Raw genomic sequence first — 57,287 nt, 5'->3', positions numbered from 1 at the left:
CCGCCCGATCACACACACCCGCGCTCCGGCGAGCGGCACGTCGTGGCGGCGGAGCAGTTCGACGATGCCGCGCGGGGTGCACGGCAGCGGCGCCTCGACGCCGAGGACGAGCCGGCCGAGGTTGACGGGGTGCAGTCCGTCGGCGTCCTTGGCCGGGTCCATGCGCTCCAGTACGGCGTTTGCGTCGAGGTGGCGGGGCAGCGGGAGCTGGACGATGTAGCCGGTGCAGGCGGGGTCGGCGTTGAGCTCGTCGATCGTCTCCTCGACCTGCTGCTGCGAGGCGTCGGCCGACAGCTCCCGCCGGAGGGAGGCGATGCCCACCTGGGCGCAGTCCCGGTGCTTGCCACCGACGTAGGCGCGACTGCCGGGGTCGTCACCGACCAGGACGGTGCCGAGTCCGGGTGCCCGGCCGGTGATCGCGCTCAGCTTTGCGACGCGTTCGGCGAGTTCACGACGAATGACAGCGGCGGTGGCCTTACCGTCGAGCAGTTGTGCGGTCACCTGGAGAGTTCCTTCCAAGGAGGCTCTGGTGGAACGGACTTGAGGGGCGTGGGGCCCTATCGATCAGCGGCTCCGCCGCGGGGCGCGACCAGCCACAACTCAGCCGCAGACGAAAGCTCAGCCACGAAGTCGGGACATGGCCGGGTCGAACAGAGGCTCCTCGGCGACGACCGCCTCGACGGACTGATCGAAGTACCCGATATGCAGAACGGTCCCCGGAGCGGCCAGCTCCACCGGCAGCCACGCGTAGGCGATACCCTTGCCGATCGTGTAGCCGTACGCCGCGCTGGTCACGTACCCCACCGCACAGTCCCCGTCGTACACAGGCTCCTTGCCCATGACGACGGCCTTCGGGTCGTCGATCGTGAGGCAGGTCAGCTTCCGCCGGACCTCGGCCTTGCGCCGCTCCAGCGCGGCCTTCCCGACGAAGTCGTCCTTGTCGAGCTTCACGGCGAAGCCGACCCCGGCCTCGTAGGGATCGTGTTCGTACGTCATGTCCGTGCCGAAGGAGCGGTAGCCCTTCTCCAGCCGGAGACTGTTGAAGGCGCCCCGTCCGGCCGCGATGCCGCCCAGGGGCTCGGCCGCCCGCCACAGCGTGTCCCACAGCTTCTGCCCCAGGTCGGCTGTGGTGTACAGCTCCCAGCCGAGCTCGCCGACGTACGACAGGCGCATCGCGGTGACGGGCACGGAGCCGATGTGGGCACGCTTGGCGCGGAAGTACTTCAGGCCGGTCGCCGAGAAGTCCGCGTCCGTGAGCGGCTGGAGGACGTCGCGGGCACGCGGTCCCCACAGCCCGATGCAGCAGGTGCCGGGGGTGATGTCGCGGACCTGGACCGTGCCGTCGACGGGGAGGTGGCGGGTGAACCAGTCGAGGTCCAGGTTGCCGTTGGCTCCGACCTGGAAGAGGTCGGGGGCCAGCCGGGCGACGGTGACGTCGCTGCGGATACCGCCGTCGTGGTCGAGGAGCAGCGTGTACGTCACCGAGCCCACGGACTTGGCGACCTTGCCGGTGCACAGCCGCTCCAGGAACTCGCCGGCGCCGCGCCCGCTGACCTCGAGCCGCTTGAGGGCCGTCATGTCGTACATGGCGACGGTCTCGCGGGTGGCCTGGGCCTCGGCGGCGACGACGGGCGACCAGTACTGCGCGGCCCAGTCGTTGGGGGTGACGATGGAACGGCCCTCGACCAGGCTCGCGTTGGCCTCGTACCACTGGGGCCGCTCCCAGCCGTTCGCCTCCAGGAAGAAGGCGCCCAGTTCCTGCTGGCGGGTGTGGAACGGGCTGGTGCGGATCGGGCGCGGGTCTCCGGACGGTTGCAGCGGGTGCAGGATGTCGTAGACCTCGACGAAGTTCTGGCAGTCGCGGGCCAGGACGTACTCCGGCGAGAGCTGGTGCGGTTCGAAGCGGTTGACGTCGCACTCGTGCAGGTCGAAGGAGGAGCAGTAGCCGTCGACGAGCCACTCGGCCATGGCCTTCCCGACGCCCGCGGAGTGTGTGACCCAGACGGCCTCGGCGACCCAGAAGCCCTTGACGTCGGGGGATTCGCCGAGCAGGGGCAGGCCGTCGGTGGTGAAGGAGAACAGTCCGTTGATGCCTTCCTCGACCTTGGCGTCCTTCGTCGCCGGGAGCAGTGACTGTGTCTCGGTCCAGGCCTCCTCGAAGTCCTCCTCGGTGAACTTCAGGACGGAGGGCATCTCGTCGGACTCGTCCACGGAGAGGATGTCGTCGGCGGAGATCGGCATCGGGCGGTGGCCGTAGTAGCCGATGCCCAGGCCGTCGAAGCGGTCGCGGTAGTAGAGGTCGGCGTCCTGGTGGCGCAGGATCGGTCGGACCGCCTCCTGCGTCTGCCCGGCCAGGGCGGGGACCGGGCCCGTCCAGGCGAGCTGGTGGGCGAGCGGGGTGAGCGGGAGGTTCATGCCGGCCATGCGGGCGATCTTCGGGCCCCAGATACCGGCGCAGCACACGACGATGTCGGCGGGGATCTCGCCCTGGTCGGTCAGGACGCCGGTCACCTCGCCCTCGGACTGTCGGACGTCGAGGACTTCGTGGCGGGCGAGGAAGCGGACGCCGCGCTCGGTGGCCCGGCGGATCTGCGCTTCGACGGCGAGGACCGCCTTGGCGAGGCCGTCGGTCGGCACGTGGAGGCCGGCGAGGACCTTGTCCGCGTTGACTAGGGGGTGCTGTGCGACGCACTCCTCGGTGGTCAGCAGCCGGGACTCGATGCCCCAGGAGGCGAGCCAGCCGTGGCGTCGCTGGAGTTCGGTGACGCGCTCCGGGCTGGTGGCCACCTCCAGGCCGCCGACCTGGAGGAAGCAGGGCTGCCCGTCGACGTCGAGTGAGCAGAACTTCTCGACGGTGTAACGGGCCATCTCGGTCATGGTCTTGGAGGGGTTGGTCTGGAAGACCAGGCCCGGGGCGTGCGACGACGAGCCCCCGGTGGCGGGCAGTGGGCCCTGGTCGACCACGGTCACTTCGGTCCAGCCGCGCGCGGAGATCTCGTCGGCGAGCGCTGCCCCCACGACGCCCGCTCCGATGATGACCACCCGGGGTCCCGCCATCGCCGCACCTCCGACGTTGAAAGCGATCCAGTTGCTGTCTACGCAACAGGGTTCAGGTTGCGCAACTCAATGTGCCCGCCGTGCATCGGCGTGTCAAGGGGTCCGCGAGGCCGGAAAAACACCCGGCCGCGACGGGGAGGTTTCCGTGCAAAACGACGAGGCCCGGCAGGCTGACGAGACAGCCTGCCGGGCCTTCGCGGCCGGACTCACACGGGTGTTCCCCGCGCGCTACTTGATCCAGGCGTCGACCTTGTCGCGGTTGGCCTCGACCCACTTCTTCGCCGCGGCCTCGGGCGCCATCTTGTCCACCGCGATGTACTTGGCCACGGTGTTCTGGTCGTCGTTGGTCCAGGTGAACTTCTTCACCAGGTCATAGGCAGGGCTGCCCGACTTGGCGAACTTCGCGCTGACGATCTTGTCGAGTTCGTACACGGGGTAGTCACAGGCGACCTTCTCCGCGTCGGCGTCGCAGCCCTCCTTGTACTCGGGAAGGCTGACCTTCTTCAGCGGCACCTCGGACAGGAACCACTGCGGCTCGTAGAAGTAGCCGATCACCCATTCCTTGTTCTTCTCGGCGTTGCGGTACGCCTGGATGAGCGCGGTCTCGCTGCCCGCGTACACCACCTTGAAGTCCAGCTTGAGGTTCTTGACCAGCGCCTCGTCATTGGTGACGTACGAGGGGTCGCCGTCCAGGAGCTGGCCCTTGCCGCCCGATTCCGAGGTCTTGAACTTCGAGGCGTACTTGTTCAGGTTCTTCCAGTCGGTGATGTCGGGGTGCGCCTTCGCCAGCCACGGCGGCACGTACCAGCCGATGAGGCCCTTGTTGCCGGTCGGGCCGGCGTCGACGGCCGTCTTCTGTTCGGTGATGTACTTCTTCTTCAGGTCGTCGTGGCCCCAGTTCTCCACGACGGCGTCGACCTCGCCCGTGCCGAAGCCCTGCCAGGCGATCTCCTCCTTGAGGTCCTTCTGCTCGACCTTGCAGCCGAGGTCGTGCTCGGCGACGTAGGCGAGGACCGCCGCGTTCGCCTCGTAGCCCACCCACGGGTTGATCGCGAGGTTGAAGGTGCCGCACTTGCCCGGGTCGCCCGAGCCGGCCGCGTTGTCGTCGCCGACCTTCGCGCCCCCGCAGGCCGTGAGGGTGAGGCCGAGGACGGCCAGGCCGGCCGCGCCGGCTCTGAAGTGTCGTGCCATGGTGAGGTGCTCCTTATGCCCCGGCGCGGCGAGCCGCGGCCTGAGTGATCCGGTCGAACATGACTCCGAGCAGGACGATGGCGAGTCCGGCCGCCAGTCCCTTGCCGTACAGCTGGCCCTGCGAGAACCCGGCCACGACGTCGTAGCCGAGGGCGCCCGCTCCCACCAGGCCGCCCACCACGACCATCGACAGCACGTAGATCAGGCCCTGGTTGGTCGCGAGGGTCAGAGCTCCGCGTGACATCGGCAGTTGTACCTTGGTGATGATCTGCCAGGTGTTGCATCCGGTGGACGTCGCCGCTTCGACGGTGGTCGCGGGCACGGCCCGCACCCCGTCGGCGATGATCTTGATGGCGACGGGCGCCGCGTAGACGATCGCGGCGACGATGGCCGTGAACCGTGTCGCGCCGAACAGCGCGAGGAACGGCACGAGATAGACGAACGGCGGCATGACCTGAGCCGCGTCCAGTGAAGGCCTGAGCAGCCTGTCGACGAGCGCGCTGCGGCCCATCCACACTCCGAGAACGACGCCGAGCAGCATCACGAGGACTGTCGCCACCGCGGTGGAGGCCAGGGTCGTCATGGCGTCCGACCACACTCCGGTGCCGATGAGCAGGCCCACGCACACGGCGGTGGTGGCCCCGGCACGCCATCCGCCGAGCACCGTGCCGAGCGCGACGAGGGCGGCGCCCACGAGCCACCACGGGGAGTCGGTCAGCACGGTCTGGAAGGGGTTGAGCAGGCCGTTGGTGAGGACGTCCCGGAAGGCGTTGGTCAGGCCGGACAGGTTGTCCTGTGCCCAGGTGGTCACATCGCTCGCCGCCTTGGCGATGGCGCTTCCGGTGCTGCCCTCCCCGGGGAACTCGGCCGCCCACAGATACGTGTGCGACAGGTACACCAGGACCAGGGCCGCCACTCCCCCGGCCGCCAGCAGGTGCCGCCGCCACTTGAGCAGGGGACTGTCCGAGCTCCGGGCCGAGTCGGCCCGTCCGCTCGCGGCGGTGGTGACGCGGTCCAGCACGATGGCCATGACGACGATGGCGAGTCCGGCGTTGAAGGCCGTGCCGACGTCCAGTGACTGCAGGGCCTGGACGACGGTCGCTCCGAGGCCGGGCGCGTTGATCAGGGCCGCGATGGTCACCATCGCCAGGGCGGCCATTATGGTCTGGTTGACGCCCATCACCACAGTTCTCTTGGACATCGGGAGCAGGACCTTCAGCAGCGCCTGGCGCCGCGTCGCGCCCATCGAGTCCGCCGCCTCGACGGTGGTCGCGGGTACCGACCGGATGGCGTGGGCGGTGATGCGGATCGCGGGTGGTGCCGCGTAGATCGCCGTCGCGATGGTGGCGGAGGCCGGTCCGATCAGGAAGAACAGGGTCAGGGGCGCCAGATAGACGAAGGTGGGCATCGTCTGCATGAAGTCCAGGAACGGCGTCACGATCCGGTTGACCCGGTCGGACAGTCCGGCCCACACCCCCAGGGGAAGGGCGAACAGCAGCGCCACGCACACCGCGGAGAGGGTCAGCGCCAGCGTGTCCATGCTTTCCTGCCAGAGGCCCTGGAGGCCGAGGAAGGTGAAGCCGGCGACGGCCAGCAGCGCGACCCGCCAGTTGCCCACGGCCCAGGAGACGTAGCCGACGATGCCCACGACCCCGAGCCAGCCGATCTGCGGAACCGGGCGGCCCGCGGCCGGCTGCGAGATCAGCTCCTGGACGAAGGTCACCAGGGAGTCGATGACCAGGCGGATCTCGTTGAAGAAGTAGAGGAAGAGCGGGTTGGAGTTGCGGTTCGCCCCGATGGAGTCGTTGACGTCGTTGAACCACCGGTGCAGGTCGGTCAGATCGGCCGCGGCGAGGGACAGGGTGTGCTTGCCGCGCAGCAGGGCGAAGAGGACGAGCCAGCCGACCAGGATCGCGGCCACGATCATCGAGCGGCTGACCCCGCGCGCCCGGCGGGCAGGGGCGGGCGGCTCCTCGGTCCCGGTCCGCTGCGGACTCTCGGCCTTCCGGACGGCGACGGTCATCACGCGTCGCCTTCCTGCCCGGCGACCACCGCGAGGATCTCGTCGTCACCCACGATGCCGAGCAACTTGCCGTTCTCGACGACCTTGACCGGCTTGTCGGCCGCGAGCACCGCTCGCGTGGCCTCCTTCACCACGACGTCCGGGCCGAGCTCGGGACCGTCCAGGGGGTCGTCCGGCTCCGCAGGGCGCATGATCCACCGCAGGGTGAGCACGTCACCGCGGGGCACGTCCCTGACGAAGTCCCGTACGTAGTCGTCCGCGGGGGCGCCGACCAGTTCGTCGCCGGTGCCGCACTGGACCATCTTGCCGTCGCGCATGATGAGGATGCGGTCGCCCAGGCGCAGCGCCTCGGACAGGTCGTGGGTGATGAACACCATCGTCTTGCCGACCTCGTGGTGCAGACGGACGACCTCGTTCTGCATGTCCCGTCGGATCAGCGGGTCGAGCGCGGAGAACGGCTCGTCGAAGAGGAGGACGTCGGGGTCGCCGGCCAGGGCGCGGGCGAGGCCCACGCGCTGCTGCATGCCGCCGGAGAGCTGGTCGGGGTAGGAGCTCTCGTACCCCGACAGGCCGACGAGTTCGACGACCTCCAGCGCGCGTCTGGTGCGCTCGGCCCTGCTCATGCCGCGGATCTCCAGGCCGAAGGCCACGTTGTCGACGACCCGGCGGTGCGGCAGCAGCCCGAAGTGCTGGAAGACCATGGAGAACTTGTTGCGGCGCAGTTCGCGCAGCCGGCCGGCGTCCGCGTCGCGGATGTCCTCGCCCTCGAAGAGGATCTCGCCGGCGGTGGGTTCGATGAGCCGGGTCAGACAGCGCACCAGGGTGGACTTGCCGGAGCCGGACAGGCCCATCACGACGAACACCTCGCCGGGCGCGACGTCGAAGTGCACGTCGCGCACGGCGGCCGTGCATCCGGTGCGGTCCATCAGTTCGCGCCGGCTGAGTTGGCGCAGCTCCTCGGATCCGGGTACCTGGGCCGCTTTCGGCCCGAACACCTTCCACAGTTCGCGTACGGAGATGACCGGCGTGGGTGCCGAGTCCTGGGGTGTGTCGCGCCGCCGCGGCGCCTCGGTCGTTGCTGGGGTCATGTTCGACCTCTTTTCGGCGTTCAGCCGCGGAACCAGTGCTGCGGCCGGGGTTGGATGTTCTGCCAGATGTGTTTGGGCTCCCGGTACTCCTCCAGGCCCGTCGGTCCCAGCTCCCGGCCCACGCCGGAGTGCCCGAACCCGCCCCATTCCGCCTGCGGTACATAGGGGTGGTAGTCGTTGATCCACACCGTGCCGTGGCGCAGTCGGCGGGCGACCCGCTGGGCCTTGCCGGCGTCCTGCGTCCAGACGGCGCCGGCGAGTCCGTACTCGGTGTCGTTGGCGATGCGTACCGCGTCGTCCTCGTCGGTGAAGGTCTCCACGGTGAGGACGGGCCCGAAGGACTCCTCGTGCACCACGCGCATGTCCTGACCGCACGCGTCGAGCACGGTCGGCGGGTAGTAGTGTCCGCCGGCCAGGGCCGGGTCGTCCGGGCGTTCGCCGCCGCAGCGCAGGACGGCGCCCTCGGCGAGTCCGGCCGCGACGTACGCCTCGACCTTTGCCAGGTGCTGGGCGGAGATCAGCGGTCCGGTGTCGGCCTGCGGGTCGAAGGGCCCGCCGAGGCGAATCCGCCGGGCGCGGCGCACCACCTCGTCGACGAACCTCTCGTGCAGCGTGTCCTCGACGATCAGCCGGGCGCCCGCCGAGCAGACCTGGCCCGAGTGCAGGAAGACGGCCGTGAGTGCGAAGTCCACGGCCGTCTCGAAGTCGGCGTCGGCGAAGACGACGTTGGGGTTCTTGCCGCCGAGCTCCAGCGCGACCTTCTTCACGGTCGCGGCGGCGGTGGCCATGATGCGTCTTCCGGTGTCCAGGCCGCCGGTGAAGGAGACCATGTCGACGGCGGGGTGCTCGGCGAGCGGTGCTCCCACCTCGGGCCCGGTTCCCAGGAGGAGATTGGCGGCGCCGTCCGGAAGCCCTGCCTCCGCCAGTGCCCGCATCAGCAGGATCGAGGTGGAGGGGGTGAGCTCGCTGGGCTTGAGGACGATCGTGTTGCCGGCGAGGAGGGCGGGTGCGACCTTCCAGCTCGCCTGGAGCAGCGGGTAGTTCCAGGGGGTGATCAGCGCGCACACGCCGATCGGCTCGTACACGACGCGGCTGACGGCGTCGTCGCGGCCGGTGTCGATCACGCGGCCGGCGTCGGTGCCGCCCAGGCCCCCGAAGTGGCGGAAGCAGGAGATGACATCGGCGATGTCGTACTCGCTCTCCACCAGCCGTTTGCCGGTGTCCAGCGATTCGGCGCGGGCGAACGCGTCGGTGTCTCGTTCCAGGATGTCGGCGGTGCGCAGCAGGAGTGCGCCCCGCTCACGCTCGGAGGTGCGCGGCCAGGGGCCTTCGTCGAAGGCCCGGCGGGCCGCGGCGATGGCCGCCTCGGCGTCGGGTCGGGTGCCTTCGGACACAGTCACGGAGAGTGTGCCGTCTGCGGGGCAGTGGATGTCCCGGTGGCCTCCGGCCACGGGATCCCGCCACTTGCCGTCCACGTACAGGTCTGCCACATCGGGGCCCTTCGGGCGAATCGCGTTGCGCATCACGCACCGCATTGCTTGTGGTGGAACACTCTGGAGAAGCCGGGAACGCACGTCAAGGGGTTGACCGGTGACGGTTATGCCAAGGGGGCAATCCTGAGAACCCGAGGTCGACAGGCCCGGAGCGCGGTGTTTCCGGGCCGGTCGACCGCCTGAGAAGAGTGGGTTACGCGGGTGCTTCGCGGTGCCGGTAGTACGCGGCGCCGGACGGCGGCAGCGGGTCCTTGCCGAGGATGAGGTCGGCGGCCTTCTCGGCGATCATCATCACCGGCGCGTAGATGTTGCCGTTGGTGATGTACGGCATCACGGAGGCGTCGACGACCCGCAGCCCCTGCACGCCGTGCACACGCAGGTCGGCCGGGTTCACGACGGACATCTCGTCGGTGCCCATCTTGCAGGTGCAGGACGGATGCAGCGCGGTCTCGGCGTCCTTGGCGACCCAGGCGAGGATCTCCTCGTCGGTCTCCACGGCCGGGCCGGGCGAGACCTCCCCGGCGTTGTAGGGGGCCATGGCGGGCTGGTTGAGCAGCCTGCGCGCGACTCTGACGGCCTCCACCCACTCGCGCCGGTCCTGTTCGGTGGAGAGGTAGTTGAAGCGCAGCGCGGGGTGCTCGGAGGGATCCCTGCTCTTGATCTTCACCGAGCCGATGGCGTCGGAGTACATGGGTCCGACGTGCACCTGGTAGCCGTGTCCGCCGGCGGGCACGGAGCCGTCGTAGCGGACCGCGATGGGCAGGAAGTGGAACATCAGATTGGGATAGTCCACGTCGTCGTTGCCGCGGACGAAGCCGCCCGCCTCGAAGTGGTTGGTCGCGGCCGGGCCCGTGCGGAAGAGCCACTGCAGGCCGATGAAGGGGGCGCGCCACTTCGCGAGGTACGGCTGCATGGAGACGGGCTGCTTGCAGGCGTACTGGATGTACACCTCCAGGTGGTCCTGGAGGTTCTCGCCGACGCCCGGCAGATCGTGTACGACGTCCACGCCCAGCGCCGCGAGTTCCTCGGCGTTGCCTATGCCGGAGAGCTGGAGGAGCTGCGGGGAGTTGATCGCGCCTCCGCAGAGGATGACCTCACCGGCCCGCACCCGCTGGGTTCCGCCGCGACCGCGCCGGTACTCGACGCCGACGGCACGCTTGCCCTCGAAGAGGACGCGGGTGACCAGGGCGCGAGTGGTGACGGTGAGGTTGGGCCGCTTCCGCGCGGGCTTGAGGTATGCCTTCGCGGCCGACAGACGGCGCCCGCGGTGGACATTGCGGTCGAACCTGGCGAAACCTTCCTGCCGGTAGCCGTTCACGTCCGTGGTGGGAGCGTGCCCCGCTTCCTCGGTGGCCTTGAGGAAGGCCTCGAAGAGCGGGCTGGTCCCCGGTCCCCGTTCAAGGACGAGGGGGCCGTCGTGGCCGCGGAACTCGTCGTCCGGGTCGGCGGCCAGACAGTTCTCCATCCGCCGGAAGTACGGCAGGCAGTGTGCGTAGTCCCAGCTCTCCATGCCGGGATCGGCCGCCCAGCGCTCGTAGTCCATGGGGTTGCCGCGCTGGAAGATCATGCCGTTGATGCTGCTGGAACCGCCCAGGACCTTGCCGCGCGCGTGGTAGACGCGCCGTCCGCCCATGTGAGGCTCGGGTTCGGACTCGTACTTCCAGTCGTAGAAGCGGCTGCCGATCGGGTAGGTCAGTGCCGCGGGCATGTGGATGAAGACGTCCCATGGGTAGTCGGGTCTGCCCGCCTCCAGGACCAGTACCCGGTTGCCGGGATCCGCGGAGAGTCGGTTGGCCAGTGCACTGCCGGCCGATCCACCACCGACGATGACGAAGTCGTACTGCAAGTCAGCCATGAGGCCTCGTCTCGCTCGCGCCGTAGAGAATGCGCGGCATGCTAGTACCGGTATCTCTATGCGCACCAGGTTGCGGACCACGCAACTTCAGATTTTCTGCTCCAGGCCCGTGACCTGCACCGCTGTCGGCTAAGTTAATCACCCGTATAGTTGCGTTGTGAGCAACTACCATCCAGATACCGAAACGACAAGCGCGCCGACCGGTGGGGTGCAGTCGGTCGACCGGGCCATCACCGTGCTGGAGATCCTGGCCCGGCGCGGCGAGGCCGGCGTCAGCGAGGTAGCCGCCGAGATCGACGTCCACAAGTCCACCGCGTTCCGGCTGCTGGGCGCCCTGGAAGTGCGCGGCCTGGTGGAACAGGCGGGCGAACGCGGCAAGTACCGCCTCGGTTTCGGCATCGTCCGTCTCGCCGGCGCGGTCACCGGACGGATCGACATCACCCAGCAGAGCCGCCCGGTCTGCGAGCGTCTGGCCGAGGAGATCGGCGAGACCGTGAACCTCGCGGTGATGCAGGAGAAGTACGCGATCAATCTGTACCAGGTGCGCGGTCCGGGCGCCGTCACGGCGTTCAACTGGGTCGGCCAGCTGACGCCCCTGCATGCGACGTCCAGCGGCAAGATCCTGCTGGCCCACATGCCGGCGAAGGAGCGTGCCGCGCTGCTGTCGGACGCGGGTCTGAAGAAGATGACGCCCCGCACCCTGACCGCGAAGACGAAGCTGGAGAAGAACCTCACCGAGGCGCTGGAGCGCGGCTACTCCTGGACGCTGGAGGAGTTCGAGGCAGGGCTGCACGCCATGGCCGCACCGGTCCGCAACCGGGACGGAGAGGTCATCGCGGCGCTCAGCGCCTCAGGACCGGCGTACCGGCTCACCGAGGACCGCATCCACGATCTCGCGCCGGTGCTGGTCAAGGGCGCGGACGAGATCAGCCACCGGATGGGCTATCTGGGCTGATCCCACCGGGTCACCCGGCCGGTCGGCGCGCCGGGAACCGCCGCTACTGCCGCCGCCCCGCGTTCAGACGCTCCTGGACGAAGGTGTGGAACTCTCCGATGTGGTGCTCGCTGGGCACGAGGACGCCGCCCTTCGCGTACAGCCGGGAGCTCATCGCGGGCTGGCAGCGCTCGCAGGCGTCGAAGTCCTGCCGGTTGACCCGGTCGAAGAGCTCCACCGATCGGCTGACATCCTTGCCACTGTCGACGACGTGCTTGAGGTAGAGCCAGTCGCACTCGACGACGGTGCGGTCCGGGGCGACCGGATACATCCGGTGGAAGATCACATGGTCGGGGACGAGATTGATGAAGACCTGCGGTCTGACGGTGATCGCGTAGTAGCGGCGGTCCTGGTCCTCGGTGACGCCCGGTATCCGGTCGAGCCCCTCCGAGCCGTCGACGGTGAAGCCCTTGACGTCCGCGCCGAACTCCGCGCCGTGTCCCACGTAGTACTGGGCGGCGTAGCCGTCGGCGAACTCCGGGAGCACCTCGGTGAGTTCGGGGTGGATCGTCGCGCAGTGGTAGCACTCCATGAAGTTCTCGACGATGAGCTTCCAGTTGGCCTTGACGTCGTAGACGATCCGCCGGCCGACCTCCAGGCTCTCGACGTCGTACCGCTCGATGGAGTCGACGTCGCCCAGGCGCGCGACCACGTCCTGCACGACCTCGTCGAAGGGGGGCGGGTTCTCGGCGAGGCACACCCAGACATAGCCGAGCCATTCGCGCGTCGCCACGCTCGCCAGGCCGTACTCGGTGCGGCTGACGTCGGGCATTTTGGTGAGGTTGGGCGCCGCGACGAGCTTGCCCGTCAGGTCGTACGTCCAGGCGTGGTAGGGGCATTGGAAAGCCCGCTTCACCTCGCCGGACTCCTGCGTGCAGAGCTTGGCTCCGCGATGCCGGCAGACATTGAAGAAGGCGCGTACGGACTGGTCGCGGGCGCGGGTGAGGAGGATGCTCTCGCGACCGATCTGGACGGTCCGGAAGGCCCCGGGACCGGCGAGGTCGGCGGCCCGCACGGCGCAGAACCACATCGCCTCGAAGATGTGCTCCTGCTCCCGGGCGAAGATGCCGGGGTCCGTGTAGGCGGTTCCGGGCAGGGTGGCGATGAGACTTTCCGGCAGGCCGGTCGAGGTCACGTGGCACTCCTCGGGGAAACGTCGTGGATCGGGCATGCGCGCGCCGGGACGAGCTACACCGGACGTCGTCGGATCAAGGAGATGCGTCCTTCTCAGGACGGGTGGGCCGCGAGCTGCTTGCGCCAGCGCATGAAGAGCCGGGGCTGGTTCATCCCGAGGACGGCGACCGGGTGCCCGGCGCGCCGGTAGACGGCCAGGACGTTCCGGTCGTCCGCGGTGCCTTCCTCGATGGTCACGGTGTCGGCACGCGAGGCGTAGCCCGCGAACTGGATCTTCACGCCGTACTGATCGGACCAGAAGTACGGCGGCCTGGGTACCCCTGGTTCGGACTCGCCCCAGGACAGCAGGGCGGCCACGGCCGCGTCGGGGCGTTCCCGGGCGCCGGTCCAGTGCTCGACGCGGCGGTGGGTGCCCGCCCGCGGGTCGTACCAGGAGGCGCAGTCGCCGACCGCGACCACCCCGGCCAGGCTGGTACGGCCGTCCGCACCGCACTTGACGCCGTCGTCGAGCTCGACGCCGGAGCCTTCCAGCCAGTCGACGCAGGGACGCGCCCCGACCCCCACGACGACGATGTCGGCGGGGATGCTGCGGCCGTCCTCCATCAGGACGGCGTCGACGCGGGTCTCGCCGCTCAGCCCCTTGACGCCCACGCCGCACAACAGGCGTACGCCGTGGTCGGTGTGGAGGGCGGAGACGATGCTTCCCATGCTCGCGCCGAGCGGCCCGGCCAGGGGTGTGGGCGCGGCCTCCACGACGGTGACGTCGACACCGAGCGCATGGGCGGTGGAGGCGACCTCGGCGCCGATGAAGCCGCCGCCGATCACGACCAGGCGCCCGCCCCCGGCCAGTTCGTCGCGCAGGGCGCGGGCGTCGTCCAGGGTGCGCAGGGTGTGCACCCCGGCCAGGCCGTCCATGCCGGGCAGGGTCCGGGCGGCGGCACCGGTGGCGATGACGATGCCGTCGGCTCTCACCTCACGGCCGTCGGTGAGCCGCACGGCCCGGGGGTTGGTGCCGAGTCCGGCGGCGCGGGCTCCGAGCAGCCACTCCGCTCGCAGGTCCTCGTCGTCCGGCTCCAGTGCGAGATCGGCTTCGCCGATGCCGCCGGCCAGGAACTCCTTGGACAGCGGCGGCCTGTCGTACGGGCGGTGGAGCTCGTCGCCTATGACGACCAGCCGTCCGTCGTAGCCCTGCTTGCGCAAGGAGCGCGCCGCTGACAGACCGGCCAGCGACGCGCCCACCACGGCCACCGTCCTCACGCGACGCCCCCGGCGAGCCGGGCGGCGATGCAGGGAGGGAGGTTCGGGGCGGCCGTGGACTGCCGGACGTAGATCATGCCGTCCTCGACGAAGACCTCGTGCGTGCGCACCGGGAGCTTGGCCGGCGGGGCGTCGACGGCTCCGGTCTTGAGGTTGAACTTCGAGGCGTGCAGTGGGCATTCGACCTCGCAGCCCTCCAGCCAGCCGTCGGCGAGCGACGCGTCCTGGTGGGTGCATGTGTCGTCGATGGCGAAGAGTTCGCCGTCGTCGGTGTGGAACACCGAGATCGGCGGGTCGATGTCGAGCCTGTGGGCCTCGCCTCGGGGCAGATCCACGAGACGGCACGCGGGAATCATCATGACACCTCGGTGCGTATAGCGAAACGGATTGCGGTGAACGCAACGTCAGTTTGGGGTCGCCCACAAACCCTTGTCAAGGAGTTCACGGGCCGCTCGACCCCTCGAATTTTCGTTGCGCCATACGAGACGCCCTGCGTCATAGGAAACGCAGGTCAGAGCTGGGATCCCCTCAGAACCGGGGCATCGGCGGCGGCGTGGCGGGCGTTCTCGAGACCCCAGCGGGCCGCCACGCGCACGGCGTCGGCCGTCGAGGCGACGTCGTGGACGCGGACGCACCAGGCGCCCTGCGCGGCGGCCAGGACCGACACCGCGGAGGTGGCGGCGTCCCGCAGGTGCGCCGGGCGGGGCCGGCCCGTCACCGGGTCTCTCAGCAGGTGGCCCAGAAACGTCTTGCGCGCCGCGCCCACCAGAACCGGGCGGCCGAGGGCGGCGGTGACCTCGCGGAGACGGCCGAGGAGTTGCCAGTTGTGCTCGGCGTGCTTGGCGAACCCCAGTCCGGGGTCGACGATGAGACGATCCGGGGCGATTCCGGCGCGCAGAGCGGCCTCGACCCTCGACCGCAATTCGCCGACGACGTCGGTGACGACGTCGTCGTAGACGGCGTGCGCCTGCATGCCGTCGGAGTGCCCGCGCCAGTGCATCACCACATAGGGCGTACCGGTCCGGGCCACCAGCGGCAGCATCTCCGGGTCGGCCAGTCCGCCGGAGACGTCGTTGACCAGAGCCGCACCTTCCTCGACGGCGCGGGCGGCGACCTCGGCCCGCATGGTGTCGACACTGACCTTCGCGCCCGCCGCGGCGAGTGCGCGCACGACCGGCAGCACGCGCCGCAGTTCCTCCTCGACCGCCGGGCGCGTGGCGCCGGGACGGGTCGACTCGCCGCCGACGTCCAGGATGTCCGCGCCCTGCTCCAGCAACGCGAGTCCGTGCGCGACGGCCCGGTCCGGGTCGAACCACCGGCCGCCGTCGGAGAACGAGTCGGGCGTGACGTTCACGATGCCCATCACCAGGGTCCGGTCCGGGCGGGGAAGACCTCGCGGGCCGAGCGCGGGAGCGATGCGGCCGGACTGGGCTGCGGTGCTCATGCGACGCGGGGCGGGTCGGCGGAGGGAGGCACGGGAGTCGTCATGAGCTGGTCGCCTCGTTGCATATAGAGGAACAATGCGCGATGTGGGCAACGAGTGTGAGGACGGACGCGCGGCACTGTCAAGGCAGGTGCGAGAGGCCGGCGGACCGGACGGGGGGTGTGGTGGCCGGGGTGGGTCGCGCCCAGGGGGCTCGCCCGGAGCTGGCGGACCGATGGCTTCGGCCACCCCGGCCGGTGCGGGGGTGCCGTGTCACCAGCCGCGGGTGGCCCACTCCTCCAGGTGCGGGGCTTCCGCCTCGATGGTGGTCGTGTCACCGTGTCCGGTGTGCACGACGGTCTCCCCGGGGAGCGTCAGCAGGCGGTCGCCGATCGAGGAGATGATCGTGCCGAAGTCGCTGTACGAACGCCCGGTCGCACCGGGTCCTCCCGCGAACAGTGTGTCGCCGCTGAACAGTGCCCCGAGGTCGGGGGCGTACAGACACACGGCCCCGGGCGCGTGGCCGGGCGTGTGCAGGACGCGCAGCCCGATGCCCGCCACGACGAGTTCGTCGCCGTCGGCGAGGGGGCCGTCGGGGCGCCGGTTCGGATGCACCATCTTCCACAGCACCTGGTCGTCGGGGTGCAGCAGGACGCGCGCGCCGGTGGCGAGGGCGACGTCCGGTGCGGCGCGCACATGGTCGTCGTGGGCATGGGTGCACACGACGGCCGACAGACGTCGGTCCCCGACGGCCTCCAGGATGGCGTCCGATTCGTGAGCCGCGTCGATGACGACCACCTCGTCGTCGTCTCCGACGATCCAGACGTTGTTGTCGACGTCCCAGGTGCCGCCGTCGAGACTGAACGTCCCACTGGTGACGAGGTGTTCGATGCGGGGCACGCCGGCCATCACAGCACCACCACGGAGCGCAGGACGTCGCCGCCGTGCATCTTCTCGAAGGCCTCCTCCACGTCCCCGAGGCCGATGGTCTCGGTGACGAACGCGTCCAGGTCGAACCTGCCGCCCAGGTAGAGGTCGATGAGGGCGGGGAAGTCGCGCGAGGGCAGGCAGTCGCCGTACCAGCTGGACTTCAGCGAGCCGCCGCGGCCGAAGACGTCCAGCAGGGGCAGTTCCACCTTCATCTCCGGGGTGGGCACACCCACCAGCACGACCGTGCCGGCCAGGTCCCGGGCGTAGAAGGCCTGCCGGTACGTCTCCGGGCGGCCGACGGCCTCGACGACGACGTCCGCGCCGAAGCCGCCGGTGAGTTCGCGCACCGCCTCCACCACGTCGCCCTCGGTGCCGTCCACGGTGTGGGTGGCACCCATGGTCAGGGCACGCTCCAGCTTGCGCTGGTCGATGTCGACCGCGATGACCTTGGACGCGCCGGCGAGCCGGGCGCCCGCGACGGCGGCCATGCCGACACCGCCGCAGCCGATGACGGCGACGGAGTCCCCGCGCCCGACGGCGCCGGTGTTGACGGCGGCGCCGAAGCCGGCCATGACACCGCATCCGAGCAGCCCGGCCGCGGCCGCCGGGGCGGCCGGGTCCACCTTGGTGCACTGCCCGGCGGCGACCAGTGTCTTCTCCGCGAAGGCGCCGATGCCCAGGGCGGGCGAGAGCGGGGTGCCGTCGAGCAGCGTCATCGGCTGCGTCGCGTTGTGGGTGGCGAAGCAGTACCAGGGCTTGCCCTTGCTGCACGCACGGCACTGACCGCACACGGCACGCCAGTTGAGGATGACGAAGTCGCCGGGCTCGACGCCGGTGACCCCCTCCCCCACCGCCTCCACGCGGCCGGCCGCCTCGTGCCCCAGAAGGAAGGGGAACTCGTCGTTGATCCCGCCCTCGCGGTAGTGGAGGTCGGTGTGGCAGACGCCGCACGCCTCGACCTTGACCAGCGCCTCACCCGGACCGGGATCGGGAACGACGATCGTCTCGACGGAAACCGGGGCGCCCTTCTTCCGGGCGACGACGGCACGTACCTCGTGAGCCATGAGCTGCTCCTCAGACGGGAAACTCGCGCGGGTGCGCCGTTTCATGAGTTGCCTCATCAGATACACGCACCGCTATACGCAACCGAGCATCGGTGAGGAGGACACCGGGGGTCAAGGGGTCGACCGGAACCGGACCGGCGCGACGCTCACCGGACCGGCGCGACACTCACCGGACCGGGCGCGACGATCACGCCGGAGAGCCACTCGCCGCCGGCGCTTCTAGGCCTTCCGGGCCAGTCCGGCGGCGATGAGGTGTTCCCAGACGGTGAGCTCTCGTCCTCCGCCGCCGTTCTGCCAAGGGTTGTCGGTCTCCTCGGGGCGCCACAGGGGCGCGGGGACGATCCCGGGGTCGAGGATCTCCAGGCCGTCCAGCAGGGCGGCGATCTCCGCGTCGGTGCGCCACCGGCCGCGGCCGAACGTCTGCTGGAGGACCTTCTCGGCCTCCCTGGTCTCCGGGTTGTTGCCGGAGCGGAAGTGGCTGACGAAGAAGTGGCTTCCGCCGGGGACGTGATCGCGCCAGTAGCGGACGATGCCGGCCGGGTCCTCGTCGTCGTTGACGTGGTGCAGGATGGCGCTGAGGATGACCGCGACGGGACGGGTGAAGTCGATGAGTTCGAGCGTGGCGGGGTGATCGCGGATGCCTTGGGGGTCGCGCACGTCGACCCCGATGACGCGGGTCCGGTCGTTGTCCTCCAGCAACGCGCGACCGTGGACCAGCACTTGGACGTCGGTGTCGACGTAAGCGACCCGGGATTCGGGAGCGTGCCGTTGCGCGACCTGGTGGACGTTGTCGGCGGTCGGCAGGCCGCTGCCCAGGTCGATGAACTGCCGGATGCCGGTCGTCTCGGCGATCTGGCCGACCGCCCGGGTCAGGGCGGCGCGGTTGGCGAAGGCGATGGCCACCGAACCGGGCAGGTCGCGCTTGAACACATCGCCGATCTCACGGTCCACGGCGTAGTTGTCCTTGCCGCCCAGCAGGTAGTCGTAGACGCGGGCGATGCTGGGCTTGGCCGGGTCGATGGAGGAGCCTTCGTACGTCATGGCGGCCATTCTTCCCGGCAACGCCGCCCGCGCGCCCGCGTTCTGGGTTCTGCGGCCACTGCGTCTGAGTGCCGCTGCTCAGGCCGGTTGAGTAGCAGGGCGCTGCCGGGCGGCCCGACCAAACGGCTTTGATCGACGGCATGAAGTCGAAGATCGTGGTCCCTGTGCTCGGTGTCGGCCTGGTGGCGCTTTTCGGGCTGACGGCCAAGGGGTGCGAGGCGATACAGGGCGGGCCCGTGCACAGCACCGACGAGTTCCGGGACCATGTCCGGGCCACCACCCGGGCCGGCGAGGACGTCTACCGCGCGCTGTCCCCGGCGCCGGCCGAGGAGCCGTATGCCTCCCGGGAGGGCAGCTCCTCGTGCGTGGACGACTTCGGCTTCGACGAGACCGGTGTCACCCGGGGCGAGCCCACCTACACCTGGGACCTGGACTTCACGAGCGACGCCGACTTCCGCGCGGCGCTGGCGTCCCTGCGGGCCACGTGGCGCGCGGAGGGCCGTACCGTCGAGAAGGTCGACAACGGCATCGCCACCACCCTCGACGACGGCATCCGGGTCACCTTCCATCTCGGCTACTACGACCACGAGCCCGAACTGCGCGCCCAGGGCACCTGCATGCGCTACCGGCACAGCTACGGCGACGCGTACGACTACACGTACGACGACGACGGGGACGGCACCATCGACGAGTACGAGCGGCCGAACTGAGTTCCGGCTGCGCGGCCCGTACGCCGGGCACTCAGCCGCCGGGCTGTGCGTGGCGGCTGCGCCAGACCCAGGCCGCGATCTCCACTCGGTTTCGGGCCGGCAGTTTCGTCTGGAGCCGCCTTGTGAGCGGTCCAGCACCTCCAGCGGGGTGCCTGCGAGCGGAGCGGACTGTAGACCCGGCGCCAGTCGAGGACGTCCGCAGCGGCAGTGAGGCGAGCGGAGGCGGCCGCTACGAGGAAGCTCAGGCCCAGGGGGGCGGCGCTGACGGTGGCTTCACGGCGCACTGATCACTCGCCCACTGGTCACTGTTCGCGGATCGTGGATCGCTGCTCGTCGCTCACCAGCGCGAACGCCGGCGCGTGTGGAGCCGGGCGCGTACCCGCTCCGTGAGCGATGAGTTCGGACGGTGTGCCGGGTCTACCCTGGCATGACTCGAATCATCGCTGACATCTCGGTCTCTCTCGACGGCTTCGTCACCGGACCCGACCCCGGCCCGGACAACGGCATGGGCACGGGCGGCGAGACCCTGCACACCTGGGCGTTCTCCGACGACCCCGACGACCGGCGAATCCTGCGCGAGGCGACCGTCCGCTCAGGCGCCGTCGTCCTCGGCCGCCGCCTCTTCGACGTCGTCGACGGCCCGAAGGGCTGGGACGACACCACGGGCTACGGCGCCGGTGAGGTCGGCAAGCCGCCGTTCGTCGTCGTGACGAGCACACCACCGAAGTCGGTACGGCTCACCGGCCTCGACTGGACGTTCGTCACCACCGGTCTGGCCGACGCCGTCGCCGCAGCGCGCGAGCGGGCCGAGGCGGCGTCGTCGGCCGGTGGCAAGGACCTGGACGTGGTCCTCATGGGCGGCGGTGCCACGGTCGGCTCGGCCTTGGAGGCCGGGCTGGTCGACGTGCTGTCCCTGCACCTCGCGCCCGTGGTGCTGGGTGCCGGGACGCCCTTGTTCACCGGTGGAGCGTCGCCGCGCACGCTGGTGCGGCGGAGCGTGGTCGCGACGTCGACCGCCACGCACCTGATCTACGACGTCTCCCGGTGACCCGATGACCACCGTCGACGTCAAGGGGATCGCCTTGGTCATGGAGTCGTTCGGCGACGACGACGCACAGATCCTGGGGGACGACCCGGTCGCGGCGCGCGCTGTGGCCGCGCGTCTGGGACCGCACCCCCGGCACCGCGTCCGAGGTCCAGATGGCCAACCAGACATTGCGCCGTACCCATCAAGGATCGGGTGTGAGGAACACTCGTGGGCGCGCCGTCGCATTGGCCCCTGGGGAGATCGACAAGATGTCGGGTACACCTGCTCGGCTTCTCGACGCCGTGTCAATTGTTCGGCTGTGAACGGACGCGGGATGCTGCCCCCATGCCCCAGAAGACGATCCCTCCGCTCTCCCGACGTACTCTGCTGCGCGCGTTGGGTTCCGGTGCGGCGCTCGGCGGACTCGCGGGGTGTGGTGTCCCGGCCGCGTATGTGCGGCCCGGCGACCGTGCCGCCGTCGATCGGTCCGCCACCGAGCGGCGGCTGAACTGGGCCAACTGGCCCCTGTACATCGACACCGATGACGAGCGTCCCTCGCGGCGGCCCACGCTGGAGGCCTTCGAGAAACGCACGGGGATCTCGGTGGAGTATGTCGAGGAGATCAACGACAACGACGAGTTCTTCGGTAAGATCAGTCCATCACTGATGAACCATCAGCCCACCGGCCGCGATCTGATCGTCATCAGCGACTGGATGAGCGCGCGGTTCGTGCGGCTCGGCTGGGTGCAGGAGATGGACCGGGCCCGGCAGCCGAACGTGACCCGGTATCTCGACCCGCAGTTGCGCTCGCCCGCGTTCGACACCGGCCGCACTTGCACGGTGCCGTGGCAGTCGGGGATCACCGGCATCGCCTACAACCGGCGCAGGACCGGCCGGGAGATACGGCAGGTCTCGGACCTGTGGGCGAGCGACCTGAAGGGCCGGGTCACGCTGCTGTCCGGTCTGGACGAGGCGTTCGCGCTGCTGATGCAGGGCAACGGCGTCGATATCACCCGGTGGACGGCCGACGACTTCCACACCGTCTGTGACCAGGTCGAGAAGCAGGTGAAGCGAGGGCAGATCCGGCGCTTCACGGGCAACGACTACATCAAGGACCTGTCCAGCGGTGACGTCCTGGCCTGTCAGGCGTACTCGGGTGATGTGATCCAGCTCCAGGCCGACGACCCGGACATCGAGTTCGTCGTCCCCGACGAGGGCGCCGAGCTGTGGGCCGAGTCGCTGATGATTCCCAACCTCGCCCGCCACAAGGCGAACGCGGAACGGCTCATCGACTACTACTACGACCCGGAGGTCGCCGCCGAGCTGGCCACCTGGGTCAACTACGTCTGCCCGGTCCCGGCCGCCCGCGACGTCCTGGCATCCGCCAAGGACGAGGAGAGTGCCGCCCTCGCCGAGAACCCGTTGATCTTCCCCGACCGGGAGATGCGCAGCCGGCTGGCCATTGCGCGGGACATCGGCTCGGACGAGCGGACGGAGTTCGCCCAGCGGTGGAATCGGATCGCGGGATTGTGACGACGTCGTACGGGGGTGGGCTCAGAACATGGTGTTGTCGTTCTTGGACGTGGGCGGGATGACCTGGAGGACGTCCCAGTGTTCGACGATCTTGCCGAACGCGTCGAAGCGGAAGATGTCGATGCCCGCGTACTCCTCGTCGGGCCAGATCTGGTGGCAGTGCAGGACGACGTGGTCGCCGTCGGCGAAGGCCCGCTTGAACTCGACCCGCTTGCCGGGATATTCGGCGGCCATGCGTTCGAAGTAGTCGATGAACGCCTGCTTGCCGTCGGCGACGTGCGGGTTGTGCTGGATGTAGGTGTCCCCGGCGAACCGGTCGATGGCCTCCGCCGGGCGGCACTGGTTGAACATCAGGTCGTAGAAGGCCTGGGCCGCGGCCTTGTTCTTCTCGGGGTCGTTCATGGTGCCACCGTAGGGTCGAGCGCCGGGCGCGGCGCGGTGAGTGCGTCGACCAGGTCGTCCAGGTCAGGGTTGTCCGCCGGACAATGGGGCACGTCTCGGCTCGCCTCCGGACGAGCGGTCGCCTTCACGTTAGGGGCAGGTCATCGGCCTGTGCCGGTCCTCCGGCGACCCTCGATGGTCAAAAAGCGACACGCTGCCCGATCGCGGCAGCAGGTGACGTGCCTCAGCCCTCAGCCCCTTCGCTCTCAGCTCTCAGCTCTCAGCCGCGGTCTTCAGCCGATGTCGAAGGCGTTCGGCAGTCCGAGGAGGTGGCGGGTGCGGTCGTGGCGTCTGAGCGGCTCCAGTTCGGGGGCCCGGTACAGGGGGGTCACGGTGCAGCGTGGTGCCGTGGAGCCGGAGCGGTCCAGCAGTGCGTTGACGGCCTGCCGGGCCGAGGAGTTGGCGCCCTCCATGGTGGCGAGGTCGATGGGCACGGCCACGTAGTCACCGGCCAGGTAGAAGTTGCGGATCTTCGTGGCCGAGCGCGGGCGGTGGTGGAAGGTGCCCACCGGGTGGATGAGCAGTTGTTCGTCGTTGACGGGATGCGGCGTGCCGAGGCCGTCGACGGCGGGGTCGAGGAACCAGGAGTGCAGTACCGAGTCCTTCAGGACCGTACGGCCGCTGTCGTTGAGCGACGCCTTGAGCTGTGCCCAGACCTCGCGTGCCACTTCGGCACGGGTGCATTGCTTGGCCGTCTTGCCGTAGAGGATGCCCGGGCGGTCCCACTCGGAGACGTCCACGGACAGGCAGTCCGCGACCGTACCGTCGCCGTAGTCGGCCGGGAAGTCGCGGGCGGGCCAGTGCTGGGCCTGGGCGATCGCGGTCAGCGACCAGGGCGAGTCGATGAGGTCGAGATGGCCGTGCACGATCGGCGTGCGTTCGGTCAGGTAGAACTGGATGCCCGTCATCCAGTCGGTCTCCAGCCGGTCGCACGCGGCCAGCTGGGGGTCGGCCGCGCGCACGGCGGAGTTCCATGTGCGGCGGGCGTGCTCGACCGGCATCGCGGAGATGTAGTGGTCGGCGGTGACGGTTCGGCGCACGCCTGAGGGGTCTTCCACGACGGCTGCGGCGATGGCACCCGCGTCCAGGGTCAGGTCCCGTACGGTCCAGCCGACGTGGAACTCGACCCCGAGGGAGCGCAGGTGGGTCACCCATGGGTCGATCCATGCCTCGTTGGTGGGCGCGTTGAGGATGCGGTCCAGGGGTCCGTCCGCGCCCCGGCCCAGGAGGTTGAAGGCGAAGGCCTCCAGCAGCGTGCCGACCGTACGGGTGCTGGCCTCCTCCGCCTTGGTGGCCACGATGTTGCGGGTGATGCCGACGGCGAGGATCCGCTGGTAGTCGTACGACATCCGGCCGGCCCTCACGAAGTCCCACCAGGGCGTCCGCTCCCACACGGTGTCGCGGCGCTGGTCGCAGCTGGTGAGGAAGACCAGGACGCGGTTGGCGAAGTACAGGGCCTCATGGAGGGGGAGGTTGAAGGCCGTGTCCAGAACGGCGGTGAGGGCGCGGCGGATTTCGTCGGGGGTGAGGTCGGCCGGAGTGGCGTCGGGCCAGGGCAGCGGGATCCGGATGTCCTCGCGGCCGCCGGATCTGGCGAACAGCATCTCCTTCGGGGCGACGAGGTTGTCGTGAACTCCGCCCGGGTTGCCGGGGAACGGGATGCGCCGCATGGTGTCGGGCAGGTTGTGGTAGATGCCGGGGATGAAGCGGAAGCCGTGCTCGCCCGGCAGGGGGCGTCGGCCGCCCGTGGCGCTGTCCGGTACGTCCATGCTGCGGGCCTTGCCGCCCAGTGCCTTGCGTTCGTAGACCGTGACCCGGAAGCCGCGCTCGGCGAGTTCATGGGCGGCGGTGAGCCCGGCGACGCCTCCGCCCAGGACCGCCACCGACTGTGGTGCGGAGGCGTTCGCGGCGGAGGCCTCTTCCGGGGTTCCGACGACCACGGCACCGCCGGCGGCCGCCGCGGCAGTGCCCAGGAACCCTCTGCGCGTGGTGCCACTCATCGCCACCCCTTACCGTTGGTAACATCGGCCGCACGAGGATAGGGGCGAGGCAACGAACCCGGAAGGCGGCCGACGCAACTTGGCCTGATGGCACGCCACCTGGCCGGAGGCGTGATCAGCGGCGGGCCTACCGGCATTCCCGGCGTCGCGGACATCCGCCCACGCGGGCTCCGCTCGCCCGGCCGGCTGGAGGTGCTGTCACGCCACGTCGTGTGCGCGGTACAGGAGTCGGGCTCGGGCGGTGTCGGCGGGTCCGTCGGGGTGCAGGGGCAGGAAGTGGTCGGCCTGCCAGGACTGCGTCGTACGGGCCTGACGACTGGTGGTGGTCACCCAGGGCGGATAGACGCGGAAAGCCCGTTTCCCTCCGGAACCGCCCTCGGACACGATCCCGTGCCTGTGGAGCGCGTCCATCGAGAACACGAACTGGCCGAGGTGCTGATCGTCACGGCTGCTGATGACGAAGAGATCGACGGCATCCGCCGCGTCAAAGGGCTGGATGGGCCCGCCCGGGGACCTCTTCCACACGGTGACGAACTGGCCGGCCTTGGTCGGGGTCGTCTTCGCCACCCGGAACCGGACGGCGAGACCGTTCACGGTGAACGTGTGTGCGACGTACTCGGCACTCTCGGTTTCGGCTACCGGCTGTGAGCAGGTGAACCCGCAGGGGTCGTAGAGCAGCTCTTTCGCCGCGAGCAGGTCGCGGTGCACCGGGGTGGTGGGCGACCACGGCGGGAGGCCGGTGGGTCTGGGGCCGGATGAGTGCTCACGGTTCGTAGTCATCGGGGGACACCCTGCCCCGGTCGCCGCCCCTCGGTCCAACCGAGCCCCACGGGTCTCCTGCACCGGCGTGACTCGAACCGCGCGAAGTGGGAACCGGGAGAGGAGCCCGTACGCACGAGGCCAGGCCGGTCGCCCGGCTCCCGCACCGGAAGAGAGACCACGATGGCGCACGAGGACGACGCCCGGCACGCCGTGCCGGACACACCGGGGAGGCGCACCGACGGTGACGGCGTCAGGCGCCGCCGTCCGCTGCGGGAGCGGTACGTCGAGGAGACGGTCGAGGTCGCGGTCCCCGCCCGGACGGCGTACAACCAGTGGACGCAGTTCAAGACCTTCCCGCGCTTCTCGACCGTGGTGCACGGCGTGGAGCAGATCAGGCCCACCGTCACCGCGTGGACCCTCGGCTACGGGCCGCTGCGGCACCGTTTCGCGGTCGAGATCCTGGAGCAGGACCCCGATGCCTATCTGGCCTGGCGCGGCCTGGAACAGAACCCCTCCCACCAGGGCGAGGTCGAGTTCAGGCCGACGGACTCCGGCGGCACCGCGATCACGGTCCGGATCCTTCTGCGACCGCGGGGCGCCTCGAAGGTCCTCATCCGCCCGTCCGGGATCGCCCGGCTGGTGCAGGGCGAACTCGCGAACTTCAAGCAGTTCATCGAGGGTGTGGGGCAGGAGGGCGGGGCCTGGCGCGGCACCATCCGCAACGGCCGCGTGCAGCACGATCACCCGGAACCGCCCAGGAGCCGCGTGGCCCAGTGGCCCGTCGGCTGACCGGCGTACCGGACACCGCGAGAGAAAGGCGAACCGATGCAGAACCCGCCCGCCGAGGAGCCGGAGAGCACCCTCTCCGTGACACCACCGAAGAAGTGGGCGGCCGGAGTCCCGGCCGTGGTGCACGCGCTGGAGTACTCCCTGGAGCAGACCTCCCCGCGCACCACCGCGGTGGACCTCCTGGCGATGAACCAGGTGGGCGGGATCGACTGCCCCGGCTGCGCGTGGGCGGACCCGGCGCCGGGCGAGCGCCATCGCAACGAGTACTGCGAGAACGGCGCCAAGCACATCAACGACGAGGCCACCAAGCGCCGGATCACCGCCGGCTTCTTCCGCGAGCACAGCGTCGCCGATCTCGCCGGCCGCTCCGACATGTGGCTCAACCAGCAGGGCCGGCTCACCGAGCCGATGATCAAACGGCCCGGCTCCGAGCACTACGAGCCCATCGGCTGGAGCGAGGCCCTGGGTGTCCTCGCGCGGGAACTGAAAGCCCTGGACTCCCCCGACGAGGCCGTTTTCTACACGTCCGGCCGCGCGAGCAACGAAGCCGCGTTCGTCCTGCAGCTCTTCGCCCGCGCCTTCGGCACCAACAACCTCCCGGACTGCAGCAACATGTGTCACGAGTCCAGCGGCTTCGCCCTGAGCGAGACGCTGGGAACCGGCAAGGGCACGGTCAGCCTCGACGACCTCCACCACGCCGACCTGATCTTCCTGGTCGGGCAGAACCCGGGCAGCAACCATCCGCGCCAGCTCTCCGCGCTGGAGGAGGCCAAGCGGGGTGGCGCCCGGATCGTGGCGGTCAACCCGCTGCCGGAGGCCGGGCTGCGGCGCTTCAAGAACCCGCAGAAGCCGAGCGGGATCGTCGGGCGCGGCACCCAGATCGCCGACCGCTTCCTGCACATCAAGCCCGGCGGCGACCTCGCCCTGTTCCAGGCCCTCAACCGTCTGCTGCTGGAGGCCGAGGACGCCCGGCCCGGCGCCGTCCTGGATCACGCCTTCATCGACGCCCACACCACCGGCTTCGAGGAGTTCGCCCGCCACGCCCGCACCGTCGACTGGGACGATGTGCGCGCGGCGACCGGGCTGACGCGCGAGGAGATCGAGAAGGTCCGGGACGAGGTCCTGAGGAGCGAACGGGTCGTCGTGTGCTGGGCGATGGGCATCACCCAGCACAAGCACGGCGTGCCCACCGTCCGGGAGATCGTCAACTTCCTGATGCTGCGCGGCAACCTGGGGCGCGCGGGGACCGGGGCCTGCCCGGTGCGCGGGCACAGCAACGTCCAGGGCGACCGCACCATGGGCATCTGGGAGCAGATGCCGGACAGCTTCCTCGACGCCCTGCAGAAGGAGTTCGGCTTCGACCCGCCGCGTCCGCACGGGCTGGACTCGGTGAACTCCATCAGGGCGATGCGTGAGGGACGCGTCAAGGTCTTCCTCGCCCTGGCCGGCAACTTCGTCCGTGCCGCTCCCGACAGCGAGGTCACCGAGGAGGCGATGCGCTCGTGCCGGCTGACCGCCCACATCTCGACCAAGCTCAACCGCTCGCACACCGTCTGCGGCGACACCGCGCTGATCCTGCCGACCCTGGGGCGCACCGAGCGTGACGTGCAGGCCGACGGCGAGCAGTTCGTGACCGTCGAGAACTCCATGAGCGAGGTGCACACCTCACGGGGTCGCCTGGAGCCGGCCTCGCCGCTGCTGCTCAGCGAGGTGGCCATCCTGTGCCGGCTCGCCCGCCGCACCCTGGACGGTAAGACGGACATCCCCTGGGGCGAGTTCGAGGGCGACTACGGCACCATCCGCGACCGCATCTCGCGTGTCGTGCCGGGCTTCCACGACTTCACCGGACGGGTGACCCGCCCCGGGGGCTTCCAGCTGCCCAACCCCGTCAACGAGGGCGTCTTCAACAACGCGGTCGGCAAGGCGCTGTTCACCCGCAACGAGCACGTGGTCCCCCGGGCCCCCGAGGGGCACCTGCTGTTGCAGACACTGCGCTCGCACGACCAGTGGAACACCATCCCCTACACCGAAAACGACCGCTACCGCGGCATCCACGGCAGCCGCCATGTCGTGCTCGTCAACCCGGCGGACATGGGCGAACTCGGTCTCGCCCAGGGCGATCGTGTGGACCTGGTGAGCGTCTGGGCGGACGGCGTCGAGCGCCGGGCCGAGAACTTCGAGGTCGTGTCCTACCCGGCGGCCAAGGGCTCGGCCGCCGCCTACTACCCAGAGACGAACGTCCTGGTGCCGCTGGACAGCACCGCCGACATCAGCAACCAGCCCACGTCGAAGGGCATCATCGTCCGCCTCGAACCCACCGTCGACCGGGCACCGCACAGCCTCGCCTGAGCAACGGCCGGATCTCGTCACCATGACGGCATCCGGCCAACACTTCACCCTCTTTCCTCCTCCGGACAACCACACAACCGCCCCGTTCCTCTCACAGCGCGGGCACGGCAGACGCCCATGTGATGGCCCCGACCCGGACCTCACGGACGCGCCGTGCCGCCCGCTTCCTTCTCACAGGACCGAGGACGAGGGACACATGACCAGAAGACGCACCGCCCGGCTGCGGCGTACGCTGCTCGCCGGTACCACGGCCATCGCCGTGACGGCCGTGACGGCCGGCATCGTGGCCGCGGCCCAGGAGCCCACGAAGGCCGCCAAGAGCCCCCGGCTGAGCCTCGTCGCGGCGACGACCTCGGTGACGCTCACCTCTTGGAAGGAGGAGCCGGGGGTGTACCTGGACCTCGGCACCTACCTCATCGCCGAGGGGACACCGCTGGAGCTCAAGGTGACCCGGAAGTCCTACAAGGACCCGGTCGCCATCACCCAGACCGTGTACGAGTCCGGCAAGGCCAAGGCGAAGAAACTTCCCACGGGCACCGTGAAGGACTTCTCCGGGCTGCCCGGCTTCTCGGAGATCACCCTCACCGACAAGGCCGGCAAGAAGGTCCTCACCCGCAGTGAGAGCTTCTGCCCCAACAACGCCAGCGGCCGCGTGCGGCCCGACGCGCCCTCCAAGTCCACGTATCCGGAGAGCTGCCCCACGAACCCCTTCACCGTCGGCTCCGTGTGGGGCATCGAGAAGGGCTGGGCGGCGAACACCTACGCGGGCTCCTACGGCGAGCCGGTCCAGCTGCCGGCCGGTACGTACACGGCCAAGGTCGGTGTCGCCAAGAAGTACCGCGATATGTTCGGCATGGCCGACAAGGCGGCCACGGTCAAGGTGACCGTGGTGGAACGCAGCGACGAGGACGAAGAGGGCTCCACCGGGGCGGCGCCCCGCTCCGCGAAGGCCGGTGAGCACGCCGGGCACGCTGCCGGGCATCAGGCTCCCAAGGAGCACGCCGGGCACGGCGCCGACCACCAGGCTCCTGAGGCGCACGCCGGGCACGGGCCGGGGCATGCCCCGAGCCGGGCCGAGGCCGCCGCGCCGGTGACGAGTGGTGCGGGTCCCTCGTACAACGTGGGCCACGGTCCACTGAAGGCCGCGCCGCCCGCCCTGCCGTGGGCGCTGAAGAAGAAGCAGTCCGCACTGTCTCAGCAGGCCAGGGACGGCGGCGGCCAGACCGACGGCTCGCGTCAGGCGCCCGCTCTCAAGCCGCTGTCGAAGCGGCCCGCGGGCAAGCCCTCCGTCCCGGACGTCCCCAAGCCGGACCTGCGCTCGCTGCCGGCCTACGGCATCACCATCAGCGACGGCGACAGGGACGTGCCGGGCAAGGACTACCTGGCCTTCAGTGCCAACGTCTGGAACGCCGGCCCGGCGCAGCTCGTGGTGGACGGGTTCCGCTCGCCCGGCAAGGACAAGATGGACGCCTACCAGTACTTCTACGACGCCAAGGGCAAGCAGGTCGGCTACACCCCGACCGGCACCATGGAGTGGGACCCGCGCCCGGGGCACGTGCACTGGCACTTCACCGACTTCGCCAGCTACCGGCTGCTGAAGGCGGACAAGAAGGAGGCCGTGCGCAGCGGCAAGGAGGCGTTCTGCCTGGCCAACACCGACGCGATCGACTACACGGTGAAGAACGCCAACTGGCACCCGTACAACACGGACCTGGCGACCGCCTGCGGCGAGGAGAACTCGATCTCGGTCCGCGAGGTGCTGGACGTCGGATCGGGTGACACCTACACCCAGGACCTGCCGGGCCAGTCGTTCGACATCACCGGCGTGCCCAACGGCACCTACTACATCCAGGTGCTGGCCAACCCGGAGAAGCGACTCAAGGAAACCGACCTCAAGAACAACAGCGCGCTCCGGAAGATCGTGCTCGGCGGCGAACCGGGCAAGCGCACGGTCAAGGTGCCGGCACACGACCTGGTGAACGCCAACTGAGCGGGGGTCACCGACCACCGCCCGAGGCAAGATCCTGACCATGGCACGGAGCACCAGGCTCCCCCTCTTCCGTCCACGACGAACGGACCTTGCCCCGCCCACGTGGGCCCCGCTCGCTCCGCTGCTTGAGGACCGCACCCCGACCAACCGGCCGGGGTGCGGTCCGCGTCGGCCATGACCGTCATGGTGGTGTGGCCCTACCCGCAGGGCCCGGTGCCCTCTGCTGGGCCGCACCGGTACCGCCCTGGACCGGAGGCGAGGACGGGGCGGTGTCAGGCCGGGCGGATCACGCCCTTGATCGCCGCCTGGCCGGCGAAGTACACCGACTCCTCACAGATGCGGGCTCCCGGGCCTGGTGCGTGGATCATCGTGCCGTTGCCGCTGCAGATACCGACATGGCGGAGGTCGTCGTGGAAGAAGACCAGGTCTCCGACCTGAACGTCAGTGAGCGCGACCTGCGCCCCCGCTCTCCACTGCGCCTCCGTGGCCCGGGGAAGCGTGACGCCCGCGGCCTTCCACGCAGCCTGGGTCAGACCGGGGGCGTCGTACGATCCCGGTCCGACGGCGCCCCATACGCAGGGCCGGCCGATCTGAGCCCGGGCGAAGTCGATCACCCGCTCGGCCTGGGTCCGGTGCCCGGCGTCCGGGGACTGCCAGGGTCCGCCGTAGGCCGCCGAGGTGACCGTGATGGATTCCCAAGCCGCGGGGGTGACCTGCGGCGCCGGCGTGGCAGCCGCTGCCGGTGCGGCGAAGGCGGGCGCACTGGTCGCCTCGGTGGGCCGTGCCGGAGCACCTGCTGTTGCCGCGGGGGCGGTGATGTCCGGCGGACCGGTGAGATAGGTCGCGGCGGGGGCCGCAACGGAGGGCAGCAGGGCGGTGGGCTCCGGGGCCGGCAGTACGGCAGTGGGCTCCGGGGCGGGCACCACGTCGACCGTGGCCGGGGCGGAGACCGGTTCGGGCTCGGGCGGCGGCCACGGCCCGACGACGGCATCGCCGAGGGCAGGCGGCGCATCGGCACGCCAGGCGCTCGCGCTCTCGCCCCACGGGTACGCGCCTGCCGCAGCCGGGGTGTCAGGTCGGCCGGGGAGCTGGCGGAGGACGGCGGTCGGCGGCGCCGCGGCTGATCCGCCGGTCAGCTCCCACGCGCTCCTGGTGGGCGCCTCGGGCAGCTCGGGCGCGCTGGTCGCCCGGGGCGCTTCGAGGGCGAGGGGCTCCGCGGGGCGTTCGACCGGGCGCGCGGGTCGCGCTGCCCGGGGCGCGTGCTCGGGAAGGGCCGGCGGCCTCTTCTCCGGCAGTGACGCCGGTACCGTCGGACCCAGCTTGGCGCGGGCCAGGTCGAACCACTGCCGGGCGAGACCTCCGAGCGCGGGCTCCGTGTTCTCGCGGGAGCGGTCCCGATCGGACGCGCCCCGCTGCCGCGGGATCGATGCGGCGCGGGTCGCGTTGAACCGGCCCGTGTCGTTCTCGGCCCGGTCGTACAGCCGGTCGACGTACCGCCGGACCTCGTCAGGGCTCGGCGCCTCGCTCTCAGTCGGCAAGGCGGCCACCGGCAGACGGCGAGAGGCGGACCTCGGTGGTGAGGGCCTCCGGGGCAAGGGAGTTGGCCTGGACCGCGGAGCCGGTCACTCCGGAGTGCGAGGTTCGTTCCGACGCCATGGAAGGGCGCTCCTTTCACTTGAGAGTGCGCGAGCCCGCTTGTCGATCGACGGAACTCGTGCAGACAGTGGCCAACTTAGCCAACTTGTAACTCTCTCGTGAAGATCGGAGCCGTAAATGCCCGATATGCAGTTGTGACCTTGCTCCCTTCCTCCTCGCGGGGCCCGTGTTCGACGGGACAGCGTCAGCCATCGAGCCAGTCGCCTTCGAGGCCGGTGGGGCGGTAGCCGGTCGCGTTCCAGAGGAAGTGCGGGTGTGCGCCGCCGAACATGTAGGCGAGAAGCGCGGTGTCCTCCCTCCCGGTTCGGGGGTCGTGCAGGGCGTGGAACATCTCGGCCCCGACTCTGCCCGCGTCCTGCTGGACTTCACGGGCGCGGGACCGGGACGGTGCGGCGCTCGATGCCTCCACGGCCGCGATGTAGGTGCGGCGCAGGATCTCCCATGCGCAGTCGGTGTTGCCGTTCCATGGGCCGTGCAGTGCTTCGAAAGCGTGCAGTTCGGTGTCGAAGAGGGGCCAGGTGCGGGGGAACTGGGCTCGGCAGCGGTCGGACAGTTCGGCGGCCCGGGCGCTCAGCTCCGGCACCGTGGGCCGCTTGGTGAAGGTCAGGGTGGTGCCGTGGGTGAGGATGCCCGAGCACCCGTTGGGTTGCAGGTCGCACAGCGGACAGCCCTCGGCCGGGGGAAGTCCTTGCGTGATGCCGTCGAACCAGAGGGCGTGCCGACCCGTGAGCCCCATCCAGACGATGGTGGTGGTGAGCAGCCAGGTGTTCCACATGGTGCTGTGCGCTTCGGGCATGCAGCCGTACTTGACGAGGGCGATGGCGCAGGCCGCGTAGAACGCCTTGGTGTGGGTGGGCATGTCGGCGAGCCAGAAGTTGCTGATCTCGCCGGTCAGGGCGTCGGCTCGCACGTCGGCCATGTCGTCGATGACGCGGCACAGCAGCAAGGAGGCGAGGTGTTCCTCCTGCCAGAGTTCGGTGTCGGGCGAGACGTGCCAGAACAGGCAGTCGAGCATCTGCAGGAACGAGTAGCTGCTCTGGTCGAGCGGGTTGGTCTGCGGCAGCACGACGCTGCCCGCGTGGTGCTGCTGGAGCCAGTGCTCGTCCACGGATCGTTTGTGTGCGGCGAAGAGTCCGGAGACCAGGGCGCGTGCGCTGTTGGTGCTGAAATTCTCCGCCAGGCGGCCCTGGACGAGTTGGGTGAGGCGCGAGGTGTCTATGGTGTCGACCACTCGCTTGTATTCGTGGAAGACGAGGATGTCGTCCTCGTAGCGGTGGCGGTGGCCGAGGTCTCGTTCGAGGTCGTTCATCTGCCGGGTCCAGGACCATCCCCCGGTCAGGACGCTGTCGAGTTCCCGGCGGTGGGGCCAGGTCTTTTCGGTGAGGGGGCGACCGGCGCTCTGCCGCCAGTCGTAGTCGGCAAGGGTGCGCGCGGGGGGTGTCGGCAGTCGGCGGCACAACGGGCAGGCGCAGTCGGCCGCTTGCTCGTCCTCGCGTCGCGGGGTGAGTGCGCGGCTCCTCCAACCCTCCTCCAGCATCCTGCTGGTGAGGCGGCAGACCTCGATGTCGGTGCCGACTTGGGGGAAGGCCGCCTCGATCATGTCCAGGCTGGCGTCGAGTTTCCTCAGCCTGGTGGTGCCGGCCTCGTCCGGCGGGAGGAAAACGCGCGGTGCCGCCCGGAGGGCCCCTGGCAGATGCAGCGTGGTGCCGGAATGGGGGGAGCCGAGTGCTTCCAGCCGTTGCCGGACGGCGTGTTGACTCCTCAGGTACTGCTCCGTGCATCCGGCTGTTCGTTTCCCGAAGAGGCGGGCCAGGCTGACCGCCGCCTCCCCGGGCTGGAGCCGGGCGCTGGGCTGCTCCGGGAGCACGCTGTCGATGGATGCCTTCGGACCAGCACCCGCTACTCGAGATTTCACACCGGTCTCCTTCAAGCTGTGGTCCGGCCAGGGGCGGCAACGGAATCGATCGGCAGTGGTGGTCGGTGGCCGGGCAGCATCCGGACAGCCGGGCTCACGCGACCGGCTTCCGCTCCTGCTGTGAGCAACTCCGGGCGCACGACTGCTGCGTTGACGGCGGGTGAGGGAGCGGAGCGGATCGCCGGGTCAGGGCGGCGATCCTCGATGCGCCGCCAGTTCGGGGAGGCCGGAGAAAGCAACACCGGCCCGGCTGTGTGCCCCGATCAGCGCGAGCCTGCGCCTAACTTCGGAAGCCTGCTGTCAGGGGTTCCGAAGGGGAGGTCGAACGGGTCGTCCTGAGGCATACGCTTCCTTTCGGGAGACGGACCGCTGAGTCCCCCCGGCCATGCAGGCAGGCGGCCTCCGAGACCACCCGCATCATCGAACTGAGCTTCGCAGTACGAAAGTTGAACCGAGAAGCGCTACGAGACTGCCCAGAGCGTAAATGATCTACACCGTGACCCTGCCGTGATCTGGGTTACTGCTGAACCCTCATGAGCTGCGTATACTCGCGCGCCCCACATGCGTCAGCGCGACGCGTTCCCGTGATCTCCGGTGCCGACACGTCGACGCCGGCCCCGCGCGTCTACGCAGCTCACATCGGCGAGCCCAACTCGTTCGACAGGCGGGAACACCGGCGTGTCGCACCCAGCCCGGCAGGTGCCACAGGACCGCGGACCGCCGCTCGCCACCGAGCCCACCGTCGACGCCGTGCTCGTCCGCTACGACGCCCAGCGCCGACCCGGTGGCCAGGCGGTCGCGCGGGCCGCACGGCAGGCCGGACGCATGGGCCGGCAGCTCTCCCACCCACGGCTGATCCTCCGGCACCACAGCTGGGTCCCGCCGCGGCCAGGCCAAGGTGGGCCGTGGTGGACCTCGGCGCTCCGCGTACCGCCGAAACCGTCGCTTCGCCCGTGGCGCGGGTCCGTGGTGCGATGGAGGAAGGGGGCGGAAAGGAGAGCGATCATGCCCGGAGCGAAGGGAAACGCGGGCGCCGCCTCGGTGTCGGTCCGTCCGCTGGTCGAGCCGGACCTGGAGCGGGCCGACGAGATCTTCAGGGTTGCCTTCGGAACCTTCCTCGGGGCGCCTGAGCCGGAGACGTTCTTCGGGACGGCCGACTACGTCCGCACCCGCTGGGCCGCCGATCCACGCGCGGCCTTCGCAGCGACCGTCGAGGGCGAGGTCGTCGGCTCGAACTTCGCCGCCGACTGGGGCAGCGTCGGGTTCTTCGGCCCGCTGACCGTACATCCGGAGCGGTGGGACCAGGGCATCGGCAGACGGCTCATGGAACCGGTCATGGCGTGCTTCGACACGTGGGAGAACCGCCACCTCGGCCTGTTCACCTTCTCGCACAGCCCCAAGCACGTCGAGGTCTACCGCCGGTACGGTTTCTGGCCCCGCTTCCTCACGGCCATCATGAAGAAGCAGGTCACAGAAGGGGTGACAGCCCCTGGCCGCGTGCTGTACGGCGAGCTGAACGACACCGAGCGGCCCGGCGCGCTGAGCCTCGGTCGGGCACTGACGGAGGCCGTGTACGAGGGCCTGAGTCTGGAGCGGGAGATCGTGGCCACACAGGCGCAGGGGCTCGGTGACACCGTCCTCCTCGACGGCGACGGCTCCGGCCTCGACGGTCTGGCCGTCTGCCATTGCGGCGCGGGGTCGGAGGCCGGTACGGACGTGTGCTTCGTCAAGTTCGGTGCCGTACGGCCCGGCCCGGGCGCCGGGGAACGGTTCGAGCGGCTGCTGGACGCGTGTGAGCAGCTGGCCGCCGAGAAGGGGCTGGGACAACTGGACGCCGGGGTGAACCTGGCGCGTCAGGACGCCTACCGGCGCATGATCGACCGCGGCTTCCGCACCTGGTTGCAGGGCGTGACCATGCACAAGCCCAACGAACCCGGCTACAGCCACCCGGACGCCTACGTGATCGACGACTGGCGCTGAGCCCCCGGCATCTCCGGCTCCGAGAGGTGGGAGAGGCGCTCGGTGCCGGAGATACGCGAGTGAGCGGGCGGGCCCGTCCTACTTCAGGTGCCGGTCCAGGAACCGGCATCCGTCCTCAAGCTCGAACCACGGCGTGCCGGTGTGCCCGCCGAGATTGGCGTGCAGTGTCTTCTCCCTGCTGCCGAAGGCGTCGAACAGGTCCAGGGCGCGTTGCCGCGGGTTGCCTTCGTCGTCCCACTGCAACAAGAACAGCAGCGGGATGGTGACCTGCCGGGCCTCCTCCCGCTGAGCACGGGGCACGAAGCCGCCTGCGAAGAAGCCCGCGGCCACGATGCGCGGTTCGGCCACCGCCAGCCGGATACCCAGGGCGGTCCACCCTCCGGAGTACCCGACCGGGCCTGCGGTTTCGGGCAGATCGAGGAGGGCGTCCAAGGTCGTCCGCCATTCCGGGACCGCCTTTTCGACCATGGGGCCGATCAGGGACTCGAAGATCTCATCGACCGGCTCACCGGCCCGCATCGCCTGCCGGAGGTCGGCTCGGGCCCGCTCCTCGGCAGCGGAGCGGGGACGGTCGCCGCACCCGGCGGCGTCGATGGTGGCCACCGCGTAGCCGCGCGCCGCGGTGTACCGGGCCCGGGCCACGAGCCGGGGGTCGGTCCTGGGCAGGCCGTTGTTGTGGGCCATGAGGACCAGCGGGGCCGGTGCGCTTCCGGGCGTCCACAGGGTGCCGGGGATCTCGCCGAGGGTGAATGCGCGCTCGAGGACACCGTCGTCGAGGCGCTGTTCTGAAGTGAAGTGCACGGTCGTGCCTTTCGGGAGGGCGCTGGTACGGCGCTCCCGGGACGACCTATCGCCCGACCGTGACCCCGCGGGGGAGCACCCATGTCGATACTGCGTTCACGGGTACCACCTCCTCGTTCTGTCGCACGGCCTTCGGGAGGCTAGCAGGGGCCGCCCCGGTTCGGCCAACGGGTTTTCGTGGCGACTCCGTGGTGCCGGCTTCACCTGAAAGGGTCAAGCAACGCGGTGGAACGCGGCCGAGACGCATACTCGGGCATGGACAGGTGAGACATTCCGCATGACCGAACCCTTACCGGACAGCCCGCTTCCCGCTCATGATGTACCGCTCTCCGCCCCGGTCGTCTTCAGGGCGGACTTCACCTCCACCACCCAATGGGTCGCGGGCCGTTCATGGGCCTATCCCGGTGGAGGCCCGGTCAATCCGCGCGATGACAAGCTCGACCACTTGGTCTCCGACGCCGCGTACAGCCGGACAGGCGTGTTCCGCGCCAGGCGGCGGCCGGACGGCCGCTGGAACAGCGGGTTGCTCACCACCGAGGGAAGCGAGGAGGGATTCACCGTCCGCACCGGGGACGTGCTGGAGGCCCGGGTCCGGCTGCCGAAGGAGATCGGGGCCTGGCCGGCGATCTGGACCTGGCGGGACGGCGACCAGGAGATCGACGTCTTCGAATACCACCCGGACAACCCGGACCTCCTCGAATTCACCAACCACGTGCGCCATGCGAACCGTTACCACCACGACGAGGCGATCCGACCGGGCGCACAGGTGAGTGTGCGTACCGTCTTCGGCTCCCGATCAGTGGAATGGTGGCTCAACGGCAGGCTGGTCTTCGCCGACGGACGCGGCGTGGGCCGCCACTGGCACGCCTACCTCATCGTCAACCTCTCCGTGTGCGCCGGGCGTTACCACCCACCGCCCCAGCCGGAAACGACCGAGATGTCCTACGAGGTGAGCCGTCTGGTCGTACGACGGCATGGACCGGCCGCGAGGACGGCGTTCTAGAACAACCGCTCCTGATGACCCCGTCGGACGGGGCGCGGAGAGGGTCTGTCCGTTCCCGCCGGGACCGGATCGTCGCCGAAGAGCGGCGCCGTACCGCACTCGTCCAGCTCGGCGGGAATCCGTCCGTCCACCTCCGGGCGGGGCGGCGCGTCACGGTCGAAGTCGTCCGGAGTCATGCACACCCAGTCGCGGCCGCCTTGTTCACCCACTCGCCGTCACCGCTCTCCCCCGGACCTTCCCCATCAGGCCTTCCCCGTCAGGCCTTCCCCGTCAGGCCTTCCCCGTCAGGCCTTCCTCAACAAGGCTTCCCAGGAACAAGTGTTGCCCATCCTTGATCAGTTTCACCATCGGGTCACCTGCCCGCCGCCCGGAGCCGGAGCGGATCCGCCCCTGGTGCGGCACGATGGAGGTGTGCGGATGCGACCGGTACTGATCTTCGACGGGGACTGCGGCTTCTGCACCACGTCGGTGGACCTCGTCCAGCGTCTGGTGCGGCCCCGGTGTGAGGCCGTGGCCTGGCAGCACGCTGACCTCGGATCGCTCGGCGTCGCAGAGGAGCGGGCCCGCCACGAGGCCCTGTGGGTGACACCGACAGGGCGGGTGTACGGCGGTGCGCAAGCCGTGGCGAAGGTCCTGCTGAGCGCGGGCGGCGTGTGGTCCGTCGTAGGAGCGGTCCTCACCCTGCCACCGGTGCGCTGGGTCGCCCACGGCGCGTACCGACTCGTGGCCGACAATCGCGGGCGGCTGCCGGGAGGGACGCCCGCGTGTGCGGTGCCTGATGCGCGAGTCGCCGCGCGTGGGGCGCGACAGCGATGACGCCGGGAGGAGCCGCCGGTCACCGATCCCTCTGTCAGGCCGCTGTTGCGTTCTCCCGTCGCAGTGCCGCGCGCAGCCAGTCGTCCGCTGAGCCGGGCGTCGGCTGCGGGCTGTCGCCCGGCGGAGTCCGGACGACGGCGGTGAGTTCCCAGTAGCGGTCCAGGCGCGGATCGGCCGTCAGGCGGGCGTCGAGCAGGCGGCGGAAATCGGGGGTGTCGCGGCTGCCGTAGGCGCTCGCGTAGGCCGCGACATAGGCGTCCAGGGCCTCGCCCGGACGCGGGTCGCGCGCCCTGCGCACCTGTGGGGCGGCGAGTTCGAACGCCTCCACCAGGCCCGCGTACAGCAGGGCGGCGCCGCCCGCGCCGGCCACCCGGTGCACTTGCGGCTGGGGCTGCCGGCTTCCCGGGCAGGGGGCCGTCGTCATGGCGTGGAGCTGGGCGAAGGCGAGCGCCTGGGACGGGTGCGGTGCGTCGGGCGGTTCGGGGACGGCGACCTCCAGGAACGCCGCTGTGGCCCGGCTCGGCATCCGCGGTGGCAGCCAGGCGCGCCAGAACCTGGCCAGGGGTGCGGTGCTCGGCGGGGTGTTCAGCGTGCCGAGCAGCCTCAGCCGGTCGGCGCGCTGGGCCGGTGGGCACTCGCGCACGAGTTGGAGTGCCGCTTCCCGCCAGCGCAGGGCCGTCAGCTCGCTGCCGAGTTCTCGCAGTCGGCTGTCGACGGCGTGCTCCAGGGCAGGACCGGCTGCGTCTTCGTCCTCAAGGACGCGGCGTATCTCGGGCAGAGGCAGGTCGAAGGTGCGCAGGGAACGGATCAGCTTCAGCCGTTCCAGTGCCTGAGGGCCGTAGCGGCGGTGTCCGCCGCTGCTGCGGGCGGCTTCGGGGAGCAGGCCCTGGTCGGAGTAGAAGCGGACGGTCTTCACCGTGGCACCGGCGCGCTCCGCGAGCTCTCCGATGCTCCACAACGGCTCGTGCGACGTCGACAGTTGAACCTCCCTTAAGGGGAGTTCCTACCGTACCGGTGCGCGGGGCACGGCAGCGGTCGTGGCCCCGCGGAGGGTGACGTACGCGACCGGCGCGGCGTCATGGTGACGAGTCCGGGGAGGCCGTTGTGCAGGTGTTCATCATGGTGGCGGGTGTGTTCACCGGAGCTCATGTCTGGCGGGAGACGGCCGAGCGGCTGGTCGCGGCGGGCGGTGCGGCGCACGCGGTTGCGCTGACGGGCATCGACCCGGCCGGGCCCGTGACGTCGGGGCCCGTCGGTCTGGAGACCCATGTCGAGGACGTGATCGCGGCGATCGACGCCGTGGACGCCGTGGAGGCGACGGCCGGACGGGAGATCGTGCTCGTCGGACACGACTACGGGATCCACCCGGTGCTCGGCGCCGCCGACCGGCGGGCGGAACGCGTCGCACGCGTCGTGTACCTGGACTGCGGGATGCCGCAGAACGGTGTTCCGCCGCTGGCCGCGGTACCGGACCAGGCTCTGCGCGCGCAGCTGGCCGAGCGTGCCGAGGCGGGTGAGCGCGAGGGTGTGCTGGAGCCGCCGGGCCTCGACGAGTGGGGACGCTGGGGCAGTACCGACGGTGTCGGCGAGGCGGCGTTGAAGCGGCTGACCGCTCTGGCGGCGCCGCAGCCGCTGGGCACCCTGTTTCAGCCGCTGCGGCTGGCCGGGGCGGTGACCGCGGTTCCCGTGACCGGTGTGCTGTGCGCGCGGAACGGTGCCCGTATCGACCTGGTGCAGAGGCTCGTGGACTTCGGTGACCCCGCGCTGGCCGCGCTCACCGACCCTCAGGTCTCCTTCTTCGAACTGCCCACCGGGCACTGGCCGATGCTGTCCTGCCCCGACGCACTGGCGGAGGTCCTGCTGCGGGCCGCGGCCGGTGAGGGGCACCGTCTGCGGCCGGCCGGGGACGGGGCGACGGCTCCCGCCCATCTGCGGCCGTTCCCGCTGGAGGTTCCCGAGGTGCCTCGCGACCGCCACGGTCAGGTCGACCTGTACGTTCCCGACGGTGACGGTCCGCGACCGGCCGTGGTCTTCGTGCACGGCGGGCCGGTGCCGGCCGGAGCACGGCCGAGCCCCCGTGAGTGGCCCACCCTGGTGGGGTATGCCCGCCTCGCGGCGGCCGAGGGTGTGGTCGGTGTGACACTCGACCACCGTCTGCACGACATCGCGGACTACGACCGGGCCGCCCGGGACGTCGCCGCCGCCGTGGACCTGGTGCGGTCCGACCCGCGGGTGGACGCCGACCGGATCGCCCTGTGGTTCTTCTCGGGCGGCGGCCTCCTCATCACGGACTGGCTGGCACGGCCACCCGCCTGGCTGCGCTGCCTGGCCGCCTCCTATCCCATCCTGGCCCCTCTCCCCGCCTGGGGAATGGCCGGCAGCCGCTTCCATCCCGCCAAGGCGGTCGACCAGGCCGGGCCGCTGCCCCTCGTCCTGCTGCGCGCCGGCCGCGAGTCACCCGAGATCGCGGCGACCGTCGACGCGTTCGTGAGCGCGGCCGGGGGGAGCACGGCGCGACTGGACTTGGTCGATGTCCCCAACGGCCACCATGGGTTCGAGACCATCGATCCTCCCGAGGAGACCCGTCCCGCCCTGCGGCGCGCGATGCGCTCGGTGGTCGCCCATGTGACCGGCTGACGCCCCGCCTGCGGTGTTCCCCCCAGCACATGGTGGCGCCAACTCCACCTCGGGCTGGGGGGTGCACGCCATTCTGCCGCCCCACGACGGTCTGAATACTGAGCTCCATGAGCAAATCCATGGCGCTTCCGGTGAATCCGTCGACGCGAGGAGAACGGCAAGGGGGAAACAGGGGAAGTGACTTCGCAGAATTGTCCCGGCGTATATCCGAAGCCGGGCTGCTGCGGCGGCGCCCTGTGTATTACACGGTGCGTTTCGGGCTGGTCGGTCTCGCTCTCGCGGGGTGCGTCGGCGCGTTCCTCGCCCTCGGGGACAGCTGGGGCCAGCTGTTCGTCGCCGTCGCCCTGGCCGTGGTCTTCGGCCAGCTCGGACTGGCTGCCCACGACCTCGCCCACCAGCAGGTCTTCTCCCGGCGGCGGCCCAGTGAGGCAGGGGGGCTGCTGGTCGCCGACCTGTTGCTGGGCATGAGCTACGGCTGGTGGATGAACAAGCACACGCGGCATCACGCGCATCCCAATCACGAGGGGAAGGACCCGGACGTCTCGCCGGACATTCTCGTCTGGTCGCGCGGGCAGGCGCGCCGGGCCCGGGGGCTGCCGCGTTTCGTCGGAAAGCATCAGGCAGCACTGTTCTTCCCGCTGCTGACTTTGGAGGGTTTGAATCTCAGTTTCAGCAGCTTCCGCGCACTGAAAAGCAGGGCGGTGAAGAGGCCCGTGCTGGAGGGCACGCTGCTCGTGGCTCACTTCGCCTTGTACTTCGGGGGCCTGTTCGCGGTCCTCTCCCCCGCCAAGGCGCTGCTCTTCCTGGCCGTCCACCAGGGCCTGTTCGGTATCTACCTCGGTTCGGTGTTCGCGCCCAACCACAAGGGGATGCCGATGATCGAGGAGGGGACCCGGCTGGACTTCCTGCGCCGCCAGGTCCTCACCTCGCGCAACGTTCAGGGCGGTCCACTGGTCGACGCCTTCATGGGCGGGCTCAACTACCAGATCGAGCACCACCTCTTCCCCAGCATGCCGACGCCCGCGCTCGCCAGGGCGCAGGTCATCACCGAGCGGTACTGCACCGAGCTGGGCATCCCGTACCACCGGACGGGGCTGCTCGCCTCGCACCGGGAGGCGCTGCGCCACCTGCGCAGCGTCGGTGAGCCGCTGCGGGCCCCGGCCGGGGGCTGACCTGGGCGTCAGTGCAGCGGCTTGTTCAGGACCGCCTTGCGGTGGCTGAAGGTCTCGATGGAGTAGCGGCCGTGATAGTTGCCCATGCCGCTCTCCCCCACCCCGCCGAACGGCAGGTCGGAGACGGTGAGATGGGCGAGGGGCAGGCCGTGACCGAGGCCGCCCGAGGAGGTCTCGGCGGCGAACCGGTGCCGTGTCTCGTCGGACTCGGTGAAGACGTACAGGGCGAGCGGCTTGTCCCGGTCGTTGATGAAGCCGATCGCCTCGTCGAGGCCGGGGACCGTCACGATCGGCAGGATGGGTCCGAAGATCTCCTCCCGCATGACGGGCGCGTCGGGGTCGACGTCGGCCAGGACGGTCGGCGCGAGGTACTTCGCCGTGCGGTCGCTACCGCCGCCCACGACGATGCGGCCGGAGTCGAGCAGGCCGGTGAGCCGGTCGAAGTGCCGTTCGTTGATGATCCGCCCGTACTCACCCGAGTGGGCCGGGTCGCTGCCGTACAGCGCCTTGACGGCGTCCGCGAGCAGCGGCTCCAGGGCTGCCGCGGTCTCCGGGTCGGTCAGGACGTAGTCGGGGGCGACACAGGTCTGTCCGGCGTTGAGGAACTTGCCGCGCGCCAGCCGGTCCGCGACGACGGCCAGGTCGGTGTCGCGGTCGACGAACGCCGGTGACTTGCCGCCGAGTTCAAGGGTGACCGGGGTGAGGTGCTCGGCGGCGGCGCGCATCACGATACGGCCGACCGTGCCGTTGCCGGTGTAGAAGATGTGGTCGAACCGCTCCGCCAGCAGGGCCGTGGTCTCGGGGACGCCGCCCTCCACGACGGCGACCGCGTCGGTGTCGAGGTACGCCGGCAGCAGTCGGGCCAGGGCGGCGGAGGTGGCCGGGGCCAGCTCGCTCGGCTTGGCGACCACCGCGTTGCCGGCGGCCAGGGCACCGACGACCGGGGCGAGCAGGAGCTGGGCCGGGTAGTTCCAGGGCGCGATGACGAGGACGACGCCGAGCGGGTCGTACTGCGTCCAGGCGGTCACGTCCTCGCCGAGGTGGGCCGGGGCCGGGACGGGCTCGGGGCGCAGCCAGTCCGCGAGGTGATCCAGGGTGTGGTCGATCTCGCGGACGGTGAAGTCGATCTCGGTGCGGTAGGCCTCGGTGGCGCTCTTGCCGAGGTCGGCGTGGAGGGCGACGGCCAGGTCCGCGCCGTTCTCCGTGAGCATGTCGCGCAGTCGGCGCAGCTGGTCCGTGCGCCACTCGACGGGCTTGGTCCGGCCGGTGCGGACGGTGGCGCGCAGCCGGGCGACGACGTCGGCGGGCTGCTCAGGGGCGGAGTGGTTCACGGGTTCCTCACAGAGTCACAGTCGGATGTATATACCAACCTTCTGACCGCGTCCCTGGATTCCATCGTTCCTGGACCGGATTCGTGCCGTGTGTCACAGCCGGCCGTGTCCCCGCCGCCGGTGCCGGAGGCAGAGCGCCCGGAGGGCGGGGACGTCGGCATCGCGCCGCTCGGCGCCCGGCCTGGCCGCGCTACGGCGTCCGCTCAGCCGGCGGCGAGGAGCTGCAGCGTGTCGATCACGCGGTGGGAGAAGCCCCACTCGTTGTCGTACCAGGCGACCACCTTCACGTGGTAGCCGTCGACGCGGGTGAGGGCCGAGTCGAAGACGGACGAGGCGGGATTGCCCACGATGTCCGAGGAGACCAGCGGGTCGTCGGAGTACTCGAGGACGCCGGCGAGCGGCCCCTCGGCCGCGGCACGGTAGGCGGCGAGCACGTCGTCGCGGGTCACGTCTCGGGCGACCGTAGTGTTGAGCTCGACGATCGAGCCCACCGGCACCGGGACGCGGATCGAGTCGCCCGACAGCTTGCCGTCCAGGCCGGGCAGGACCAGGCCGATCGCCTTGGCGGCGCCGGTCGTGGTCGGCACGATGTTCACGCCGGCGGCCCGGGCACGACGGGCGTCGCGGTGCGGTCCGTCCTGGAGGTTCTGCTCCTGCGTGTAGGCGTGCACGGTCGTCATGAATCCGTGCTCGATACCGGCGAGGTCGTCGAGCACCTTCGCCAGCGGGGCGAGCGCGTTGGTGGTGCAGGAGGCGTTGGAGACGATCGTGTGCAGGTCCGCGTCGTAGGCGTCGGTGTTGACCCCGTAGGCGAGGGTGACGTCGGCGCCGTCCGACGGGGCGCTGACCAGCACCTTGCGCGCGCCCGCGTCGAGGTGGGCGCGGGCGGCCTTGGCCGAGGTGAAGCGGCCGGTGGCCTCCAGGACGATGTCGACGCCGAGTTCGGCCCAGGGCAGCTGTGCGGGCTCGCGCTCGGCCAGCACCTTGATCCGGCGGCCGTCGACGACGAGCACATCCCCCTCCACGGTCACCGGGCGCCCGAGGCGGCCGGCCGTCGAGTCGTAGGCGAGCAGCCGGGCGAGCGTGACGGGCTCGGTCAGGTCGTTGACGGCGACGACCTCGAGGGCGCTGTCGCGCTCCAGCAGGGCGCGCAGCACGTTGCGTCCGATGCGGCCGAATCCGTTGATGGCGATGCGAGTCATGAGTGATGTCCCTTCGTTCTCACCACCAGGCTCGCTCGCCGCTCACGGTACCGAACAGTGGCGCGATCGCCACGGTTCAAAAGGATCCCGCCATGGTCTCGCCATGGTCCCGCCATGGGTCCGGCCCGGGTCGCGCCGTGGCTACTCGCCCCGCGTGAAGGTGCGCCGGTACTCGCTCGGCGTGGTGCCCAGGATGTGCTGGAAGTGCAGGCGCAGGTTCGCGCCGGTGCCGAGTCCGACGTCGGCGGCGATCTGTTCGACGCTGCGCTCGGAACGCTCCAGCAGTTCCCGGGCCCGGTCGATGCGGGCGCGCATCACCCACTGCATCGGTGTGTAGCCGGTCTCCTCGACGAAACGCCGGGAGAACGTGCGCGCCGAGACTCCGGCCTGGCGCGCCAGCAGGTCGAGGGAGAGGGGCTCGCCGAGCCGGTGCAGCGCCCACTCGCGGGTGGCGCCGAAGCGCTCGCCGAGCGGCTCGGGCACGCTGCGCGGCACGTACTGGGCCTGGCCGCCGCTGCGGTAGGGGGCCGCGACCAGCCGGCGGGCGGCGTGGTTGGAGGCGGCGACTCCGAGGTCGCCGCGCAGGATGTGCAGGCAGAGGTCGATGCCCGAGGCGGCGCCGGCCGAGGTGAGCACACTGCCCTCGTCGACGAACAGCACGTTCTCGTCGACCTGGACGTGCGGGTACCGGGCCGTGAGGGCGCGTGTGTAGTGCCAGTGCGTCGTGGCGCGCCTGCCGTCGAGGAGGCCCGTCGCGGCGAGCGCGAAGGCCCCGGTGGAGATGGCGGCCAGCCGCGCGCCGCGCGCGTGGGCGGCGATCAGCGCGTCGACGACGGGCGGCGGCGGGTCCTCGAGGTCCGGGTGCCGGTAGCCGGGGACGAAGACGATGTCGGCCCACTCCAGCGCGTCCAGGCCGTGGGCGACGTGGTAGGCGAGTCCGTCGCCGCCGGTCACGAGACCAGGTGTCGCCCCGCACACCCGCACCTCGTACGGCATGCTCGCGCGGGTCGTGAAGACCTGCGCGGGGATGCCGACATCGAGCGGTTTGGCACCTTCGAGCACGAGGACGGCGACGCGGTGGAGACGGGAGGACGGCACGGAACAGAGGCTACGTGCAGCGGGCCCCCGAAACGCCCACCGCCCGGGCCGGGCGAACCGCACCGCCCAAGCCCCTGGAACTGTTCCTCCGCCGCTGAACGCCTGCTTGAAGTGCGGGACGGCGGGCAAGCGGATGCTCTGGAGCAGGGAGGACGCCATGACCATGACGGAGCAGCCCGTCGAGCCGGGAGACAAGGGCAGCGTGGGCCGCGCGCGGCACGACGGGCCGGGTGCGAGAGCCGGCGCCGAGGAGCCCGAGACGCCGCGCGAGCGGGTCAACCGGCGCTGGAACGAGATCTTGCAGGAAACCCGGGTCACGCAGACGGGCGTGCAGATCCTCTTCGGATTTCTGCTCAGCGTGGCCTTCACCCCGCTGTTCAGGGAACTGGAGACGCTGGATCGCGCGATCTACGTCATAACCGTGGTGCTCGGGGCGGCGGCCACCGGGACGCTCATAGCGCCCGTCTCCATCCACCGGTTCCTGTCCGGTCAGCGCATGAAGGACGAGGTGGTCGAAGCCGCCGGGCGTCTGATGATGTGCGGCATGGTCCTGCTCGCTCTGACCATCGGCTGCACGCTCCTGCTGATCCTGCGTTTCGTCGTTCCCGGCATCCTCGCCGAGGTGCTCGTGGGCGGGGTCATGCTGTGGTTCGGGCTGTGCTGGTACGTACTGCCGCTGTACCTGCGACGCCGCGGGGAACGGCGCTCCAGCACGACGCATTCGGGCGCGGGTGCGTAAGGGCGTCCCCCCGCTCATCATGGGCGCCGTCAAGTGGTCCGTCGGCGCAGCCTGTTGCGCCAGTCGATGAACGCCTGGACGGGGTGGGCGTTGTGGAGCGACGCCTTCATCAGCTGCTTCAACACCTGCACGTAGTGCCCGGGAGCCTGGCTCTGCCCCTCGTCCACGAGCCTCAGTATGGTCCTGGTCAGGGTGGCCCATGCCCAGAAGGCGGCGATGACGTGCCCGGTACGCGCGTGCATGACCGTGAGGGCGACGAGGATCCTACCTTCCTCGCCGAGCGGGTTGTTCGGGGGCAGGTTGTCCAGGAGCCAGGTGTATCCGGTCTTGTTCCTGTCGGCTCGTGGTGCGTCCCGAACCGGTAGGCCGAGGTCACCCAGTGCTCTGCCTTCGCACCATGTGTCGTTCTGCTCACGGTAGATGCCGACCGCCCTGGCCCGCGCCGTGACCGCCTCCGTTCTGCGGCGTCCGTGTCTCAGCGTCGTGGACATGCGTTCCAGGGCCTCGGCCTCCCGGTGCCTTTCACCACGGGCCCGGGCCAGTTCGATCTCGCGTTCATGCACCTCGGCGGCCTCGGTGCAGCGCCCAGCCGTGCGCAGTGCGGTGCCGAGGTCGTTCAGCACCGTGAGCAGCAGGCGTTCCTCGTCACGCTCCTCGTGGATGGCCGCCGCCTCCCGATAGGCGGTGACGGCCTCCTCGTACCGGCCGAGCTGCTTCAGCTTGTTGCCCAGGGCGTAGAGCGCCACGGACTCCAGCGCACGGTCGCACACCTTGTGGCAGACGGCCACGAGCCGCTGGTAGTTGTCCACCGCCTCCTGCGCGCTCATGTCGCTCACCGACCACAGGTGCTGGAGTGCGATGGCCTGGTGGTGCTCGTCGCCGCGCTCCTGGTAGAGGACCAGGGCGCGGCGGAAGGTCTCGACGGCTTCGGCGGACCGCTTCATCGCGAACAGCGTGTCTCCGAGGCGCATGAGTTGCAGGCCCTCGGCATGCCAGTCCCCCGCCGCGGCGAAGTGCCCAACGGACTCGTGCAGGACGTCGAGGGCTTCGTCGTAGCGCTGTGTGCCGTTGAGCGTGTCGGCCAGACCCATGAGTGCCTTGCCGATGCAGTTCTGGTCGCCGAGTTCGCGGCTGAGAGTCAGGCCCTCGGTGTGGGCCTTCACGGCGTCCTCGTACCTCTCGGCGCGCTGCAGAGAGGTCCCGAGGCTGGTCAGCGCCGAGGCCTGTCGCATCCGGTCGCCGCGTGTCCGGCTGATGTCCAGGCTCATGGACGCGGCCTGCACCGCCTCCTCCACCCTGCCGCAGTCGGGGAGGACCTGGCTCAGGTGGTTCAGGGCGGTGGCCTCACAGCACGGGTGGCCGATCTCGCGGGCGCAGTCGACGGCGAGCTGGGCGACGGTCGCGGCGTCGGTGGCGTAGCTCCGTCGGCTGAGCAGGAACGGGCGCAACTGCTCCTGGAGGTCCAGTACCGCACGGGGATGTCCGGTGGCCGCGGCCCGGGCGATGAGTGCCAGCAGGTTGGCCCGTTCCCGCTCCAGCCACTGCACCGCGTGCGCGCGGTCCCTGAAGTCGTCCGGCAGGGGCCCGTCGTCGTAGGTGTGCAGGTGCGCGTTGGCGGCCTGCACGAGCTTCTGGCTGTGCTTCAGCAGCCGGGTGAAGGCGGCGCTGCGCCACTTGGCACTGTCGCCTTCGACCAGCTTGGCCGCGTAGACGCGCAGGAGGTCGTGCATCCGCCAGCGCCCCGAGCCCACCGGCTGCTCGGCCAGCAGCCCGGCCCGGGCGAGCGCGGCGAGGCCGTTCCGTGTCCGGGCACGCGGCTGTCCCCACAGCGCGGCCGCCGCGTCCGTGCTGGTGTGGGGGCCGGGATTCAGCGCGAACTGCCGGAACAGCTGGCGGTGGTGCGCAAGCAACTGCTGGTAGGAGAGGTGGAACGCCGCCTGGACCGCTGTGGTGTGCCCGCCGTCCTCGTAGCGCAGGACGTCCAGGCGGGTGTGAGCGTCTGCGAGTTCGGTGACGAGGTCCACGACGGACCGGCCGGGGTCGGTGGCGAGCAGGGAAGCGGCGATCTGCAGGGCGAGCGGGTGATGGCCGCAGTGCCCGGCGAGTTCGGCGATCGCGTCGGTCTCCGTCAGCCGTGGATCGTCGGGCCGGGCATGTTCCAGCGCCTCGGCGATCAGGTCGGCGGCGCCGCGCGGCTCCAGTTCGTCCAGGCTGACCAGCCGAGCCTGGAACGAGGGGCCGGTGAGCAGGTGGCGCGAGGTCACCAGCAGGCGGTGGGTGGAGCGGGCGGGCACGAGGCGTTCGATCTGCGCCTCTCCTGCGTCGGCCCGCTCCCGGCCGGCTTGGCACTGGACGCGTCGTCGGCGATCAGCAGTACGGACCTGCCCTCGTCGGCGAGCCGGTTGAGCGCGGCCTGGCACAGGCCCGTCTGCTCGTCCGCGGTCATCGCGTCGTCCACACGCAGGGCCCGCGCCAGCGTGGCGATGGCCTCCTCCGCGGCGACCGGACCGGCCGGGTCGTGGCCCCGCAGATGGAGGAAGAGGGCACCGCCGGGGAACCACCCTCGTGCCACGGCCTGATGGGCGACATGGAGGGCCAGGGCGGTCTTGCCGATGCCGGGAAGTCCGGACAGCACCGAGACGACGGGGGTGGCGGGCGCCCGCGTCGAGGGGGCGAGCAGTCCCAGTACGGCTTCGGCTTCTTTCTCCCGGCCCGCCAGATGGGCCGGTTCCGCGGGGAGGCGCAGCATCGGCATCGGGTCGGCGGGACTCGACGCGCAGACCGTGTTGCCGTCACCGCTGACCTGGATGACATGGCCGTGTCCGGATGCCGAGGCGGCCTGGGACCGCGCGGCCCTGCGCCTACCGATCCCCATGGACGGGACCCGCCTCCCCATGGACCGGACCCGCCTCCCCATGGACGGGACCCGTCTCCCCATGGGAGGGACCCGTCGTGCTGTCGTTCCCGCCGACCTGGGTGATGCCGGCCCGGCCCGATGCCCTCGCGCGCTGCGTCACGCTGCCGGGGCGCTCCTCGGGACCGTCGTCGCCTCCGGGGCGTCGGCTCCGGCTTCGGTGCCCCGCCACCTGGGTGACACCGGCATCGTCCGACGCCGTCGCACTTTGCCGCACCCGGGCTTCGGGCCGGGGCGAGCGTGAGGTCTCCGGGGTGCGCTGGTCCGTGGCATCGGTGCGCCCCCTGTCCCCCGCCCACCAGGCCGCCGCCGCTCCGACCAGCGTGGTCACCGTCGCCGCGAACGTCGTCGCCACCAGCCACCGGTCGGCCTCCGCTCTGGGCAGGAAACCGACGGGTGCGGCCCGGGCCGCCCACAGACAGACCACGAACGAACCCGCCCCCGCGAACACCGTGACGGCCCAACGCCTTGCGCGCTGCATGCGTCCCCCCTTGTCTCGACGCGTGATGCCAGAGGTACAGACCGAAACAGGTCGCCCGGAGCAAAACGTGGAAAGCAGGGACAGATGCTCGCGCTTCGGCTATCGCATCGAACGAGGTGTCAACCCGGGCAGAGCTGCGGCCCGCGGGCAGATCCGGGTGGGCCTGGCCGCGGACAGATTCAGGTGGATCCCAATCCCCTGCGGTGGCACGTCACTTGCGGACCGATGCCCACGCGCACAGGCATAGACCTTTCCATGATCACGGGCTAGGCTCTGCCGCGCGTATCCGAGAGCGCTCTCAAGCTCTGCTGTTCCACCCCACCCTGCTGGAACAACGAAGGGGCATCCCTTGAGACGCACCACCATCCTGCGCACCGGACTGTCCGCACTGCTCCTGCTCGGCACCTGGGCGACCGCCGGCACCCTGCCGGCGTCCGCGGCCGACACTCCCCCGCGCTCCTCCGAAGCACCGGCCTCCCCGGCCCTCCTCTCCGCGATGCAGCGCGACTTGGGGCTGAGCCGGGGCGAGGCCCTGGCACGCCTGGCCGCGGAGAGGACCGCGACGTCCGTCGAGCCCAAGGCGCGCAGCGCCGCCGGTTCGGCGTACGCCGGCTCCTGGTACGACGCCGACAGCGGGAAACTCACCGTCGCCGTGACCCGGGCCGGGCAGGCCGACGCGGTACGGGCGACCGGCGCGGCCGTGCGGCACGCGCGGTTCAGCGCGCGGCAGCTCGACGCGGCGAAGAAGAGCATCGACGCGCTGTCCGCACCCGCCGGAGTCGCGAGCTGGCACGTGGATCCCGAGGCCAACAAGGTCGTCGTGGACGTCGTCGCCGCGCACCGGGACGACAACGATGTCCGGGCCTTCCTCACCCGGGCCCGCGAGGCCGGTCCGGTCGCGGTGCGGGAGACTTCCGCCGCACCGCGCACCTTCGCGGCCGGCACCGTGGGAGGCGACCCCTACTACACCGGCAACGTCCGCTGCTCCATCGGCTTCTCCGTGCACGGCGGCTTCGTCACCGCAGGGCACTGCGGCTCGCCGGGTGCGGCGGTGTACGGCTGGGACCGGTCGTACGTCGGCACCTTCCAGGGGTCGTCGTTCCCGGGCAACGACTACGCCTGGGTGAGCGTGGGCAGCGGCTGGTGGACCGTGCCGGTCGTGCTCGGCTGGGGCACGGTTCCCGACCAGCTCGTGCGGGGCTCGGCCGAAGCGCCGGTGGGCGCCTCCGTGTGCCGTTCCGGTTCCACCACGCACTGGCACTGCGGCACCGTGCTGGCGAAGAACGAGACGGTGAACTACAGCCAGGGCGCCGTCCACCAGATGACGAAGACGAGTGTCTGCGCCGAGCCCGGTGACTCGGGCGGTTCCTTCATCAGCGGCGACCAGGCCCAGGGCGTCACCTCCGGCGGCTGGGGCAACTGCCGCGGCGGCGGGGAGACCTGGCACCAGCCCGTCAACGAGATCCTGAACCGCTACGGGCTGCGGCTGCACACGGCCTGACCACTGATCAGGCACGGAGCGGGTTGAGCGGGCACCGTTCGCCACTGCGGCCGACGGTGTCCGCTCGGACGCCCGCTGGATGCCAGGCTCGGGGCGTCCCTTCGGGTCGAACGGGTCAGGCAGGGTCGGTCCGGCGGGTGGGAGCGCGATTGCCGCGCGCGCCGCGTCGGTGCTGAACGGGTCATTCCGTGGTGCAGTCAGGGCATGGCATCTCCCTCCACGGACGGTGAAGGCTCCCCTCTGCCTGTCCAGCGTGAACGTCCTTCCCGGCTGGTCGACATCGGCGTCGCCCTGCTGCTCCTCGTCGCCGACGCGGTCATCGTCGTCGTCGGCGCGGTGCTGCTCCTCGCGGTCGGCCTGGGCACCGCCCCCGCGCCGCATTCCTCTCGCCCTGAGCAGTCGCGCGACACCCCTGTCCTGGCGTGGTTCGTCATCTGGGGCGTGCCGGTCGTGGCGGCGGTCGGCGCCTTCGTGCACGCCCGGCTGCGGATGCCCGTGACGGCTGTCGTGCAGGGCCTGTTCACTCTCGTCTGCGGGCTCCTGGCCGTCGCCTGGACGCGCATGCTGCTGTCGTGAGGCTGTGCGGCCGGAGGCCGGCGCCGGACCAAGATCGATTGTCAGTGGTGGGTGAGAGGATCGGAGCATCTCGTCGGAACAAGGGGGAGCTGTGATGTCCGGAACCCAGAATTACATCAACCACGTTGCTCTAGTGCTGGATGCGAGCTCGTCGATGTCGCATCTGAGCCGGAAAGTCGTCGAGGTCGCCGACCAGCAGATCGCCTATCTCGCGCGCCGTTCCAGGGAATTGGACCAGGAAACCCGTGTCACGGTGTACGTCTTCGCCGACAAGGTGGAGTGCGTCATCTACGACAAGGACGTACTGCGTATGCCGTCACTGAAGCAGCTCTACCGAACCGGTGGAATGACGGCCCTGCTGGCGGCCGCGCTGAAGTCGCAGCACGAGCTGGCTCAGACGGCCCAGCTGTACGGCGACCACAGTTTCCTGACGTTCGTGCTCACCGACGGGCAGGAGAACGCGAGCCACCGCTGCCCGGACGCCCCCGCCAGGAATCCACGTCAACTGGTGCAGGCCGTCGCCGAGATGATCGAGCGGCAGCAGGACAACTGGACGCTGGCCGTGCTGGTGCCCGACCAGATGGGCAAGCGGGAGGCCATGCAGTGCGGCTTCCCCAAGGACAACATCGCCATCTGGGACGCCACCAGCACACAGGGCCTGGAGGAGGCCGGGCAGGTCATCCAGCAGGCCACCGAGAACTTCATGATGGGCCGCACCCAGGGCATCCGGGGCTCGCGGGCGGTGTTCTCCACCGGGGCGGAAGCGGTCAACAAGGACACCATCGAGGCAGCCGGTCTCACCCCGGTCGATCCGTCGAAGTACCAGTTGATCCCAGTGGCCCGCGATGCCGGTATCAAGGAGTGGGTCGTCGAATGCGGACACACCTACCGGACCGGTGGGGCGTTCTATGAACTCAGCAAGTCGGAAAAGGTCCAGGCACGAAAGCAGATAGCGGTGCTGGAAAAGAAGACGGACCGCGTCTATACGGGCCCCCAGGCCCGATCCCTTCTCGGCCTGCCCGACACGGAAGTCCGCGTCAAGCCGGACCACAACGACGACTTCACCATTTTCGTGCAGAGCACCAGCGTCAACCGGAAACTCGTTGCCCACACGCGGCTGCTGCTCATGCTCTGATGGCCGTTTCGAGGCACCGTCGGCGAGTCATGTTCCTTCAGCGCGTGGCAGGCGACAGACCCAGTTCCCGCTCTCCGAGGGGGGTGAAGAAGCGTTCGACATCGGCGTCGGTGACCTCGCCCAGGGCCGCCGGTGACCAGCGCGGCCTGCGGTCCTTGTCGACGACCTGGGCGCGGATGCCCTCGACCAGGTCGAGTGTGCCCAGGGCGGCGCAGGAGACGCGGTACTCCTGGTTCAGGACGAGCTCCAGCGTGCCGAGCTTCCGGGCGCGGCGCAGGGAGGCGAGGGTGACCTTCAGGGCGGTCGGTGACTTGGCGAGCAGGGTCTCCGCGGCGTCCTTCGCGGCGGGGTCATCGTGCGCGAGCAGCCGGCGCACGATCTCCTCGACGGTGTCGGCGGCGTAGCAGGAGTCGATCCAGTCGCGCCGGGCGGCCAGGGCGCCCTCCTCGGGGGTCCGCAGGCAGCCCGACAGGGCCTCCTCCACGGGCGATTCGGCAAGGGCGTCCAGGAGATCCGGCAGCAGGTCCGTCGGCACGTAGTGGTCGGCGAGCCCGCACAGCAGCGCGTCGGCGGCGCCGATCTGCGCACCCGTCAGGGCGAGGTGGGTGCCCAGCTCGCCGGGGGCAGCGGCGAGCAGGTGGGTGCCGCCCACGTCCGGCACGAAGCCGATGCCGGTCTCCGGCATGGCGACCCGGGACCGCTCGGTGACGACCCGCACACTGCCGTGCGCGGAGACACCGACACCGCCGCCCATCACGATGCCGTCCATCACGGCGACGTACGGCTTCGTATAGCGGGCGATGCGGGCGTTGAGGCGGTACTCGTCGCGCCAGAACGCGGCGGAGCCCGTGCCGTCACCGTCACGGGCGTCGTCGTGGATGGCCCGGATGTCGCCGCCTGCGCACAGTCCGCGCTCCCCTGCCCCGGTGATCACGACGGTCTCCACGGCCGGGTCCCGTTCCCAGGCGGTGAGCGCCGCGTCGACGCGGCGGACCATGGTGTGGGTGAGGGCGTTGAGAGCCCGAGGCCGGTTGAGCGTGATCCGGGCGGCGCGCCCGTGGGTGTGGAAGAGGACGGGGTCGTGTTCCTCGGGTCGACTCATCGGAGTTCCTCCCCGGGGCCTGCGGCGGGTTCGCGAGCGGGTTGAGCGGCTTCGTACGTGGGACGGAGCACCATGAGGGTGTCCTCCAGGGCCGCGACCATGGCGAAGGGGAACCGGTCGAGTTCGAGGCAGAGGGCGACGTCGTCGGGGTGGACTCCCTGACGTACGCATTCCGTCAGCTCGGCGGCGGCGCGCGACTCTGCGGCGCGGCGCAGGAAGTCCGCCGGATCCGTTCGGGGCTCGGTGGCCCTTCGGGCGATGTACTCGGCGCACGCCCGGTCCTCGTCGGCCTGCCCGTCCTCGCCCGTCACCAGGAACGTGACGGTGTCGCCCGTGCGGGTGCGCAGCAGCCGAGCTGTTGCGTCGGCAACGACGAAACCGGCGCACAGCACGAGTGAGGCCTCCTTGACCGCCAGGGCTCCGACGGTTCCTGCCGTGGTCTTCTGCACCACGGTCCGGCCGGTGAGGTCGAGCCAGCGAAGCTTGCCCGGCGAGTTGACCGTGTCGAACCCGGGCGCGGGGGGTCCGTCCTTGAGAGCGACCCAGTCCGGGTGCTCGGCCTTGAGAGTCAGGGCTTCGTCCAGCGACTCGGCGAGCACGATCTTCTCCGCGCCCTGGCCGAAGGCCCAGGCGGCGACCGTGAAAGCACGCATGACGTCGATCACGACCGCCACGGCGGGGGTTTCGGTCACCTCGGTGATGCCGAGGAAGCGGGCGTCCATGCCCTCATGATCGCGCATGCGCCGGAGTAGTCCCTCGTGGGGGCCGGGCGCCGTTCGGCGGGCCGAGCGTGTGCGCTAGATTTTGCCTCTCTTTGACCGCGATCACTCATGATCTCTACGCTTCGGAGTTGCCAACCCCATGAGCGACATCGTCAACGGACTCGGGCGGGCCACCGCATACGGCGGTCTGGGGCTGGTTCTGCTGCTCCTCGGTATCGTCCTGGTCGACGTGCTGACGCCCGGAAAGCTCGGTCGGCAGATCTGGGAGCAGCGCAATCGCAACGCCGCCGCGGTCCTCAGTTCCGCGCTGCTCGGCATCGGCGGCATCGTGTTCACGTCCATATGGACGACGTACGAGGACTTCGGCAAGGGGCTGGTCTCGACCGCGGCGTTCGGGCTGCTCGGACTGGTGATGATGGCGGTGGCGTTCCTGGTGGTGGACCTGGTCACGCCCGGGCGTCTTGGGGCGACGCTGGTCGAGGAGGAGCCGCATCCCGCGGTCTGGGTGACGGCCTCCTGCAACCTCGCGGTGTCCGCCATCATCTCGGCGTCCATCGCCTGACGGGCCGGCAGGCCATACCCGCGGACGACTCGGCCACGTGCCTGTCCGCGACATCGTGGGAAGCAACTCTCACCGCACAGTGAACGCACAGCCACCATCCTTCCTCTTGCAGGGCGTAGCCCCCCCCCCAACTGAGAGGAACGTGCTGTGCGTTCACCCAGACGTATGCGGTCGCGCCTGTATCCGGCCGGGTCGGTGGTCCTGGCCATGGCTGCCGCCGGGTCGGTGCTGGCCGGACCGGCCGGCTCCGCCTTCGCCGCCGACACCGACGGACGCGCGGATCTGCGGGCGGACGTCAACCGCGACGGACGGATCGATCTCACCGGTGGCAGCGACACCACCGGCGAGGACGGCTGGTCCGTCCGGCGCGGGGCCGTGTTCCTTCCCAACATCGACGACGACACCAAGCGGTGTCCGGTGGCCGGGCCCGGTGGCGCACCGCTGTCCGATGCCAAGCTCGCCGCTTGCAACGACGGCACGGACACGAAGGTCAACGGCAGCGCGGACGCCGCCGACCTCGCCCGGATCCGTTCCGTGCCCCTTCCGGACGTCCCCGCGAACGCCAAGGGCAGCCTGAAGATCACCACGGGTGGTGCGAAGGCGCGCCTCTTCCTCAAGCGTGCCGGGAAGTGGACCCTCGTGACGTCCGCGACCAGGTTGAGCGCCGCCGAGCTGCGTGCGGGTGCGGAGTTCGGCGTCGAGGCCACCGATGTCGTCCGGGACACCGCGAAGTGGGACGGACGTGCCGTGGTCCGGCTGACGGTGACGTCCGGACGGAAGTCCACCACGGACGCGGTGACCCTGCGCGTCGCCCCGCTGCTGACTCAGCACCACCTGCAGAACACGCAGCAGGTGATGGTGTCCAAGGTGCAGGGCGAGGGCCCGGACAGCCGTCTTCAGCGGGAGTTCGTCACCGCCCTCGGCAAAGAGGTCAAGAAGGCGGGGATCACCACGCCGCTGATCACCTTCGAGAAGTACGCCGACCGCTGGGCGCAGGACTTCGTCGAGCCGGCGTACGTGAGCATGACCGGGCCGGGCGGGCGACGGCACGTGATGCGTGTGATGCTGCGTTCCGCGCAGCCGGACCGGGACGCGGGCCGGGAACTGTTCGAGCGGGTGCGCGGCCGGGACATCGGCGTCGTGCAGGTGAAGGACCCCTCGGAGCCCGCCGACTGGTCGCTCGACTCCATGGGGAACCTGGAGACCATCCCGCCCTACGCGCACGGCGGTCGTTCCTTCCCGGCCGGGCGGATCATCATGGGCGAACGTAAGGACAGCGGGGCGCGCCCCTCGAAGGTGATGCGGACTCTGCTCAAGTCGCAGGGGATGCAGGACCCGTTGCTGCTGGACACCTCGTGGCTGAGCGTGGGACATGTGGACGAGTTCGTGCAGTTCCTGCCCGCCGACACCCCGCGCGGCTGGCGCATCGGGGTCGCCGATCCGCAGGCGGGGCTCAGGCTGCTGCGAGACGCCAAGGGTGCGGGCCACGGCAGGACGAAGATGTTCTCCGTCCCGGGCCGCAGTGGCAGTCCCGCACCCAAGGAGACCATCGACCAGGCCCTCGCCTCCCGCCACCTGGTGGCCGACAACGAGATGGCGGCCCGGCGCATCGCTGCCAACCTGGAGATCCTCAAGCGGGAGACCGGGGTCACCGACGAGGAGATCGTGCGGGTGCCCGCGCTGTACACCCGGGGCTCGGAGGCTCTGAGCGCCGAGGGGCAGGAGATTGCCGTACCCCGTCTGACGCGCATGGGCGCAGGTTCCGGCCTCGTGGACCGCCTCGGGGACCATGG

48 protein-coding genes and 1 pseudogene (2 of these 49 running past the window's edge) are annotated in these 57,287 nt (G+C 70.3%); 19 read left to right on the top strand and 30 right to left on the bottom strand.

What is annotated here, in order from left to right; genetic code table 11:
- From ACFZDE_RS04600 to betA, 7 genes are all read right to left on the bottom strand, one after another.
- A protein-coding gene (locus tag ACFZDE_RS04600; protein WP_391197311.1) for a bifunctional methylenetetrahydrofolate dehydrogenase/methenyltetrahydrofolate cyclohydrolase crosses the window boundary here: on the bottom strand, positions 1–501 show its 5' portion. Its footprint begins 360 nt before the window's first position; only the first 501 of its 861 coding nucleotides appear in the window; its start codon is at positions 499–501; its stop codon lies beyond the left edge, outside the window.
- A gap of 117 nt (positions 502–618) precedes the next feature.
- Positions 619–3,057, bottom strand: coding sequence for an FAD-dependent oxidoreductase (locus ACFZDE_RS04595; RefSeq protein ID WP_391197308.1), 2,439 nt, complete (start codon positions 3,055–3,057; stop codon positions 619–621).
- Positions 3,058–3,285: 228 nt separating this feature from the next.
- The gene (locus ACFZDE_RS04590; RefSeq protein WP_390989903.1) at positions 3,286–4,248 is read right to left on the bottom strand and encodes a glycine betaine ABC transporter substrate-binding protein; all 963 of its coding nucleotides are present in this window, start codon (positions 4,246–4,248) and stop codon (positions 3,286–3,288) included.
- 13 nt (positions 4,249–4,261) lie between these two features.
- On the bottom strand, positions 4,262–6,271 hold the full coding sequence (locus tag ACFZDE_RS04585; protein WP_391197305.1) for an ABC transporter permease subunit: 2,010 nt from the start codon (positions 6,269–6,271) through the stop codon (positions 4,262–4,264).
- The gene (locus ACFZDE_RS04580; protein ID WP_391197302.1) at positions 6,271–7,359 is read right to left on the bottom strand and encodes a betaine/proline/choline family ABC transporter ATP-binding protein; all 1,089 of its coding nucleotides are present in this window, start codon (positions 7,357–7,359) and stop codon (positions 6,271–6,273) included. Before ACFZDE_RS04580 ends, ACFZDE_RS04585 begins: the two co-directional genes overlap by 1 nt.
- 20 nt (positions 7,360–7,379) lie before the next feature.
- Positions 7,380–8,849: an aldehyde dehydrogenase family protein gene (locus tag ACFZDE_RS04575; RefSeq protein ID WP_391197301.1), complete on the bottom strand. Its 1,470-nt coding sequence runs from the start codon at positions 8,847–8,849 to the stop codon at positions 7,380–7,382.
- A gap of 196 nt (positions 8,850–9,045) precedes the next feature.
- Complete coding sequence (gene betA / locus ACFZDE_RS04570; protein WP_391197298.1) at positions 9,046–10,707, bottom strand: choline dehydrogenase; 1,662 nt, start codon at positions 10,705–10,707, stop codon at positions 9,046–9,048.
- Between the two features lie 208 nt (positions 10,708–10,915).
- On the opposite strand from betA, the gene ACFZDE_RS04565 reads away from it, so the two are divergent.
- Complete coding sequence (locus ACFZDE_RS04565) at positions 10,916–11,662, top strand: IclR family transcriptional regulator C-terminal domain-containing protein (RefSeq protein ID WP_390992237.1); 747 nt, start codon at positions 10,916–10,918, stop codon at positions 11,660–11,662.
- 43 nt (positions 11,663–11,705) lie between these two features.
- Here ACFZDE_RS04565 and ACFZDE_RS04560 read toward each other — a convergent pair whose 3' ends face one another.
- The 7 genes from ACFZDE_RS04560 to ACFZDE_RS04530 form a co-directional block, all read right to left on the bottom strand.
- Positions 11,706–12,836 (bottom strand): SRPBCC family protein, encoded by a 1,131-nt coding sequence (locus ACFZDE_RS04560; RefSeq protein WP_391197295.1) that lies wholly within the window; start codon positions 12,834–12,836, stop codon positions 11,706–11,708.
- 92 nt (positions 12,837–12,928) lie between these two features.
- Positions 12,929–14,092, bottom strand: coding sequence for an FAD-dependent oxidoreductase (locus ACFZDE_RS04555; protein ID WP_390989921.1), 1,164 nt, complete (start codon positions 14,090–14,092; stop codon positions 12,929–12,931).
- Positions 14,089–14,451, bottom strand: coding sequence for a bifunctional 3-phenylpropionate/cinnamic acid dioxygenase ferredoxin subunit (locus tag ACFZDE_RS04550; RefSeq protein ID WP_390989924.1), 363 nt, complete (start codon positions 14,449–14,451; stop codon positions 14,089–14,091). Before ACFZDE_RS04550 ends, ACFZDE_RS04555 begins: the two co-directional genes overlap by 4 nt.
- Positions 14,452–14,603: 152 nt before the next feature.
- Positions 14,604–15,536 carry a dihydropteroate synthase gene (gene folP, locus ACFZDE_RS04545; RefSeq protein WP_391197292.1) on the bottom strand — a complete coding sequence of 311 codons (933 nt, stop codon included), beginning with the start codon at positions 15,534–15,536 and terminating at the stop codon, positions 14,604–14,606.
- Positions 15,537–15,788: 252 nt separating this feature from the next.
- Positions 15,789–16,424: an MBL fold metallo-hydrolase gene (locus ACFZDE_RS04540; RefSeq protein WP_391197290.1), complete on the bottom strand. Its 636-nt coding sequence runs from the start codon at positions 16,422–16,424 to the stop codon at positions 15,789–15,791.
- On the bottom strand, positions 16,424–17,509 hold the full coding sequence (locus ACFZDE_RS04535) for an S-(hydroxymethyl)mycothiol dehydrogenase (protein ID WP_390989933.1): 1,086 nt from the start codon (positions 17,507–17,509) through the stop codon (positions 16,424–16,426). The genes ACFZDE_RS04540 and ACFZDE_RS04535 overlap by 1 nt, the downstream gene beginning before the upstream one ends.
- A gap of 219 nt (positions 17,510–17,728) precedes the next feature.
- On the bottom strand, positions 17,729–18,559 hold the full coding sequence (locus tag ACFZDE_RS04530; protein ID WP_391197287.1) for an SAM-dependent methyltransferase: 831 nt from the start codon (positions 18,557–18,559) through the stop codon (positions 17,729–17,731).
- Between the two features lie 131 nt (positions 18,560–18,690).
- Between ACFZDE_RS04530 and ACFZDE_RS04525 the strand changes: the two genes are divergently transcribed.
- The 3 genes from ACFZDE_RS04525 to ACFZDE_RS04515 all read left to right on the top strand — a co-directional run bounded on the left by ACFZDE_RS04525 (position 18,691) and on the right by ACFZDE_RS04515 (position 21,820).
- On the top strand, positions 18,691–19,260 hold the full coding sequence (locus ACFZDE_RS04525; protein WP_390989939.1) for a hypothetical protein: 570 nt from the start codon (positions 18,691–18,693) through the stop codon (positions 19,258–19,260).
- Between the two features lie 427 nt (positions 19,261–19,687).
- Positions 19,688–20,308: a dihydrofolate reductase family protein gene (locus ACFZDE_RS04520; protein WP_391197285.1), complete on the top strand. Its 621-nt coding sequence runs from the start codon at positions 19,688–19,690 to the stop codon at positions 20,306–20,308.
- A 324-nt stretch (positions 20,309–20,632) separates the two neighbouring features.
- Complete coding sequence (locus tag ACFZDE_RS04515) at positions 20,633–21,820, top strand: extracellular solute-binding protein (RefSeq protein ID WP_391197283.1); 1,188 nt, start codon at positions 20,633–20,635, stop codon at positions 21,818–21,820.
- A gap of 21 nt (positions 21,821–21,841) precedes the next feature.
- Here the strand turns inward: ACFZDE_RS04515 and ACFZDE_RS04510 are convergent, their stop codons facing one another.
- From ACFZDE_RS04510 to ACFZDE_RS04500, 3 genes are all read right to left on the bottom strand, one after another.
- Complete coding sequence (locus ACFZDE_RS04510) at positions 21,842–22,222, bottom strand: ester cyclase (RefSeq protein WP_390989951.1); 381 nt, start codon at positions 22,220–22,222, stop codon at positions 21,842–21,844.
- Between the two features lie 272 nt (positions 22,223–22,494).
- Positions 22,495–24,261, bottom strand: coding sequence for an FAD-dependent oxidoreductase (locus ACFZDE_RS04505; RefSeq protein ID WP_391197280.1), 1,767 nt, complete (start codon positions 24,259–24,261; stop codon positions 22,495–22,497).
- A gap of 198 nt (positions 24,262–24,459) precedes the next feature.
- On the bottom strand, positions 24,460–25,041 hold the full coding sequence (locus tag ACFZDE_RS04500; protein WP_391197277.1) for a MepB family protein: 582 nt from the start codon (positions 25,039–25,041) through the stop codon (positions 24,460–24,462).
- 162 nt (positions 25,042–25,203) lie between these two features.
- On the opposite strand from ACFZDE_RS04500, the gene ACFZDE_RS04495 reads away from it, so the two are divergent.
- The 3 genes from ACFZDE_RS04495 to ACFZDE_RS04485 all read left to right on the top strand — a co-directional run bounded on the left by ACFZDE_RS04495 (position 25,204) and on the right by ACFZDE_RS04485 (position 30,151).
- On the top strand, positions 25,204–25,812 hold the full coding sequence (locus ACFZDE_RS04495; protein ID WP_391197274.1) for an SRPBCC family protein: 609 nt from the start codon (positions 25,204–25,206) through the stop codon (positions 25,810–25,812).
- A gap of 36 nt (positions 25,813–25,848) precedes the next feature.
- On the top strand, positions 25,849–28,161 hold the full coding sequence (locus ACFZDE_RS04490) for an FdhF/YdeP family oxidoreductase (protein ID WP_391197273.1): 2,313 nt from the start codon (positions 25,849–25,851) through the stop codon (positions 28,159–28,161).
- Between the two features lie 196 nt (positions 28,162–28,357).
- The gene (locus ACFZDE_RS04485; protein WP_391197271.1) at positions 28,358–30,151 is read left to right on the top strand and encodes a lysyl oxidase family protein; all 1,794 of its coding nucleotides are present in this window, start codon (positions 28,358–28,360) and stop codon (positions 30,149–30,151) included.
- Positions 30,152–30,423: 272 nt separating this feature from the next.
- Here the strand turns inward: ACFZDE_RS04485 and ACFZDE_RS04480 are convergent, their stop codons facing one another.
- From ACFZDE_RS04480 to ACFZDE_RS04470, 3 genes are all read right to left on the bottom strand, one after another.
- The gene (locus ACFZDE_RS04480; RefSeq protein WP_391197269.1) at positions 30,424–31,689 is read right to left on the bottom strand and encodes an NlpC/P60 family protein; all 1,266 of its coding nucleotides are present in this window, start codon (positions 31,687–31,689) and stop codon (positions 30,424–30,426) included.
- A complete protein-coding gene (locus tag ACFZDE_RS04475) occupies positions 31,679–31,807 on the bottom strand; it encodes a hypothetical protein (RefSeq protein ID WP_391197267.1) in 129 nt (42 codons plus the stop codon). Before ACFZDE_RS04475 ends, ACFZDE_RS04480 begins: the two co-directional genes overlap by 11 nt.
- 184 nt (positions 31,808–31,991) lie before the next feature.
- A complete protein-coding gene (locus tag ACFZDE_RS04470) occupies positions 31,992–33,722 on the bottom strand; it encodes a hypothetical protein (protein ID WP_391197265.1) in 1,731 nt (576 codons plus the stop codon).
- Between the two features lie 723 nt (positions 33,723–34,445).
- Here ACFZDE_RS04470 and ACFZDE_RS04465 point away from each other — a divergent pair.
- Both ACFZDE_RS04465 and ACFZDE_RS04460 read left to right on the top strand, forming a co-directional pair.
- Positions 34,446–34,610, top strand: a pseudogene (locus ACFZDE_RS04465) (FAD-dependent oxidoreductase); the annotation flags it as partial.
- A 117-nt stretch (positions 34,611–34,727) separates the two neighbouring features.
- Complete coding sequence (locus ACFZDE_RS04460) at positions 34,728–35,702, top strand: GNAT family N-acetyltransferase (RefSeq protein ID WP_391197489.1); 975 nt, start codon at positions 34,728–34,730, stop codon at positions 35,700–35,702.
- 78 nt (positions 35,703–35,780) lie between these two features.
- Here ACFZDE_RS04460 and ACFZDE_RS04455 read toward each other — a convergent pair whose 3' ends face one another.
- The gene (locus tag ACFZDE_RS04455) at positions 35,781–36,503 is read right to left on the bottom strand and encodes a dienelactone hydrolase family protein (RefSeq protein ID WP_391197263.1); all 723 of its coding nucleotides are present in this window, start codon (positions 36,501–36,503) and stop codon (positions 35,781–35,783) included.
- Positions 36,504–36,780: 277 nt separating this feature from the next.
- Here ACFZDE_RS04455 and ACFZDE_RS04450 point away from each other — a divergent pair, with 277 nt between their 5' ends.
- Complete coding sequence (locus ACFZDE_RS04450) at positions 36,781–37,506, top strand: beta-glucanase (RefSeq protein ID WP_391197262.1); 726 nt, start codon at positions 36,781–36,783, stop codon at positions 37,504–37,506.
- A 411-nt stretch (positions 37,507–37,917) separates the two neighbouring features.
- On the top strand, positions 37,918–38,322 hold the full coding sequence (locus tag ACFZDE_RS04445) for a DCC1-like thiol-disulfide oxidoreductase family protein (protein ID WP_391197260.1): 405 nt from the start codon (positions 37,918–37,920) through the stop codon (positions 38,320–38,322).
- Between the two features lie 34 nt (positions 38,323–38,356).
- Here ACFZDE_RS04445 and ACFZDE_RS04440 read toward each other — a convergent pair whose 3' ends face one another.
- The gene (locus ACFZDE_RS04440; protein ID WP_391197486.1) at positions 38,357–39,301 is read right to left on the bottom strand and encodes a MerR family transcriptional regulator; all 945 of its coding nucleotides are present in this window, start codon (positions 39,299–39,301) and stop codon (positions 38,357–38,359) included.
- Between the two features lie 125 nt (positions 39,302–39,426).
- Between ACFZDE_RS04440 and ACFZDE_RS04435 the strand changes: the two genes are divergently transcribed.
- Together ACFZDE_RS04435 and ACFZDE_RS04430 are read left to right on the top strand one after the other, a co-directional pair.
- Positions 39,427–40,959 (top strand): alpha/beta fold hydrolase, encoded by a 1,533-nt coding sequence (locus tag ACFZDE_RS04435; RefSeq protein ID WP_391197258.1) that lies wholly within the window; start codon positions 39,427–39,429, stop codon positions 40,957–40,959.
- A gap of 119 nt (positions 40,960–41,078) precedes the next feature.
- Positions 41,079–42,131, top strand: coding sequence for a fatty acid desaturase (locus ACFZDE_RS04430; protein ID WP_391197484.1), 1,053 nt, complete (start codon positions 41,079–41,081; stop codon positions 42,129–42,131).
- A gap of 8 nt (positions 42,132–42,139) precedes the next feature.
- Here the strand turns inward: ACFZDE_RS04430 and ACFZDE_RS04425 are convergent, their stop codons facing one another.
- The 3 genes from ACFZDE_RS04425 to ACFZDE_RS04415 all read right to left on the bottom strand — a co-directional run bounded on the left by ACFZDE_RS04425 (position 42,140) and on the right by ACFZDE_RS04415 (position 45,762).
- A complete protein-coding gene (locus ACFZDE_RS04425) occupies positions 42,140–43,462 on the bottom strand; it encodes an aldehyde dehydrogenase family protein (RefSeq protein WP_391197256.1) in 1,323 nt (440 codons plus the stop codon).
- A 203-nt stretch (positions 43,463–43,665) separates the two neighbouring features.
- Positions 43,666–44,664, bottom strand: a complete 999-nt coding sequence (gene gap, locus ACFZDE_RS04420; protein ID WP_391197254.1) for a type I glyceraldehyde-3-phosphate dehydrogenase — start codon at positions 44,662–44,664, stop codon at positions 43,666–43,668.
- A 141-nt stretch (positions 44,665–44,805) separates the two neighbouring features.
- The gene (locus tag ACFZDE_RS04415) at positions 44,806–45,762 is read right to left on the bottom strand and encodes a helix-turn-helix domain-containing protein (protein ID WP_391197251.1); all 957 of its coding nucleotides are present in this window, start codon (positions 45,760–45,762) and stop codon (positions 44,806–44,808) included.
- A 157-nt stretch (positions 45,763–45,919) separates the two neighbouring features.
- On the opposite strand from ACFZDE_RS04415, the gene ACFZDE_RS04410 reads away from it, so the two are divergent.
- On the top strand, positions 45,920–46,501 hold the full coding sequence (locus ACFZDE_RS04410) for a DUF6328 family protein (protein ID WP_391197248.1): 582 nt from the start codon (positions 45,920–45,922) through the stop codon (positions 46,499–46,501).
- Positions 46,502–46,530: 29 nt separating this feature from the next.
- Here ACFZDE_RS04410 and ACFZDE_RS04405 read toward each other — a convergent pair whose 3' ends face one another.
- Genes ACFZDE_RS04405 through ACFZDE_RS04395 form a run of 3 tightly spaced genes read right to left on the bottom strand, consistent with a single transcriptional unit; the run spans position 46,531 to position 49,896 of the window.
- Positions 46,531–48,795, bottom strand: a complete 2,265-nt coding sequence (locus ACFZDE_RS04405; protein WP_391197245.1) for a tetratricopeptide repeat protein — start codon at positions 48,793–48,795, stop codon at positions 46,531–46,533.
- On the bottom strand, positions 48,762–49,376 hold the full coding sequence (locus tag ACFZDE_RS04400; protein ID WP_391197243.1) for an AAA family ATPase: 615 nt from the start codon (positions 49,374–49,376) through the stop codon (positions 48,762–48,764). Before ACFZDE_RS04400 ends, ACFZDE_RS04405 begins: the two co-directional genes overlap by 34 nt.
- On the bottom strand, positions 49,363–49,896 hold the full coding sequence (locus ACFZDE_RS04395; RefSeq protein ID WP_391197241.1) for a hypothetical protein: 534 nt from the start codon (positions 49,894–49,896) through the stop codon (positions 49,363–49,365). The genes ACFZDE_RS04400 and ACFZDE_RS04395 overlap by 14 nt, the downstream gene beginning before the upstream one ends.
- A 349-nt stretch (positions 49,897–50,245) precedes the next feature.
- On the opposite strand from ACFZDE_RS04395, the gene ACFZDE_RS04390 reads away from it, so the two are divergent.
- From ACFZDE_RS04390 to ACFZDE_RS04380, 3 genes are all read left to right on the top strand, one after another.
- On the top strand, positions 50,246–51,397 hold the full coding sequence (locus tag ACFZDE_RS04390) for a trypsin-like serine protease (RefSeq protein WP_391197239.1): 1,152 nt from the start codon (positions 50,246–50,248) through the stop codon (positions 51,395–51,397).
- A gap of 204 nt (positions 51,398–51,601) precedes the next feature.
- Positions 51,602–51,973: a hypothetical protein gene (locus tag ACFZDE_RS04385; RefSeq protein WP_390990009.1), complete on the top strand. Its 372-nt coding sequence runs from the start codon at positions 51,602–51,604 to the stop codon at positions 51,971–51,973.
- 94 nt (positions 51,974–52,067) lie between these two features.
- A complete protein-coding gene (locus ACFZDE_RS04380) occupies positions 52,068–53,108 on the top strand; it encodes a vWA domain-containing protein (protein ID WP_391197237.1) in 1,041 nt (346 codons plus the stop codon).
- Positions 53,109–53,145: 37 nt separating this feature from the next.
- On the opposite strand, the gene ACFZDE_RS04375 is transcribed toward ACFZDE_RS04380, so the two are convergent.
- Both ACFZDE_RS04375 and ACFZDE_RS04370 read right to left on the bottom strand, forming a co-directional pair.
- Positions 53,146–54,210: a 3-hydroxyisobutyryl-CoA hydrolase gene (locus tag ACFZDE_RS04375; protein WP_391197236.1), complete on the bottom strand. Its 1,065-nt coding sequence runs from the start codon at positions 54,208–54,210 to the stop codon at positions 53,146–53,148.
- Positions 54,207–54,932, bottom strand: a complete 726-nt coding sequence (locus ACFZDE_RS04370; protein WP_391197481.1) for a 2-phosphosulfolactate phosphatase — start codon at positions 54,930–54,932, stop codon at positions 54,207–54,209. Before ACFZDE_RS04370 ends, ACFZDE_RS04375 begins: the two co-directional genes overlap by 4 nt.
- 139 nt (positions 54,933–55,071) lie before the next feature.
- Between ACFZDE_RS04370 and ACFZDE_RS04365 the strand changes: the two genes are divergently transcribed.
- On the top strand, positions 55,072–55,494 hold the full coding sequence (locus ACFZDE_RS04365; protein ID WP_390990017.1) for a DUF350 domain-containing protein: 423 nt from the start codon (positions 55,072–55,074) through the stop codon (positions 55,492–55,494).
- Positions 55,495–55,659: 165 nt separating this feature from the next.
- Positions 55,660–57,287, top strand: partial view of a protein-arginine deiminase family protein gene (locus tag ACFZDE_RS04360; protein WP_391197479.1) — the 5' portion only. It continues 334 nt past the right edge of the window; only the first 1,628 of its 1,962 coding nucleotides appear in the window; its start codon is at positions 55,660–55,662; its stop codon lies off the right edge, out of view.

The sequence above is a fragment of the Streptomyces sp. NPDC007929 genome (assembly GCF_042959065.1).
Taxonomy (GTDB): Bacteria; Actinomycetota; Actinomycetes; order Streptomycetales; family Streptomycetaceae; genus Streptomyces.
This window is presented reverse-complemented; position numbering and strand designations above follow the sequence as displayed.

Coding starts and splice junctions, on each gene's coding strand:
- ACFZDE_RS04595 (WP_391197308.1), bottom strand. CDS start 3,057: ATGGCGGGACCCCGGGTGGTCATCATCGGAGCGGGCGTCGTGGGGGCA.
- ACFZDE_RS04590 (WP_390989903.1), bottom strand. CDS start 4,248: ATGGCACGACACTTCAGAGCCGGCGCGGCCGGCCTGGCCGTCCTCGGC.
- ACFZDE_RS04585 (WP_391197305.1), bottom strand. CDS start 6,271: ATGACCGTCGCCGTCCGGAAGGCCGAGAGTCCGCAGCGGACCGGGACC.
- ACFZDE_RS04580 (WP_391197302.1), bottom strand. CDS start 7,359: ATGACCCCAGCAACGACCGAGGCGCCGCGGCGGCGCGACACACCCCAG.
- betA (WP_391197298.1), bottom strand. CDS start 10,707: ATGGCTGACTTGCAGTACGACTTCGTCATCGTCGGTGGTGGATCGGCC.
- ACFZDE_RS04550 (WP_390989924.1), bottom strand. CDS start 14,451: ATGATGATTCCCGCGTGCCGTCTCGTGGATCTGCCCCGAGGCGAGGCC.
- folP (WP_391197292.1), bottom strand. CDS start 15,536: ATGAGCACCGCAGCCCAGTCCGGCCGCATCGCTCCCGCGCTCGGCCCG.
- ACFZDE_RS04540 (WP_391197290.1), bottom strand. CDS start 16,424: ATGGCCGGCGTGCCCCGCATCGAACACCTCGTCACCAGTGGGACGTTC.
- ACFZDE_RS04535 (WP_390989933.1), bottom strand. CDS start 17,509: ATGGCTCACGAGGTACGTGCCGTCGTCGCCCGGAAGAAGGGCGCCCCG.
- ACFZDE_RS04530 (WP_391197287.1), bottom strand. CDS start 18,559: ATGGCCGCCATGACGTACGAAGGCTCCTCCATCGACCCGGCCAAGCCC.
- ACFZDE_RS04525 (WP_390989939.1), top strand. CDS start 18,691: ATGAAGTCGAAGATCGTGGTCCCTGTGCTCGGTGTCGGCCTGGTGGCG.
- ACFZDE_RS04520 (WP_391197285.1), top strand. CDS start 19,688: ATGACTCGAATCATCGCTGACATCTCGGTCTCTCTCGACGGCTTCGTC.
- ACFZDE_RS04515 (WP_391197283.1), top strand. CDS start 20,633: ATGCCCCAGAAGACGATCCCTCCGCTCTCCCGACGTACTCTGCTGCGC.
- ACFZDE_RS04510 (WP_390989951.1), bottom strand. CDS start 22,222: ATGAACGACCCCGAGAAGAACAAGGCCGCGGCCCAGGCCTTCTACGAC.
- ACFZDE_RS04505 (WP_391197280.1), bottom strand. CDS start 24,261: ATGAGTGGCACCACGCGCAGAGGGTTCCTGGGCACTGCCGCGGCGGCC.
- ACFZDE_RS04500 (WP_391197277.1), bottom strand. CDS start 25,041: ATGACTACGAACCGTGAGCACTCATCCGGCCCCAGACCCACCGGCCTC.
- ACFZDE_RS04495 (WP_391197274.1), top strand. CDS start 25,204: ATGGCGCACGAGGACGACGCCCGGCACGCCGTGCCGGACACACCGGGG.
- ACFZDE_RS04490 (WP_391197273.1), top strand. CDS start 25,849: ATGCAGAACCCGCCCGCCGAGGAGCCGGAGAGCACCCTCTCCGTGACA.
- ACFZDE_RS04485 (WP_391197271.1), top strand. CDS start 28,358: ATGACCAGAAGACGCACCGCCCGGCTGCGGCGTACGCTGCTCGCCGGT.
- ACFZDE_RS04475 (WP_391197267.1), bottom strand. CDS start 31,807: ATGGCGTCGGAACGAACCTCGCACTCCGGAGTGACCGGCTCCGCGGTC.
- ACFZDE_RS04460 (WP_391197489.1), top strand. CDS start 34,728: ATGCCCGGAGCGAAGGGAAACGCGGGCGCCGCCTCGGTGTCGGTCCGT.
- ACFZDE_RS04450 (WP_391197262.1), top strand. CDS start 36,781: ATGACCGAACCCTTACCGGACAGCCCGCTTCCCGCTCATGATGTACCG.
- ACFZDE_RS04430 (WP_391197484.1), top strand. CDS start 41,079: ATGGCGCTTCCGGTGAATCCGTCGACGCGAGGAGAACGGCAAGGGGGA.
- gap (WP_391197254.1), bottom strand. CDS start 44,664: ATGACTCGCATCGCCATCAACGGATTCGGCCGCATCGGACGCAACGTG.
- ACFZDE_RS04410 (WP_391197248.1), top strand. CDS start 45,920: ATGACCATGACGGAGCAGCCCGTCGAGCCGGGAGACAAGGGCAGCGTG.
- ACFZDE_RS04400 (WP_391197243.1), bottom strand. CDS start 49,376: ATGGGGATCGGTAGGCGCAGGGCCGCGCGGTCCCAGGCCGCCTCGGCA.
- ACFZDE_RS04395 (WP_391197241.1), bottom strand. CDS start 49,896: ATGCAGCGCGCAAGGCGTTGGGCCGTCACGGTGTTCGCGGGGGCGGGT.
- ACFZDE_RS04385 (WP_390990009.1), top strand. CDS start 51,602: ATGGCATCTCCCTCCACGGACGGTGAAGGCTCCCCTCTGCCTGTCCAG.
- ACFZDE_RS04380 (WP_391197237.1), top strand. CDS start 52,068: ATGTCCGGAACCCAGAATTACATCAACCACGTTGCTCTAGTGCTGGAT.
- ACFZDE_RS04375 (WP_391197236.1), bottom strand. CDS start 54,210: ATGAGTCGACCCGAGGAACACGACCCCGTCCTCTTCCACACCCACGGG.
- ACFZDE_RS04370 (WP_391197481.1), bottom strand. CDS start 54,932: ATGGACGCCCGCTTCCTCGGCATCACCGAGGTGACCGAAACCCCCGCC.
- ACFZDE_RS04365 (WP_390990017.1), top strand. CDS start 55,072: ATGAGCGACATCGTCAACGGACTCGGGCGGGCCACCGCATACGGCGGT.